47 protein-coding genes and 1 pseudogene (2 of these 48 cut by a window edge) are annotated in these 57671 nt (G+C 69.0%); 26 read left to right on the top strand and 22 right to left on the bottom strand.

The genetic code is table 11. From position 1 onward, the window contains the following. Positions 1–1304: the 5' portion of a dihydroxy-acid dehydratase gene (gene ilvD, locus A5678_RS13950; protein ID WP_068043232.1), read on the bottom strand. It extends 412 nt beyond the left edge of the window; the window shows 1304 of its 1716 coding nt (coding positions 1–1304); its start codon is at positions 1302–1304; its stop codon lies off the left edge, out of view. A 114-nt stretch (positions 1305–1418) separates the two neighbouring features. Here ilvD and A5678_RS13945 point away from each other — a divergent pair, with 114 nt between their 5' ends. From A5678_RS13945 to A5678_RS13925, 5 genes are all read left to right on the top strand, one after another. After that, entirely contained in the window at positions 1419–1709 is a 291-nt protein-coding gene (locus tag A5678_RS13945; RefSeq protein ID WP_068043231.1) for a metal-sensitive transcriptional regulator, read from the top strand. 134 nt (positions 1710–1843) lie between these two features. Further along, entirely contained in the window at positions 1844–3076 is a 1233-nt protein-coding gene (locus A5678_RS13940; protein ID WP_068043229.1) for an MFS transporter, read from the top strand. 118 nt (positions 3077–3194) lie between these two features. Further along, complete coding sequence (locus A5678_RS13935; RefSeq protein ID WP_068043227.1) at positions 3195–4223, top strand: L,D-transpeptidase family protein; 1029 nt, start codon at positions 3195–3197, stop codon at positions 4221–4223. 135 nt (positions 4224–4358) lie between these two features. Next, on the top strand, positions 4359–4946 hold the full coding sequence (locus A5678_RS13930; protein ID WP_068043226.1) for a TetR/AcrR family transcriptional regulator: 588 nt from the start codon (positions 4359–4361) through the stop codon (positions 4944–4946). Next, complete coding sequence (locus A5678_RS13925; protein WP_068043224.1) at positions 4936–7182, top strand: molybdopterin-dependent oxidoreductase; 2247 nt, start codon at positions 4936–4938, stop codon at positions 7180–7182. The genes A5678_RS13930 and A5678_RS13925 overlap by 11 nt, the downstream gene beginning before the upstream one ends. On the opposite strand, the gene A5678_RS13920 is transcribed toward A5678_RS13925, so the two are convergent. Next, positions 7166–9151, bottom strand: a complete 1986-nt coding sequence (locus tag A5678_RS13920; protein ID WP_068043221.1) for a M13 family metallopeptidase — start codon at positions 9149–9151, stop codon at positions 7166–7168. The two genes, A5678_RS13925 and A5678_RS13920, sit on opposite strands and share 17 nt — an antisense overlap. A 41-nt stretch (positions 9152–9192) precedes the next feature. On the opposite strand from A5678_RS13920, the gene A5678_RS13915 reads away from it, so the two are divergent. Together A5678_RS13915 and A5678_RS13910 are read left to right on the top strand one after the other, a co-directional pair. Continuing rightward, complete coding sequence (locus A5678_RS13915) at positions 9193–9846, top strand: hypothetical protein (RefSeq protein WP_068043219.1); 654 nt, start codon at positions 9193–9195, stop codon at positions 9844–9846. Continuing rightward, positions 9843–10526, top strand: coding sequence for a hypothetical protein (locus tag A5678_RS13910; protein WP_068043216.1), 684 nt, complete (start codon positions 9843–9845; stop codon positions 10524–10526). The genes A5678_RS13915 and A5678_RS13910 overlap by 4 nt, the downstream gene beginning before the upstream one ends. On the opposite strand, the gene A5678_RS13905 is transcribed toward A5678_RS13910, so the two are convergent. Continuing rightward, positions 10527–11015, bottom strand: coding sequence for an XRE family transcriptional regulator (locus A5678_RS13905; protein ID WP_231983672.1), 489 nt, complete (start codon positions 11013–11015; stop codon positions 10527–10529). A gap of 59 nt (positions 11016–11074) precedes the next feature. Continuing rightward, on the bottom strand, positions 11075–14116 hold the full coding sequence (locus tag A5678_RS13900) for an efflux RND transporter permease subunit (RefSeq protein WP_068043212.1): 3042 nt from the start codon (positions 14114–14116) through the stop codon (positions 11075–11077). Positions 14117–14444: 328 nt separating this feature from the next. Here A5678_RS13900 and A5678_RS13895 point away from each other — a divergent pair, with 328 nt between their 5' ends. Next, positions 14445–14993, top strand: coding sequence for a hemophore (locus tag A5678_RS13895; RefSeq protein WP_068043209.1), 549 nt, complete (start codon positions 14445–14447; stop codon positions 14991–14993). Here the strand turns inward: A5678_RS13895 and A5678_RS13890 are convergent. After that, the gene (locus A5678_RS13890; RefSeq protein ID WP_068043208.1) at positions 14990–16159 is read right to left on the bottom strand and encodes a TIGR00374 family protein; all 1170 of its coding nucleotides are present in this window, start codon (positions 16157–16159) and stop codon (positions 14990–14992) included. The two genes, A5678_RS13895 and A5678_RS13890, sit on opposite strands and share 4 nt — an antisense overlap. Before the next feature lie 157 nt (positions 16160–16316). Here A5678_RS13890 and A5678_RS13885 point away from each other — a divergent pair, with 157 nt between their 5' ends. Continuing rightward, positions 16317–17462 (top strand): AI-2E family transporter, encoded by a 1146-nt coding sequence (locus A5678_RS13885; RefSeq protein ID WP_068043206.1) that lies wholly within the window; start codon positions 16317–16319, stop codon positions 17460–17462. A gap of 14 nt (positions 17463–17476) precedes the next feature. Here A5678_RS13885 and A5678_RS13880 read toward each other — a convergent pair whose 3' ends face one another. From A5678_RS13880 to trmB, 3 genes are all read right to left on the bottom strand, one after another. Beyond that, complete coding sequence (locus A5678_RS13880; RefSeq protein ID WP_068043203.1) at positions 17477–20404, bottom strand: MMPL family transporter; 2928 nt, start codon at positions 20402–20404, stop codon at positions 17477–17479. A 61-nt stretch (positions 20405–20465) separates the two neighbouring features. Continuing rightward, the gene (locus tag A5678_RS13875) at positions 20466–21170 is read right to left on the bottom strand and encodes an NYN domain-containing protein (RefSeq protein WP_068043596.1); all 705 of its coding nucleotides are present in this window, start codon (positions 21168–21170) and stop codon (positions 20466–20468) included. Between the two features lie 9 nt (positions 21171–21179). Next, on the bottom strand, positions 21180–21965 hold the full coding sequence (gene trmB, locus A5678_RS13870) for a tRNA (guanosine(46)-N7)-methyltransferase TrmB (protein ID WP_156746917.1): 786 nt from the start codon (positions 21963–21965) through the stop codon (positions 21180–21182). Positions 21966–22134: 169 nt separating this feature from the next. Between trmB and A5678_RS13865 the strand changes: the two genes are divergently transcribed. The 3 genes from A5678_RS13865 to A5678_RS13855 all read left to right on the top strand — a co-directional run bounded on the left by A5678_RS13865 (position 22135) and on the right by A5678_RS13855 (position 26778). Continuing rightward, entirely contained in the window at positions 22135–23226 is a 1092-nt protein-coding gene (locus A5678_RS13865; RefSeq protein ID WP_068043199.1) for an ATP-binding protein, read from the top strand. Positions 23227–23234: 8 nt separating this feature from the next. After that, on the top strand, positions 23235–24800 hold the full coding sequence (locus A5678_RS13860) for a hypothetical protein (RefSeq protein ID WP_197502145.1): 1566 nt from the start codon (positions 23235–23237) through the stop codon (positions 24798–24800). 148 nt (positions 24801–24948) lie between these two features. Then, positions 24949–26778 carry a phosphoenolpyruvate carboxykinase (GTP) gene (locus A5678_RS13855; protein ID WP_068043197.1) on the top strand — a complete coding sequence of 610 codons (1830 nt, stop codon included), beginning with the start codon at positions 24949–24951 and terminating at the stop codon, positions 26776–26778. Here the strand turns inward: A5678_RS13855 and A5678_RS13850 are convergent. Further along, positions 26775–29465 carry an adenylate/guanylate cyclase domain-containing protein gene (locus A5678_RS13850; RefSeq protein ID WP_068043194.1) on the bottom strand — a complete coding sequence of 897 codons (2691 nt, stop codon included), beginning with the start codon at positions 29463–29465 and terminating at the stop codon, positions 26775–26777. The two genes, A5678_RS13855 and A5678_RS13850, sit on opposite strands and share 4 nt — an antisense overlap. Before the next feature lie 94 nt (positions 29466–29559). Between A5678_RS13850 and fadD4 the strand changes: the two genes are divergently transcribed. Together fadD4 and A5678_RS13840 are read left to right on the top strand one after the other, a co-directional pair. Continuing rightward, positions 29560–31077, top strand: coding sequence for a fatty-acid--CoA ligase FadD4 (fadD4, locus tag A5678_RS13845; protein WP_068043192.1), 1518 nt, complete (start codon positions 29560–29562; stop codon positions 31075–31077). A gap of 2 nt (positions 31078–31079) precedes the next feature. Continuing rightward, positions 31080–32039, top strand: a complete 960-nt coding sequence (locus A5678_RS13840; RefSeq protein ID WP_068043190.1) for an enoyl-CoA hydratase/isomerase family protein — start codon at positions 31080–31082, stop codon at positions 32037–32039. A gap of 18 nt (positions 32040–32057) precedes the next feature. Here A5678_RS13840 and A5678_RS13835 read toward each other — a convergent pair whose 3' ends face one another. After that, positions 32058–32522, bottom strand: coding sequence for a CD225/dispanin family protein (locus A5678_RS13835; protein WP_068043188.1), 465 nt, complete (start codon positions 32520–32522; stop codon positions 32058–32060). Between the two features lie 112 nt (positions 32523–32634). Further along, on the bottom strand, positions 32635–33795 hold the full coding sequence (locus A5678_RS13830) for an acyl-CoA dehydrogenase family protein (RefSeq protein WP_082945560.1): 1161 nt from the start codon (positions 33793–33795) through the stop codon (positions 32635–32637). A 222-nt stretch (positions 33796–34017) separates the two neighbouring features. Between A5678_RS13830 and A5678_RS13825 the strand changes: the two genes are divergently transcribed. The 3 genes from A5678_RS13825 to A5678_RS13815 are packed head-to-tail and all read left to right on the top strand — an operon-like array spanning position 34018 to position 37542. Further along, positions 34018–35034, top strand: a complete 1017-nt coding sequence (locus tag A5678_RS13825) for a MaoC family dehydratase (RefSeq protein WP_068043186.1) — start codon at positions 34018–34020, stop codon at positions 35032–35034. Positions 35035–35053: 19 nt separating this feature from the next. Beyond that, positions 35054–36244 (top strand): CoA transferase, encoded by a 1191-nt coding sequence (locus tag A5678_RS13820; RefSeq protein WP_068043184.1) that lies wholly within the window; start codon positions 35054–35056, stop codon positions 36242–36244. Beyond that, entirely contained in the window at positions 36238–37542 is a 1305-nt protein-coding gene (locus A5678_RS13815) for an amidohydrolase family protein (protein ID WP_068043182.1), read from the top strand. Before A5678_RS13820 ends, A5678_RS13815 begins: the two co-directional genes overlap by 7 nt. Before the next feature lie 7 nt (positions 37543–37549). Here the strand turns inward: A5678_RS13815 and A5678_RS13810 are convergent, their stop codons facing one another. Further along, complete coding sequence (locus tag A5678_RS13810; protein WP_068043180.1) at positions 37550–38449, bottom strand: alpha/beta hydrolase; 900 nt, start codon at positions 38447–38449, stop codon at positions 37550–37552. Positions 38450–38737: 288 nt separating this feature from the next. On the opposite strand from A5678_RS13810, the gene A5678_RS13805 reads away from it, so the two are divergent. The 6 genes from A5678_RS13805 to A5678_RS13780 all read left to right on the top strand — a co-directional run bounded on the left by A5678_RS13805 (position 38738) and on the right by A5678_RS13780 (position 44979). Continuing rightward, a complete protein-coding gene (locus A5678_RS13805; RefSeq protein ID WP_068043178.1) occupies positions 38738–39406 on the top strand; it encodes an SAM-dependent methyltransferase in 669 nt (222 codons plus the stop codon). A gap of 188 nt (positions 39407–39594) precedes the next feature. Further along, positions 39595–40776, top strand: a complete 1182-nt coding sequence (locus A5678_RS13800; RefSeq protein WP_068043177.1) for an alpha/beta hydrolase — start codon at positions 39595–39597, stop codon at positions 40774–40776. 44 nt (positions 40777–40820) lie between these two features. Continuing rightward, positions 40821–42230, top strand: a complete 1410-nt coding sequence (locus tag A5678_RS13795; protein ID WP_068043176.1) for a wax ester/triacylglycerol synthase family O-acyltransferase — start codon at positions 40821–40823, stop codon at positions 42228–42230. A gap of 109 nt (positions 42231–42339) precedes the next feature. Next, positions 42340–43125, top strand: a complete 786-nt coding sequence (locus A5678_RS13790; RefSeq protein WP_068043588.1) for a crotonase/enoyl-CoA hydratase family protein — start codon at positions 42340–42342, stop codon at positions 43123–43125. Between the two features lie 67 nt (positions 43126–43192). Further along, on the top strand, positions 43193–44686 hold the full coding sequence (locus A5678_RS13785) for a class I adenylate-forming enzyme family protein (protein WP_068043175.1): 1494 nt from the start codon (positions 43193–43195) through the stop codon (positions 44684–44686). Next, entirely contained in the window at positions 44683–44979 is a 297-nt protein-coding gene (locus A5678_RS13780; protein ID WP_067740363.1) for a hypothetical protein, read from the top strand. The genes A5678_RS13785 and A5678_RS13780 overlap by 4 nt, the downstream gene beginning before the upstream one ends. A 4-nt stretch (positions 44980–44983) precedes the next feature. Here A5678_RS13780 and A5678_RS13775 read toward each other — a convergent pair whose 3' ends face one another. The 4 genes from A5678_RS13775 to A5678_RS13765 form a co-directional block, all read right to left on the bottom strand. Continuing rightward, positions 44984–45550, bottom strand: a complete 567-nt coding sequence (locus tag A5678_RS13775; protein WP_068043586.1) for a TetR/AcrR family transcriptional regulator — start codon at positions 45548–45550, stop codon at positions 44984–44986. An 89-nt stretch (positions 45551–45639) separates the two neighbouring features. Further along, on the bottom strand, positions 45640–45771 hold the full coding sequence (locus A5678_RS28190) for a hypothetical protein (RefSeq protein ID WP_255396920.1): 132 nt from the start codon (positions 45769–45771) through the stop codon (positions 45640–45642). A gap of 278 nt (positions 45772–46049) precedes the next feature. After that, positions 46050–47519 carry an aldehyde dehydrogenase gene (locus tag A5678_RS13770; RefSeq protein WP_068043173.1) on the bottom strand — a complete coding sequence of 490 codons (1470 nt, stop codon included), beginning with the start codon at positions 47517–47519 and terminating at the stop codon, positions 46050–46052. Positions 47520–47614: 95 nt separating this feature from the next. Beyond that, positions 47615–48388, bottom strand: coding sequence for a class I SAM-dependent methyltransferase (locus A5678_RS13765; RefSeq protein WP_156746920.1), 774 nt, complete (start codon positions 48386–48388; stop codon positions 47615–47617). A gap of 274 nt (positions 48389–48662) precedes the next feature. On the opposite strand from A5678_RS13765, the gene A5678_RS13760 reads away from it, so the two are divergent. After that, positions 48663–49817, top strand: a complete 1155-nt coding sequence (locus A5678_RS13760; protein ID WP_068043168.1) for a glycosyltransferase family 4 protein — start codon at positions 48663–48665, stop codon at positions 49815–49817. On the opposite strand, the pseudogene A5678_RS13755 reads toward A5678_RS13760, so the two are convergent. Both A5678_RS13755 and A5678_RS13750 read right to left on the bottom strand, forming a co-directional pair. Beyond that, positions 49809–51495, bottom strand: a pseudogene (locus tag A5678_RS13755) (hypothetical protein); the annotation flags it as partial. The gene A5678_RS13760 and the pseudogene A5678_RS13755 sit on opposite strands and share 9 nt — an antisense overlap. Before the next feature lie 8 nt (positions 51496–51503). Further along, positions 51504–52781 carry a DUF3068 domain-containing protein gene (locus A5678_RS13750; RefSeq protein ID WP_197502138.1) on the bottom strand — a complete coding sequence of 426 codons (1278 nt, stop codon included), beginning with the start codon at positions 52779–52781 and terminating at the stop codon, positions 51504–51506. Positions 52782–52960: 179 nt separating this feature from the next. On the opposite strand from A5678_RS13750, the gene A5678_RS13745 reads away from it, so the two are divergent. Further along, a complete protein-coding gene (locus A5678_RS13745) occupies positions 52961–54139 on the top strand; it encodes an acyltransferase (protein ID WP_156746916.1) in 1179 nt (392 codons plus the stop codon). Here the strand turns inward: A5678_RS13745 and A5678_RS27140 are convergent. From A5678_RS27140 to A5678_RS13735, 4 genes are read right to left on the bottom strand one after another with little or no spacing between them, the layout of a single operon-like run. After that, positions 54136–54306, bottom strand: coding sequence for a hypothetical protein (locus A5678_RS27140; RefSeq protein ID WP_156746915.1), 171 nt, complete (start codon positions 54304–54306; stop codon positions 54136–54138). The genes A5678_RS13745 and A5678_RS27140 overlap by 4 nt on opposite strands. Further along, positions 54296–54385 carry a hypothetical protein gene (locus tag A5678_RS28340; RefSeq protein WP_368664897.1) on the bottom strand — a complete coding sequence of 30 codons (90 nt, stop codon included), beginning with the start codon at positions 54383–54385 and terminating at the stop codon, positions 54296–54298. The genes A5678_RS27140 and A5678_RS28340 overlap by 11 nt, the downstream gene beginning before the upstream one ends. 11 nt (positions 54386–54396) lie before the next feature. Next, positions 54397–55887 (bottom strand): AMP-binding protein, encoded by a 1491-nt coding sequence (locus A5678_RS13740; protein ID WP_068043159.1) that lies wholly within the window; start codon positions 55885–55887, stop codon positions 54397–54399. Further along, positions 55880–56860, bottom strand: coding sequence for a phosphotriesterase (locus A5678_RS13735; RefSeq protein WP_068043157.1), 981 nt, complete (start codon positions 56858–56860; stop codon positions 55880–55882). Before A5678_RS13735 ends, A5678_RS13740 begins: the two co-directional genes overlap by 8 nt. Before the next feature lie 125 nt (positions 56861–56985). On the opposite strand from A5678_RS13735, the gene A5678_RS13730 reads away from it, so the two are divergent. Further along, on the top strand, positions 56986–57671 hold the 5' end (the start) of the coding sequence (locus A5678_RS13730; RefSeq protein ID WP_068043155.1) for an acyl-CoA dehydrogenase family protein. 1012 nt of this gene lie beyond the right edge of the window; only the first 686 of its 1698 coding nucleotides appear in the window; the start codon lies at positions 56986–56988; its stop codon lies off the right edge, out of view.

Genomic DNA, 57671 nt, shown 5'->3' with positions numbered 1-57671 from the left:
AGGGCGTCCAGCGCGGCGCGCTCGCCGTCGAAAACCCTTGCCGTGCCCTCGAACACCTGCGAATCGAAACCGGCCGACTTGACCACCGCGCCCTCGGGCGCCAGGGACCCGCGCAGGATCGTGATGCCGCCGGTCGGATGGATGGGATTGTCCAGGGCCCGCAGCACCTTGCCGTCCGGGTCGGGCGGATCGATCGCGGCCAGGTTCTCGGCGACGGTTCGGCCCGACACGGTCAGGCAATCCCCGTGCAGCAGGCCCGCATCCAGCAGCGCCTTCATCGCCACCGGCACGCCGCCGATCTGATCGACATGCGACATGACGTGACGGCCGAACGGTTTGACGTCGGCGAGGTGCGGAACCTTCGACCCGATGCGGCTGAAGTCGTCGAGCGACAGTTCGACGTCGGCCTCGTGCGCGATCGCCAGGAGGTGCAACACGGCGTTGGTCGAGCCGCCGAACGCCATCACCACCGCGATGGCGTTCTCGAACGCCTCCTTGGTGAGGATGTCGCGGGCGGTGATGCCGCGGCGCAGCAACTCCACGACGGCCTGGCCACTGCGGCGGGCGAACCCGTCGCGGCGGTAATCGGTGGCCGGTGGGGCGGCGCTGCCGGGCAGCGACATGCCGAGGGCCTCCGCGGCGCTGGCCATCGTGTTGGCGGTGTACATGCCGCCGCACGCGCCCTCGCTGGGGCAGATCGCGCGTTCGATGGCGTCGACGTCCTCGCGGGGCATCAAGCCGCGGGCGCACGCGCCCACCGCCTCGAATGCGTCGATGATGGTGACCTCGCGTTCGGTGCCGTCGGACAGCTTGGCCCGCCCGGGCAGGATGGAGCCCGCGTACAGGAACACCGCCGCCAGATCCAGGCGCGCGGCGGCCATCAGCATCCCGGGCAGCGACTTGTCGCAGCCGGCCAGGAGCACCGATCCGTCGAGGCGCTCGGCCTGCATCACGGTCTCGACGCTGTCCGCGATCACCTCGCGCGACACCAGCGAGAAGTGCATGCCCTCGTGGCCCATCGAGATGCCGTCGGAAACGGAGATCGTCCCGAACTCGAGCGGGTAGCCGCCGGCCGCGAAGACGCCTTCCTTGACCGCCTTGGCGAGCCGGTCGAGCGAGAGGTTGCACGGGGTGATCTCGTTCCACGACGACGCCACCCCGATCTGCGGCTTGGCGAAGTCCTCGTCACCCATGCCGACTGCCCGCAACATGCCGCGGGCGGCGGCCTTCTCCAGGCCGTCTGTTACGTCACGACTGCGGGGTTTGATGTCGGTGACTCCAGTCGCATCGGGTGTGGTGGCCATCCTGCAAGTATGCGTGAACTGGCCGGACGGCAAATCCGCGGGTCATACCCGGGCGGGGTATAAAGTGGGTTTGTGGCGCCCGTCGGGCGCGTAGCGGCAAAGGTGAGGCAGGCGATGACGAACGCGCACGGGTATTCGCAGCAGAAGGACAACTACGCCAAACGGCTGCGGCGCATCGAGGGTCAGGTGCGAGGCATCGCGCGGATGATCGAGGAAGACAAGTACTGCATCGACGTCCTCACCCAGATCAGCGCCGTGAACAGCGCGCTGCGTTCCGTTGCTCTGAACCTGCTCGACGAGCACCTCAATCACTGCGTCACCCGCGCCGTGGCCGAGGGCGGCGAGGACGCCGACCACAAGCTCGCCGAGGCCTCGGCCGCCATCGCGCGCCTGGTTCGTTCCTGATTGGTGATCCAGTTGAGACCTGAGCTGGGGCCCTGACAAGGGGGGAGCCGCAGTTGCGGTCCGTACGCTAAGGCAGTGTGATCGCATTAGGCGCGACAACCCAGGAACTGGGTAGCCCGGCCGATACCGACGCCATGACTGCCGAACCCAATGCTGCCGCGCGAACGTGGACCCCACGGATCGCCGCCCAGCTCGTTGTGCTGGCCGCGGCGGCTTTCACCTATGTCACCGCCGAGATCCTGCCCGTCGGCGCGCTGCCGGCCATCGCCCGCAACCTGCACGTCAGCCTGGTACTCGTGGGCACCCTGCTGTCGTGGTACGCCCTGGTCGCAGCCCTGACCACCATCCCGCTGGTGCGCTGGACCGCGCATCTGCCGCGCCGCCGGGTGCTGGTGCTGAGCCTGACCTGCCTGACCGTCTCCCAAGTGATCTCCGCGCTGGCGCCCACCTTCGCGGTGCTGGCCGCCGGTCGCGTGCTCTGTGCGATCACCCACGGGCTGCTCTGGTCGGTCATCGCGCCGATCGCGACCCGGCTGGTGCCCTCCAGCCACGCCGGCCGCGCGACGATGTCGATCTACGCCGGAACCAGCCTCGCGCTGGTCGTCGGGAGCCCGCTGACCGCGGCCATGAGCCTGATGTGGGGCTGGCGCCTGGCGGTGGTGTGCGTGACCGTGGCCGCCGCCATCGTCACGGTGGCCGCCCGGGCGATGTTGCCGGAGATGGTGCTGACCGAGGACCAGCTCAAGTGCGTGGGCCCGCGGGCCCGCCACCACCGCAACCGCCGGCTGATCATCGTCAGCATCATCACCATGGTCGGCGTGACCGGGCATTTCGTCGCGTACACCTACATCGTGGAGATCATCCGCGAAGTCGTCGGCGTGCGCGGGCCGAATCTCGCGTGGGTGCTGGCCGCCTATGGCGCGGCGGGGGTGATCGCCGTCGCCCTGGTGGCGCGGCCGCTCGACCGCAGGCCCAAAGGGGCGATCATCCTGTGCATGAGCGGCCTGACGGCCGCGCTCGTGGTGCTGACCGCGCTGGCGCTGGGCGGCCGGCCCGCCGCGGCGGCAGCCCTGATCGGTACGGCCGCGATCGTGCTCTGGGGCGCGATGGCGACCGCCGTATCGCCGATGATGCAGGCCGCGGCGATGCGCAGTGGGGCCGACGATCCCGACGGGGCGTCGGGGCTGTACGTGACGGCGTTTCAGGTGGGCATCATGGCGGGCGCGCTGGCGGGCGGCCTGCTGTACGAACGCAGCGTTGTCCTGATGCTGGCCGCGTCGGCCGGTTTGATGGCCGTCGCGCTCGTCGGTACGGCGACCAACCGCCAGGTGCTCGACGTTGCGCCGACAAGCTCACGCGATTCATAGCTGGCCAGCTCAACGGCGCAAATGCCGCGGAAACAGGCCGCCGGGTGCGCGAGAAAACGTTAGCTGGAATGCACCCTATGCCACACTGTGTCAGGAACTCGAGCGTGGAGGGATGCATATGTCGGGCTGGATGCGAGGGAGGTTCCGGGCCGCCCTGAACGCAGCCGGATTGGCTTCTGTCATGGGTTTGGCACTGGTCGTGAGCGCGGCGCCCGCGCTGGCGGATCCGGATCAAGCCCCCGGTGATCCGGGCGTCGTGGCGGCCCCACCCGGTCCGCCCGCGCCGCCGCCCGACCCGTTGGCGCCCCCGCCTGCGCCCGACGCGCTTGCGCCACCACCGCCGCCGCCCGCGCCGCCGGCGCCGTGGCTGCCCCCGGCAGCGCAACCGGCCGCGGCCTCGGCCGAGGGGCAGAACCCCACCCCGTTCACCGGTACGCCGCCGTTCGGGCCGCCCTCGTTCGTCCCGAAGACCGGCTCGACGGTGGGGGTGGCCCAGCCGATCATCATCAACTTCCCCGGAACGGTGGAGGACGCCGGCGCGGCGATCAACGCCGTGCATGTCTCGTCCGTGCCGCCGGTGCCGGGCAAGTTCTACTGGATGACCCCCACCCAGCTGCGCTGGCGGCCGCTCAGCTTCTGGCCCGCGCACACCGCGGTGACCGTCGACGCCGGCGGCACCGTGACCAACTTCCAGACCGGCGACACGCTGGTCGCCACGGCCGACGACGCCACCCACCAGCTGACCGTCACGCGCAACGGCACCGTGGAGAAGACCATTCCGATGTCGATGGGCATGACGTCCGGTAATCACCAGACCCCCAATGGCACCTACTACGTGCAGGACAAGAAGGCATCGGTGGTGATGGACTCCTCGACCTACGGGGTCCCGGTCAACTCGACCTACGGCTACAAGGTGACGGTGGAGGACGCGGTCCGCTTCGATAACGTCGGCGACTACGTGCACAGCGCGCCGTGGTCCGTGGACGATCAGGGCAAGCGCGACGTCAGCCACGGCTGCATCAACATCAGCCCCTCCAACGCCAGGTGGTTCTTCGACAACTTCGGCCCAGGTGACCCCATCGTCGTGAAGAACTCCAGCGGCGGCAATTACAAGAAGAACGACGGCTCCGCCGACTGGATCAACTAGTCCTCAGCCCAGCAGACGCAAAATCGCCCGTTCCGATCCGGAATTGGGCGATTTTGCGTCTGTTCGCGACTGGTAGCGTCGGCGCGTCGCGATTATGTATAGCATCATACATAAGCTAGGTGCGAAGGAGCGGCGATGCGCAGTCCACGCGAGCGGATGGTGGTCTCCGCCGCCCTGTTGATCAGGGAGCGGGGGGCGCACGCAACCGCGATCTCGGACGTGCTGGAGCACAGCGGCGCGCCGCGCGGATCGGCCTATCACTATTTCCCGGGCGGTCGGACCCAACTGCTCTGCGAGGCGGTGGATTACGCCGGCGAGCATGTCGCCGCGATCATCGCCGAGGCCGACAGCGGGGCCGAGTTGATGGCCACCCTGATCGACAAGTATCGCCGCCAGCTGCTCGACAGCGACTTCCGCGCGGGCTGCCCCGTGGTCGCGGTTTCCGTGGAGGCCGGCGAGGAGGAGCGCATGGCGCCCGTCGTCGAGCGCGCGGCGTCCGTGTTCGACCGCTGGACCGACCTGATCGCGCAGCGCTTCATCGCCGACGGGATACCGCGCGAACGGGCCGGCGACTTGGCGATCCTGGCCACCACCGCGCTGGAGGGCGCGATCGTGCTGGCGCGGGTGCGCCGCGACCTGACCCCCCTCGACGTCGTGCACCGTCGGCTACGCGACCTGCTGTCGGCCGAAGCGAACAGAAAGGACGTCCCGAATGACCGGTGAATGGCAGTCCACGGCGTGCATCCTCTGCGAGTGCAACTGCGGCATCGTCGTCCAGGTCGAAGATCGCCGGCTGGCCCGCATCCGGGGCGACAAGGCTCACCCGGCGTCGCAGGGCTACACCTGCAACAAAGCCTTGCGGCTGGACCACTATCAGAACAGCGGCGGCCGGTTGACCTCTCCCCTGCGCCGGCGCACCGACGGCAGCTTCGAGGAGATCGATTGGGACACCGCGATTGTCGAGATCGCCGAGGGTTTCAAGCACATCCGCGACGCCTACGGCGGGGACAAGATCTTCTACTACGGCGGTGGCGGACAGGGCAATCACCTGGGCGGGGCCTACAGTGGCGCCTTCCTCAAAGCCCTGGGTTCGCGCTACCGGTCGAATGCGTTGGCGCAGGAGAAGACCGGCGAAGCCTGGATCGACGGTCAGCTGTACGGCGGTCACACGCGCGGTGAATTCGAGCACGCCGAAGTGTCGGTGTTCGTCGGCAAGAACCCGTGGATGTCGCAGAGCTTCCCCCGCGCCCGGGTGGTGCTCAACGAGATCGCCAAGGACCCGAAGCGGTCGATGATCGTCATCGATCCCGTCGTCACCGACACTGCCAAGATGTCCGACTTCCATCTACGGGTGCGGCCCGGCAGCGACGCGTGGTGCCTGGCCGCGCTGGCGGCCATCCTCGTTCAGGAAAACCTCTGCGACGAAACGTTTTTGACCGAACACGTGCGCGGCGCCGACGCGGTCCGCGCCGAGCTGCGCGAGGTCCCCGTCGCCGAATACGCGCAGCGGTGCGGGGTGGACGAGGAGTTGTTGCGCGCGGCGGCGCGGCGCATCGGCGCGGCGGCCAGTGTCTCGGTGTTCGAGGACCTCGGTGTGCAGCAGGCGCCGAACAGCACGCTCAGTTCGTACCTGAACAAGCTGCTGTGGATATTCACCGGCAACTTCGCGAAAAAGGGCGGCCAGCATCTACATTCGGCGTTCGGGCCGCTGTTCGGCCAGTTCTCCGGCCGCACGCCGGTGACCGGCGCCCAGATCATCTCAGGATTGGTGCCCAGCAACGTGGTGCCCGAGGAGATCCTCACCGATCACCCGGACCGGTTCCGGGCCATGATCGTGGAAAGCAGCAATCCCGCGCACTCGCTGGCCAACTCGGCCGCGTGCCGGGAGGCCTTTCAGTCGCTGGAACTGATGGTCGTCATCGACGTCGCGATGACCGAGACCGCCCGGCTCGCGCACTACGTGCTGCCCGCGGCCTCCCAGTTCGAGAAGCCGGAAGCCACGTTCTTCAATCTCGAGTTCCCGCACAACGCCTTTCAGCTGCGCCGGCCGTTGCTCGAACCGCTGGCCGGAACGCTGCCCGAACCGGAGATCTGGGCGCGGCTGGTACGGGCCCTGGGCGTGGTCGACGACGCGGACCTGCGGACACTGGCCGAGGCCGCCCAACGCGGCCGACAGGCGTACACGGAAGCCTTCCTGACCGCCACCGCGACCAACCCGACCGTCGCCAAGCTGGCGCCCTACGTCCTCTATGAGACGCTCGGACCCACGCTGCCGGACGGTTTGCGCGGCGCGGCGGCCCTGTGGGGCCTCGCCCAAAAGGCCGCGCTGACCTATCCCGACGCGGTGCGCCGCGCCGGTCACGCCGACGGCAACGCGCTGTTCGACGCGATCCTCGACTCGCCGTCCGGGGTGACGTTCACCGTCCACAACTACGAGGACGACTTCGCGTTGATCAGCCACGCCGATCACAAGATCGCCCTGGAAATATCGGCGATGCTCGACGATTTGCGGGCCCTGGCCGCAGCGCCCCCGCGGCTGACCACGCCGGATTTCCCGATCGTGCTGTCGGTGGGCGAGCGCCGCGCCTACACCGCCAACGACATCTTCCGCGACCCCTCCTGGCGCAAACGCGACGCGGACGGCGCGCTGCGCGTCAGCGTCGAGGACGCCCAGGCCCTCGGACTCGTCGACGGATGCCGCGCCCGGATCAGCACCGCGGCCGGCAGCGCCGAGGCCACCGTCGAGATCACCGAGACCATGCTGGCCGGACATGCGGCCCTGCCCAACGGCTTTGGGCTCGACTACGTCGACGGCGACGGCCATACGGTGGTTCCCGGCGTCGCCCCGAACGCGCTCACCTCGACGGAATGGCGCGATCCCTACGCCGGCACGCCGTGGCACAAGCACGTGCCCGCCCGGATCGAGCCGACGGGAGTGCCCGTCAGTTCCAGATCCTGACCCGGCGCTGCGGTTCGAGGAACAAGGCGTCGTCCTCGGACACCTCGAAGGCGTCGTAGAACGCGTCCATGTTGCGGACGACGCCGTTGCAGCGGAACTCCGGCGGGGAGTGCGGATCGGTTGCGAGCCGCCGGATCGCTTCCGCCTCACGGGATTTGGTGCGCCACACCTGGGCCCAGCCGTAGAACACCCGTTGTACGCCGGTGAGACCGTCGATGACGGGCGCGGGCCGGCCGTTCAGCGACAGTTGGTAGGCCAACAGGGCGATTGACAACCCGCCCAGGTCGCCGATGTTCTCCCCGACGGTGAATGCGCCGTTCACGTGGTGACCGGCGTCCAGTGCCCGCGGCGTGTACGCGTCGTACTGCTCGATGAGAGCTTTGGTCCGGGAGCCGAATTCGGCGCGGTCGGCGTCGGTCCACCAGTCCACCAGGTTTCCGTCGCCGTCATACTTGGCGCCCTGGTCGTCGAAGCCGTGCCCGATCTCGTGCCCGATCACCGAGCCGATCCCGCCGTAGTTAGCGGCGTCGTCGGACTCGGCGTCGAAGAACGGTGGCTGCAGAATGGCTGCCGGAAAGACGATTTCGTTCATCCCCGGGTTGTAGTAGGCGTTGACCGTCTGGGGTGTCATGAACCACTCGTCTCTGTCGACCGGCCCGCCGAGCTTGGCCAGTTCCCGGTCGTGGTTGACCGCATAGCCACGCTGGAAGTTGCCGTACAGATCGCTGCGGTCGATCACCACCTTGGAGTAGTCGCGCCACTTCGCCGGGTAGCCGACCTTGGCGACGAACTTGTCGAGCTTCGCCAGCGCCCGCTCCCGGGTTTGCGGCGTCATCCAGTCCAGCTGGTTGATGGACAGCCGGTACGCCGCCTTCAAATTGTCCACCAGCGCGTCGATGCGTGCCTTGGCGTCGGGTGGGAAATACCGCTCTACGTAAAGCTTTCCGACCGCATCGCCCATCAGGCTCTCCACCAGCGACACCGCCCGCTTCCAGCGTTCCCGGATCTGCTCGGCGCCGGTGAGCAGGCGGCCGTAGAAGTCGAAGTCCGCGGCGACCAGGTCGTCGGTCAGCCAGGACGAGCGGGCGCGGATCAACCGCCAACGGGCCCAATCCTTCCAATCCTCCAGGTCGGCACTGGACCACAGGACGGCGAAAGCGGTGAGGTAATCCGGTTGCCGCACAATGATTTCCGCGAAGTCCCGGGGTGTGGCGCCGAGCGCGCTCGCCCAGCCGCTCCAGTCGAAGCCGTTGCCCTCGGTCTGCAGATCCGCGAAGGTGCGCAGGTTGTAGCTGAGGTCGGCGTCGCGTCGCTTGACCACATCCCAGTGGGCGGCGGCCAGCTTGCCCTCCAGCGCCACTATGCGGGCCGCGGTCTCGGCGTGCGCGTCCGGCGTCCCGCCATACACCAAGCCGAACATCCGCGCGATGTGCTGGGGATAGGCCGCCAGCACCCCGGCGTGCCGCTCTTCGCGGAAGTAGGACTCGTCGGGCAATCCGATGCCCGACTGGGTGACGTGCACCAGGTACCGGGCCGAGTTCTTGGCGTCGGTGTCGATATACAGCGCGACGCCGCCGCCCACCCCGGTGCGCTGCAGCGCACCCACCGCGGCGGCCAACGCGTCCGGGTCGGCGGCGTCGTCGATGGTGGCCAGCTCGTCGAGCAGTGGTTGCAGGCCGCGGCGTTCGATGGCTTCCTCGTCGAGAAAGCTGGCATAGAGGTCGCCGATGCGTTGCTGATCGGTGCCCGGGGCCGCGCCGGTCTCGCTGGCCTCGATGATCAGGTCGCGCACCTGTTCTTCGGCGCGGTCGTAGAGGTGGCGGAACGCCCCGTCGGTCGCCCGGTCCGCCGGGATGTCGTATTCGGCCAGCCAGCGACCGTTGACGTGACCGAACAGGTCGTCCTGGGGGCGGGTGTTGGCGTCGACATGGCTCAGGTCGATCCCCGAGCGAATGGCCTCTACAGTCACCCCGCCATCCTTCCATCTTTGTCGGGTGCGACGATCGGGCCATGTCCGACGGCGAGCGCACCGAGCCAGCAACCCAGGAAACGGAAGAGGCAGAACTCGCCGAACCCGATGATGACCTTGACGAATCCGAGGCCGCCGACGGGCCGATGTTCTCCCCGTACGGCATCGCGTCGGCCGTCCTCGGCGTGCTGTCGGTGGCCGCGATCGTGTTCGGGTTCTTCCTCTGGTCCGGGCACCGCAACGACAGTGCCGAACGCCGCTACCTCACCCGCGTCATGCAAACCGCCGCCGAGTGGACTGGCGTCCTGATCAACATGAACAGCGGCAACGTCGACTCCAGCCTGCAACGGCTGCACGACGGGACCGTCGGCGAACTCAACACCGACTTCGACGCCGCCATGCAGCCCTACCGCCAGGTGGTGGAGAAATTGCAGTCCAAGAGCGCCGGGCGGGTCGACGCGGTGGCCGTCGAGACCGTGCACCGCGACCTCGACACCCAGCCCGGTGTCGCAAGGCCCGTCATCACCACCAAGTTGCCGCCGTTCGCGAGCCGCCTGGATTCGGTGATGCTGGTCGCGACGTCGGTCAGCGAGAACGCCGGCGCCAAACCGCAGACGGTGCATTGGAACCTGCGGCTCGACGTGTGCAACGTGGACGGCAAGCTGATGATCTCGGGATTGGAATCGATCCGATGAGAAATTTGTGGCGCCTGCTCGCGTTCGACATCCTGGCCCCCGTGGCCGCGATCGCGGCGTTGCTGGCGATCGGCCTGATTCTGGGGTGGCCGCTGTGGTGGGTGTCGGCGTGCTCGGTGCTGGTGCTGCTGATCGTCGAGGGCGTCGGGATCAACTTCTGGCTGCTGCGGCGCGATTCGGTCAGCGTCGGTACCGACGACGACGCGCCGGGGCTGCGATTGGCGGTCGTCTTCCTGTGCACGGCCGCGCTGGTGGCCGCGGCGGTCACCGGATACACGCACTGGACGCGGTCGGACCGCGAATTCAAGGACGACTCCCGCGACGTGGTCCGGGTGGCCACGGGCATGGCGGAGGCGATGGCGTCGTTCACCCCTGGCGCCCCGGACAGCTCGATCGACCGGGCCACGGCGCTGATCGTCCCGGACCACGCCGCCGCGTTCAAAGAGCAGTACACGAAGACCAGCGCGGAGCTGGCCCAGCACAACGTCACCGCTCAGGCCGCGACACTGGCGGCCGGGGTCGAGGCCCTGGGGCCGTCGGCGGCCAGTGTGGCGGTGATCCTGCGGGTCACCCAGAACGCGCCGGGTCAGGCCGCGAGCAAGTCGGCGCCCGCGTTGCGGGTGGCGCTGACCAAGCGCGGCGGCGCGTGGCTGGTATCGGACGTGCTGCCGATCAGATGATCAGTTGGACTCGGCCGAGCGCGTCGACTTCACCTTGACGAACCGGTCCGACAGGCGGCGCATCCGGATCATCAGCGCGGCCGACGGGCTGGTGCTGCCGTCCAGGTAGGCGATGAGATCATCGGCGGTCACCCCGATTCGGGAGGCGAACTCCTGTTCGGCCAGGCCCGACCGGTCGATGAGCAGCCGCACGTGGCGGGCCACCTCGGCCCGTTCGTTGGCCTCCAGGTGGGTGCGGGCGCGTTCCAGCACCTCCCACAGCGCCTTGGAGATGCCGTAGGGCCGGGTGCCTTCGAGCACCTCTTCGACCTGGCGGGCGGTCCGCCCGTACGGATCGCGCTTCAAGGCGGCCGCGATGCGCTTCCAGGTGGCGATGTCGCCGCCCTGCAGCGCGGCACGAATGGCCGACGTCGGCCAGAACTCCACCGGCTGGTCGGGGTCTTGAAGGGGCCCACTGCGAGATGGACCGCCGGGCCCGGCCTCGCGCATGCGCGGGTCGGTGGCCGACCGGTGGGGCGGCAGTGTGGGGCGTCGGTCAGATGCCAACGTCACCTCGCCTCCTCCAACATCGCTACGGCCACCGACAGGCAGCGCTGCCTGATCTCATCCCAGTCCGGGCGGGCGTCGGCCTCGGATCCTTGCTCGTCATTTAAATCACAGGGATCCGGATCAGCGAGTCGACGGACCAATTGGGTGGCGATCCATTCCCGCCTGGGCGACTGACAACAGTAGTACCTGTCCATGCCGGCCAGCACCACAGCGGCGGTCTCGGGCTCCAACGTTTCAACCATATCGGCAAAGTCGGCATAATCGCGGCGACTGTTACGGCACATGATGAGGTAGCCCTTGAGGCGCAGCGTCTCGGCGCCGGTGGGGACCAGCAGCCGGTCGCCGGTGGGCAGCTGAACGTGGGTGGTTTCCACCGGGCTGCGGCGTTCGTACACCGGGCGGTCCGCGGTGTCGGTCTCGCTCTCCAGCGCGTCGATGGCGACCGAAAGCCGCCCGCGCCACAACGTGACCGGGTGGACGGGCCGGCCGGCACCGACGATCGCCTTGGCGATGCCGTTGCGTGAGGCCAGTCCACCGACCAGCTTCTTGGCCGTGCCGTTGGTGTGACCGTTGCTCCCGGTCCTGCGGTCGGCGGCGCCCACCCCGACGCCCGCCTTCTCGTCGTCGATGTCGACCTGATGGGGGATCTGACCGGGGTCGCGCCCGCGATCCTGCTCGGACCCCTGCACCGGCGCGCCCTGTCTTTCCTTGCCGCTGCGCCCGCAGCCGGTGAAGGCCAGCGGGTCGGTCACGCAGATGGCGTCCGGCGCCAGGTGCTTGAGCTTGGCCGCCGACTTGAGCACCATCCGCAGGTCGGCGTTGGGCGCCGTCAGCGCCGATATGTCGTCGGGAATGACCACGACGTCGCCCAGATCGACCTCCGGCAGGGGCCGGTCGAAGTCGACCGACGGCAGCACGCGCGACAGCCACGGCGGGATCCACCAGTTCCACTGCGCGAACATCGCCATCAGCGCCGGCACCAGGACCAGCCGCACCACGGTGGCGTCCACGGCGATCGCGACGGCGCACGCCACGCCGATCTCGGCCACCAGCGGCATGCCGGCGAACGCGAAGCCGATGAAGACGGCGATCATGATCAGCGCGGCGCTGGTGATCGTGCGGGCGCTGGTGCTCACCCCGTACGCCACGGCGTCGCGGGTGTTCCCCGAATGCAGGAAGCGTTCCCTGATGCGGGTCAGCAGGAAGATCTCGTAATCCATCGACAACCCGAAGGTCATCGCGAGCACCAGCGGGGGAACGGTGCTGTCGATCGAGCTGATCTGGGCGAAGCCGAGGTCCTTCAGCCAGCCCCACTGGAACACCATCACCAGGCTGCCGTAGGCGGCCGCGACCGACAGCAGTGTCATCAGCACGCCCTTGAGCGCCAGGAACACCGAGTGCACCGAGAGCAGCAGCATGACGAACGCGATCAGCGCGACGATCCCCAGCACCAGCGGCTCGGTCTTGGACACCTGGTCGTCGAAGTCCTTGATCAGCGCCGTCGGGCCGCCGACGTCCACTCGTGCGGTTCCCCGGTCGGGCACGCTGGGCAGCTGCGCGCGCATCCAGCCGACCGTCTCGCGGGCCCGCATGTCCTCGGGGTCGACCGACAACACTGCGGACAGCAGGGCGCTGCCGTTGTCCTCGGCGAATTGCGGCGGCGCCACCGAGACGATGTTGGGGGCCTGCGTCATCCGCTGCCGGATCGCGCCGATGGTCTGGCTGTGTTCGGGTGAGGCGGCGCCGCCGTCGGGAAAGGTGACCAGCACCCGGATGGGGCCGAGCGCGCCGGGGCCCAGCGCCTGGGCGGCCGCGCCCACCCCGGCGCGGATTTCGTGCGACGAGTCGAACTGGCGCAGCAGGCTGTTGCCCAGCACCATCGAGGCCGCCGGTGCGGCCATCACGAGCAGGACCAGCGATGCCGCGAGCGCCGAGATCCACGGCCGGCGCATCACCCAGCCGACCCAGCGGTTCCAGAACCGGGATTGGCCGCCCTCCGGCCCGCGCGACCAGTGCAGGAAGGCCGACCGCTTGGCGGCCGAGCGGCCGAACGTCGCCAGCGCCGCCGGGGTCAGCGTGGTTGAGGTCAGCATCGCGACGGCGACGGCCAGAATCGCCCCGGTCGCCATCGATTTCAGCGCCGGGGTGTTGATCACGTAGATCCCGGTGAGCGACGCGACGACGGTCATCCCGGACAGCACCACGGCCAGCCCCGAGGTGGCCATCGCGGCGTCGACGGCCTCGCGCGGCTCGCGGCCGCTTCGCAGCTCCTCGCGGAAGCGCATCAAGATGAACAGCGAATAGTCGACGGCGAGCGCGATCCCGAACATGGACACCGTTGAGGTCACGAACACCGACATGGTCGTGTAGGCCGACAGCAGGTAGACCAGGCCCATGGTGACCACGACCGTGCAGACGCCGAGGGCGAGCGGGATCGCCGCGGCGGCCAGCGAGCCGAACACGGCGAGCAGGACGATTAGGATCACCGGTAGGTTCCAGCGCTCGGCAGCGGCGATGTCGTGTTTGGTGTTCTGCGCCGCGGCGGCGCTGAGCGCGCCCTGGCCGATCACGTACAGCCGCACCCGGCCGTTCGCGGTCTGGCCGGGCTGATCGCCGTTGACGCCGACCTTCTTGCGCAGCTGCTTGGCGACGTCACTGGTGTTCCGGGAGTCCAGCCGCAGCGACAGCACATACGGCCGGTCGGGTTGCGGTGGCCGCTGGGTGGGATTGGGCACCTCCGAGACGCCGGGAACCTCGGCGGCGGTTCGCCTGAGCAGCGCGACCGCGTCGTTGATGTCGGCGTAGCTGGCGTCCGGGCGGGGCGCCGCCACCAAAGCCAGCGAGGACGACCCCTGGTCGTGGTAGAGCTCCTCGAGCTGGTCGTGGACGAGCAGCGACTGCGAACCCGCAACCTCGAAACCGCCGCCGGTCAGATTCCCCGACTGCGTCAAGGCGAGATAGATCGCCGGAACCAGAGCCAGCAACCAGCCCGTGAAGACCAACCAGCGGTACTTACGCAGGCTGCGGCTCAGGCGCATCATTAACTGCTGGATTTCGTCACTCCCCTGTGTCGCGAAATGCGTGCTGGCGAGAATACCGCAGCGACCTGTGGATGATGTCAGCTTTCTGGTTCCTGAGCTGCAGCGACGGCGTTGTTGCCAAGACGCTGCCAAGTCGTTGTGAGCCGGTGACCCGGCGGGATTTTCATCACACGGACGTCGACGGGCTGGCCGGGGCGCCGCCGGCGATGGCAGGATGTCGGATGGCCCGCGGGGTCCTGGGGAGCTCCGCCATCGATGAGGCCGCCCAGTGCAGCCGTTTGCGAGGCGTCGGTGCTGCGTGCGACGTCGCAAACACTAAGGAGTTTCCATGACCAGAGGCACCGCGACCGGGCGCCGCAGAATCTTTGCCGGGCTGATCGCCGCCACCCTGCCGTGCGCCGCGCTCGCGGTCGCGGCGGGACCGGCGGCGACGGGCGCTACCGACCCGTGCTCGGCCAGCGAAGTCGCCCGGACGATCGGTTCGGTCTCCAAGTCGATGGGCGACTACTTGGATTCGCATCCGGAGACCAACCAGACGATGACCTCGATGCTGCAGCAGCAGGCGGGCCCGCAGTCGATGACCGGGCTGAAGTCCTACTTCGAGGCCAACCCCAAGGTGGCCGGCGACATGACGTCGATCGCCCAGCCGCTGACCAACCTGTCGCTGCAGTGCAAGCTGCCGATCTCACCTGCGCAGGCGATGGGCATGATGCAGCAGGCGCAGGGCGCCGCGGGTGGGCTACCCGGCCTGCCGGGTAACGCGGCGGCGTCCCCGCTGGGCGGCACGCCGGCTGCCCCGCCGGCGGCCACCGGTCCTGTCGCACCGGCGCCGGCCAACCCGCTCTCGGGGCCGCCCCGGGGCAACACCGCCGGCTAATCTTCGCTATCCGGGCTCCGATCGGGCGGTAACGGGCCCTGCAAGGCGGTCTCCGTCGGATCGTTCGTGCTCGTCGCCTGCGGCCCGGTCGGTTCGGTGTTCGGCGCCGCCTCCTCGTCGTCCGGGACGGCGACGTTCTCCGTGCGAAAGACGAAGAAGAACACCACCCACCCGATGGCGGACATGAGCAGCCAGCTGATCAGCCGGTAGATCAGCATGGCCGAGATCGCGTTGGGCAGCGACATGCCGCTGGATACCAGCCCCGGCACCAGCACCGCCTCGACCACCAGCAAGCCGCCCGGCATCAGCGGTATGGTCCCGACGGCCCGGGCGGCCGCGTAGGCCACCGTGAGCCCGGCGACCGACGCGTGGTCCCCGGCGGCGTAGGCCGCGAAGCCGAGGCAGGCCACGTCGGCGACCCAGTTGAACATCGACCAGCCGAAGGCCACCCCCATGTCGCGCCGGCCCAGGCTCACCGATTCCAGCTGCATCAGGGTCTGGCGCCATCTGTCCAGGCCGGTGTCGGCGGGCCGGCCGCGGACGGAGTTGACCCACGACAACACCCGGCAGCCGATGCCGTCGATCAGTTCCGGCCGCGACGCGACGGCCTGGGCGAGAATCAGCAATGCGACGAAGCCGCCGAGGGTGAACAGCAACGAGAACGGGTTGTTCTTCGCGCCGAGGAAGAACGCGCCGCCCAGCCCCAGCAGCGCCAGTCCCACGGCCTGCAGGACGCCCCCCATCACCAGCTGCCACGACGCCACCACGGTCGAAGCGCCCCAAAGCCGTTGCTGCCTAAGCAAAAAGGTGGCCGAGAGCACCGGCCCGCCGGGCAGCGTGGTGCTCAGCGAGTTGGCGGCATAGATGGCGGCTTCCGACCGCAACTGTTTGACGTGTACGCCGGCCGACCGCAACAGCGTGCGCTGGATTTGCGCGAAGCTGTGCATCGACGCGGCCGACGCCACCACCGACGCCAGCAGCCACCACCAGTTCGCCTCGTACAGGCTCATCCACGCCTTGGCCAGCTGATGCCAGCCCAGCGCGACCTCCACGGCAAGCACGATGGCGACGGCCCCGAGGATCACCCACCGCAGCCACCAGTACTTCCCGCGCGGGGCCTCTTCGCGCGGGAACTCGAGATTGCGGGCGGGTGCGTCGTGCGACACGTGGTTTAGGGTAACGGTGCAGGTGGCGCGGGGATCGCCGCGCGTCGCCGACCGTGTCGGGGTCGTAACCGGATCGTGCCGGGGTGGTCGCGGCCGGCTGGCGTGCGGACGGGTCCGGGCACGTTTGGTTGTGCCCCGCGCCGGATAGGCTCACCCAATGCCGGCAAACACCGATGACGCTTCGGTCGAACCCCTCGTCCGCAAGACCGCAGCCTGGGCCTGGCGTTTGCTGGTCATCCTCGCCGCGCTGATCGCCCTGCTGTGGGTGGTGAAGAAGCTCGAAATCATCATCGTCCCCGTGCTGGTGGCGCTGTTGCTCAGCGCCCTGCTGCTGCCGGTGGTCGACTGGCTCGACCGACGCGGTCTGCCCCGCGGTGGTGCCGTCACGTTGGTGTTGCTGGGGGGTTTCGGGGTGCTGGGCGGCATCCTGGCTTTCGTCGTCAACCAGTTCGTGGACGGTCTCCCGGGCCTGACCGAACAGGTGACGCACAGCATCGAGTCCACCCGGCGCTGGCTCATCAACGGGCCGGTGCATCTGCGCCGTGAACAGATCGACAACGCGGGCAACGCCGCGATCGAGGCGCTGCGCAACAATCAGGCGAAGCTGGAAAGCGGCGCCCTGTCGACCGCGGCAACCATCACCGAACTGGTCACCGCGGCGGTGCTGGTGCTGTTCACGCTGATCTTCTTCCTCTACGGCGGGCGCAACATCTGGGCCTACGTGTCCAAAATCTTTCCGTCGGACGTCCGCGGCCGCGTGGGCGAGGCGGGCCGCGCCGGATACGGCTCGCTGACCGGATACGTGCGCGCCACCTTCCTGGTGGCGCTCACCGACGCGGCCGGGGTCGGCACCGGCCTGGCGATCATGGGCATCCCACTGGCGTTGCCGTTGGCTTCACTGGTGTTCCTGGGAGCCTTCGTCCCACTGATCGGTGCGTTGATCTCGGGCCTGCTGGCCGTGGTGGTCGCCCTGTTGGCCAAGGGCTTCGTCTACGCACTGATCACCCTCGGTTTGCTGATCGCGGTGAACCAGCTCGAGGCGCACGTGCTGCAACCGCTGGTGATGGGCCGCGCCGTCTCGATTCACCCGCTCGCGGTGGTGCTGGCCATTTCCGCCGGGGGCGTGCTCGCCGGGATCGTCGGCGCGCTGCTGGCCGTCCCGACGGTCGCGTTCCTCAACAACGCGATCCAGGTGCTGCTCGCTCCGGATCCGGCCGCCGAAGCCGAGAAGCAGACCGAAGAGGCCGACGAGGCCAGCATCCTGCAGGCCGAACCCGATGAACCAAAAGCGAAGGCCGACTAGGGCAAATAGCGGGCCTACAGCCGACCCTCGCGCCGCAGCAGGTCCTGAGCGGACAGCCCGCCGCCGGAACGTCGGTGCTGGCGCGCGTCGCCGTTATCGGCCTGTCCGCGGGAGTTCAGCTTCTCCGTGGCGGCGTCGGAGTCGTTTGCATCCGGCCGCGTCGACGGGAAGGCGGTGGTGGGCTCGACGGCGTCGCCCTGGTCGTCGACGCGGTTGGGGGGCACCGGGATCGCCCGGTTTTCGCCGCCGGATGGCGGTGGTTGCGGCGCCGTCGGCCCCGGGGCGGGGGGTCGCGCCGGCGCCGGCGGGGCGGCATTGTCCGGCCGCTCATGGGCGGGGTGGTGCACCGGGTTGGCGGGGGCGGCGTGGGGCACGGAGAGGCGCGTCGTCTTGGCCTCCGTCGGCTGCCGGGTCTGCAAACGCGTGGTGTTGGCGGCATCGGCCGGGGGCGCCGCGGCCCGCATCGCCGCGCCCGCGGGCACTTCCGAACCGGGCTTGGGCTCGGCCGGCCCCGGACGGGTCGCGCGCGAGGGTTCGAGGGCCGCGGGATGCGTGGGGTCGTGCGGCGGGCGCGGCACGGCGGCGACCAGGCTGGCCGCCACCGGGGGCCGCGCGGGCCGCCCGTTGAGGGTCGGCCGCTTGCGCTCGTCGGGCAGGTCGATCTCGCCTAGCCCGATCTTGTTCTGCAGGCGCCTGGCCCAGCGCGGGGCCCACCAGCAGTCGTCGCCGAGCAGCTTCATCACCGAAGGCACCAGGAACATCCGGACGATGGTGGCGTCCAGCAGCAGCGCCGCCATCAGGCCGAAGGCCAGATACTTCATCAACACCAGGTCGGAGAACACGAACGAACCGGCGACCACGGCGAGGACCAGCGCGGCGGCCGTGATCAGCCGCCCGGTCGTCGCGGTGCCGATCCGGATCGCTTCGGCGGTCGACATGCCGCGTTCGCGCGCCTCGACCATGCGGGAGACCAGGAACACCTCGTAGTCGGTGGCGAGGCCGAAACCGACCGCGACGACCAGCGCGATGACCACCACCATCAGCGGCGTCGGCGTGAAGTTCAGCCAGCTGGAGAAGTGCCCGTCGACGAAGATCCAGGTCAGAATGCCCATGGTCGAGCCCAGCGTCAGCGCGCTCATCACCGCCGCCTTGATCGGCAACACCACCGAACCGAACGCCAGGAACATCAGCAGCATGGTGGCGCCCAGCAAGAGGAACAGCATCAGCGGAGCCTTGTCGAACAGGCTGTGGATGCTGTCCTGCTCCAGCGCAGGCGTGCCGCCAACATAGAGGTTGAGGCCCTTCGGCGGGTTCACCGCCCGCAGTTCGCTCAGCTTCTTGGCGGCGTCGTTCTTATTGAGCAGGCCGTTCTGGATCACCCGCACCGAGCCGTCCTTGGGCACGGTCGTCCCGTTCGGTCCGGCGACGCAGGGGTTGCCGGCGATGGTCGGGCAGGGCCGCTCCTCCCACGTCTTGTCGGTGAAGCCGTTGAGCCCCGCGATCCTGTTGCGGATGTCCGCGACCTGCTGGTCGGTCACCTTGCTGCCGTTGGTGCTCTGAATGACCACCGTCAGCTGCTCGGTCCGATAGCCGGGGAAGAGTTTGTCGAAGTGCTCCTGCGCCAGGCGTACCGCGTTATCAGGCGGCAGGTATTTCTCGCTCATGCCGCCGAAAGAGAGGTTGCCCAGCGGGATGACCAGCAGGATCATGCCGACGGCGATCGGGATGGCGAAGGCCAGCGGCCGCTTCATCACCCAGTTGACCAGCTTGCCCCAGAAGCCGGCCTCGACCTCTTCGCGGGTCTTGGTCTTCTGCAGCCGGTCCGCGAGCCAGTTGAGGTAGGCGCGCGAGTACTTCCAGTTCCGCAGGAACGGGACGCGGAACGCGGTCCGTACACCCAGCGCGTCGACGTGGCGGCCCAGGATGCCCAGGCAGGCCGGCAGGAACGTGATCGACAGCAGGGCCGCCAGCCCCACCGCGGCGAAGATCGCGTAGGTCAGCGAATGCACGAAGCCCTGCGGCAACACCAGCAGGCTGGCGCTCGACGCGATGATCAGCACCGCGGAGAACGTCACGGTGCGACCGGCCGTCATGACGGTGCGGCGGACGGCGGCCTCGGTGTCGTAGCCCTCGGCGATCTCCTCGCGGAACCGGCTGACCACGAAAAGCCCGTAGTCGATCGCGATACCGAGGCCGATCAGCGAGACCACCGGCTGGGCAAAGAAGTGCACCGGCCCGAACATCGCGACCAACCGCAGGATGCCCAGCGAGCCCGCGATGCTGAGGCCGCCCACGATGGCCGGCAGGCCGGCGGCGACCGCGCCGCCGAACACCAGGAACAGGACGACCGCCACCAGCGGCACCGCCAGGACCTCCATCCGGCGCTGGTCGGTGGCGATGGTGCCGGTCAGGGCGTTGGCGATCGGCTCGAGACCGGCGAGTTCCACCGTGCCGCCGTCGAGCTTCTGCAGGGCCGGCGCGATGGCCTTGTAGTTGTTGAGGATGCTGTCGTCGTCGTCGCCCTTCAGCGGGATGGACACGAAGGTGTGCTTCTTGTCCTCGCTGACCATCCCCTTGATCAGGGGGTTCGTGCTGTCCGGCGCCGCCAGCCACCCGGCCCAACCGACGACCTCGTCGGCGTGGTCGGTCTTGAACTTGTTGAGCTCGCCGACGATCTTGTCCCGCCAGGCCTGGTCGTCCACGGTCTTGCCGCTGGGGGCGGTGAACGTCGCCACGATGTGGCTGGTGCGGTCGCGGCCATAGGTCTGGTCGCCCAGCACCGAGGCTTTGACGGATTGACTGCCCTCGTCGTAGAAACCGCTCTGCGTGACATGCTTGCCGAGGCTGACCCCGAAAACGCCGCCGAGCAGGCAAAGAGCTACCGTGACCCCGATAACGATGTACCGGTAGCGGTACACAGTTCGACCCCACCAGGCGAACACGCAAGCTCCTTACTGGATCGTCAACGACCCGCACGGTACCTTTCGGTTTTTCAAGCCAGTGTCACACACGCGCGGTCAACAGAGCGGACAGCGGCCGGAACGGCTGCAGCCATGCTCCCTGGTCAGGCAGCGAATCTAGGCCGATTCGCGGCAAGGGCTCCCGGAATACACCGCTGATGTCTTCCAGGTCGACAAAGTCCAAGGTATCCGACGCTAGCGCCCAACTCGCATGTTCGCGAAATCCGATGACTTGAACGGTGACCCCGGAGCGTGCTATCTCCTCGAGCGGCTGTCGAAACGCCTGCCCGTCGGCGGAAGCCACCACCAGCGCCGCCAGCCCTTCGCTGCGCCGCAGTTCGATGTGGGCGAGCATGTCGCGGTCGACGTCGCTGTCCTCGTCGATCTTCGGTTTCGCGAAGACCGCGAACCCCACGTTACGAAGGGCGTCCACCCAGGGGCGGACGACGTCGGCGCTGCCCGGCGCGATGTTGGTGAAAACGGTGGCCTCGGGTTCGACCACGACACCCGGCCGGCCGGCGCTGATCTCGGCCGTGCGCGCCAGCAGCCACCGGCCCAGGGCATCGAACCGCGGGCGCTCCAGGGCGGTGGGGCGTCGACCCAGGATCGACCCGAGCCCCATGTCGAGGTTGGGCGCGTCCCAGACCAGCAACACGCGCCCGCCCGGCGGTGAGAAGCTTCCGAGCGCATCGTCGGGCAACACCGGCAAGGGCTCTGCCGTCGCGGTCTGTTCTTCCGCCAGGCTCATGGTCATCGCCTACTCATGTCGTAGCCAGATGAATTCGGTCACGGCGCTGCCCGCCTCTTGGGCCTTCGTCTCGTACTTCGTGGTCGGCCGCACCACTGAGATCGGCAGCGGGTCCGCGGGATCGACGCGACGCAGCCGCGGCTCGGCGTCGCCCACCTCGCCGATGTGTTCGGCGTAGCCCGGGTGGTCCGTCGCGGCGTGCAGGACACCACCAGGGAGTAACCGGTCGGCGATCAGGCCAACCGTGCCCGGTTGCAGAAAGCGGCGCTTGTGGTGCCTGGCCTTCGGCCAGGGGTCGGGAAAGAAGAGGCGGACCCCGGTCAGCGACCCGGGCGGGATCAGCCGCTGCAGCACGTCGATCCCGTTGCCGCGGATCAACCGGATGTTGCCGACCCCGTCGCGGTCGATCGCGCACAGCAGTTGCGCCAGCCCCCGCTTGTAGATTTCCACCGCGATCACATCGATATCGGGCTCGTCCTTCGCCATCGCCAGCGTGGATATGCCGCTGCCGCAACCGATTTCGAGCACCAAGGGCGCCTCGCGGCCAAACCACTCACGGGTGTTCAGTTGCGGCTCGTTTTCGCCTTCCCCGGCCGGGGCGCCCAGGGACAGGCCCAGCTTGTGCCACAGCCGTTCCCAGGTCTGCCGCTGAGTGTCGGAAAGGGCGGATCGCCGGGAGCGAAAGCTCGATGCCGGAAGGTAGCGCAGCTCGCGACGGTCGTCCGATTCCTCCTCAGGCGCGTCGGGAAAAGCGCCCGCCCGGGGTTGCGCATGCATTCGTCCATGGTGGCCCATAAACGAGTGATGTAGCCGCCCCTGGTCCAGATTGATACCCAACAGTTGCCTTCAGCTGGTAACAGTCAAACGGTGGCTCGCATCAAAGTGACGCAAGTGCCACCATTCGTTGGGACCGATCGGCCCCCGGGTCGGATCCATCGAACCGAACGCAGGACATGAGGGGACGATGAGGGGACAAGGACACCAGAATTTCGTCGACGAGCTGGCGCGATTCGCCGCCGGCCACACCGACCCGCGCGTGACGGCCATCGCCGAGCGAACGGCCGCGCCGTTGCGCGTGCTGGTCCGGGGACGCCCCGGCGTGGGGCGCTCAACGGTGGCCCGCGCGCTGGACCGTGCCGGAGCCGCCGCGGGCATCGCGGTCACGCCCGCCGACTGTGATGCCGACGTCGTCGTGTACGTGCTCACCGAGGTGGTCAAGCCGGAAGACGTCGATGCGATCTCCGCCGCCGGACGCCCGGTATTGGCGGTGCTGAACAAAGCCGACCTGGCCGGGTCCCTCTCCCGAGGGGACGGGCCGATCGCGGCGGCGCGAACGCGTTGCGCGGAGCTTGCCGCGGTGGTGGGCGCGCCCACGGTTCCGATGGCCGGCCTGCTCGCGGTCGCCGCGCTCGACGACCTGGACGCCCCCGTGTGGGCGGCACTGCGCACGTTGGCGGCGCACCCCGGCGTGGCCGCCGCGCTCGACGGCTCGTTCGCCGGATTCATGGCGGCAGACAACCCCGTGCCGGCCGATGTGCGGCTGCGCCTGCTGGACGCCCTGGACCTGTTCGGCATCGCGCTCGGGGTCGCCGCTGTCCGGCAGGGCAGGACCGCCGCGCAGATGCGGGCCCTGCTGCGCCGGACGAGCGGTGTCGACGCCGTCCTGTCCCGGATTACCAGCGCCGGCGCCGAAGTGCGCTACCAGCGGGTGCTGGACGCCGTCGCGGAGTTGGAGGCGCTGGCGGTCGGCCCGGGTGAATCCGCGGTGACGATCAGTGGATTCCTTTCCCACGACGACACGGTGATCGCCCGAATGGCGGCCGCCGTCGACCTGGCCGAGGCGGCCGGGCTGGACCCCGAGAACGCCGGACCCGCTGACTGGGACCGCGACCCGTCGGCCCACCTGCCGCGCGCGGTGCGGTGGCAGCGTTACAGCCGGGCGTCGGCGAGCGACCTGCACCGGGCCTGTGGGGCCGACATCGCCAGGGGATCGATGCGGCTGTGGGCGCGGGCCTGCGGGTCACTGCCCGGGGAGCCGCTGGGGGACGGGCTGTGAGCGGCGACATGCACGACGACCCGGTCGCGCGAGTCGACGCGCTGGTGGCGAGTATCAGTCCGGAGCTGGATGCCCCCGGCATCCAGCGCCGTGAGGTGGTGCTGGTGACCGGACCGTGGATGGCCGGGGTGACCGCGGTGGCCGCGGTGCTGCGTGAGCGGCTACCGGAGCACAAGTTCGTCGAGTCGGGGGACCTGGGCCCCGGCGATGCGCCGATGGCGGTGGTGTTCGTCGTGTCGGCGGCGGCCCACCTGACGCAGTCCGACTGCGCGCTGCTGGACGCCGCCGCCGCGCATACCGATGTGGTGGTCCCGGTGGTGTCCAAGATCGACGTGCATCGCGCCTGGCGCGACACGCTGGCCGCCAACCGCGACACGCTGGCCGCGCACGCGCCGCGCTACCGCGGCGTGCCCTGGGTGGGCGCGGCCGCCTTGCCCGACCTCGGCGAGCGGGACGTGGACGACTTGCTGGAGACGCTGTCGACCCGGTTGGCCGACCCCGAGCTCGCGCGGCGGAACCGGCTGCGGGCCTGGGAATTCCGGCTCAAGACCGTGGCGCAACGGTTCGACCGCGACGCCGACAGCGCCGGGCGGCGGGCCCGGGTCGACGCGCTGCGCGACGAGCGCAGCGCGGCGCTGCGGCAGCGGCGCGAGGCGAAGACCGAGCGCACCATCACGCTGCGCGGCCAGATTCAGCAGGCGAAGGTCCAGCTGTCCCACTTCGCGCGCAATCGTTGCTCGTCGGTGCGCAGTGAACTGCAGGAAGACGCCGCGGGGTTGTCCCGGCGCCGCATGCCCGGCTTCGAGGCGCACACGCGTGGCCGCCTGGACGAGGTGGTCGCCGAAGTCAACGAGGGCACCGCCAGCCACCTCGCGGACGTCGCGCAGGTGGTGGGGGTCGTGACGACCCTGCCGCCCGTCGAGGAGCTGCCGACGGTCGACGTCCCACCGCCGCCGCTGAAATCCCGGCGACAAGAAACCTGGCTGATGATGCTGCTCGGCGCGGGGTTCGGCCTGGGGGTGGCGCTGACCCTGAGCCGGCTGATGAGCGGGCTGGCAGCTCGGCTCAGCCCCGCCCTGTCCGTCGTCGCGTCGGTGACGTGCGTGGCGATCGGGCTGGCGGTCACCCTCCTGGTGGTCAATATCCGCAGCCTGCTGCACGACCGGGCGCTGCTGGACCGGTGGGCGGGCGATGTGACCTCCTCGCTGCGGTCGGTGGCCGAGGAGTTGGTCGCAACGCGCGTCCTGGTCGCCGAGTCGGTGCTGAGCAAGGCGGTGCTGGCTCAGGACGAGGTGGAGAACGCCGAGGTGAGCGACCAGGTCAGCGCCATCGACCGCGAGCTGCGCGCGCACGCCATGGCCGCGTCGCGGGCCGCCGCCGAGCGGGACCGGGAGATGCCGACCGTGCTGGCGGCCCTGGACGCCGTGCGTGCAGAACTGGGTGAAGCGGGTATATCTCCAGTCGCCGTTGAAGTGTCCAGCGGCGAATCGGGCGGAGAAATCCAGGCAACCGGAAAACCGGCTTCTACGAGCGGTGATGGAGATTCTGCGGGATCTTCTGAATCGTTGTTGTGAGAAGGCTTATACCTGCCCGAGACCTCCCCGACAAGGTGCTCACGATAACCTGTAGTTAACACCACCATGTCAACCGTTGTGTGGGCGACCGCATACGCGATGGGCACCAAAAGAAGCCCGAGTACGCAGAAGAATTCAGGAGACTTCGATGACCTCAGCGACCATTCCCGGACTGGACACCGCACCCACCAACCATCGGGGGCTGCTGTCGTGGGTACGGGAGGTCGCCGAGCTCACGCAGCCCGAGCGCGTGGTGTTCACCGACGGCTCCGCCGAAGAGTTCGATCGACTCGCCGCCCACCTGGTCGAGGCGGGCACCTTCACGAAGCTGAACGAGAAGAAGCACCCGAATTCCTACCTGGCGTTGTCCGACCCGTCCGACGTGGCGCGGGTGGAGTCGCGGACCTTCATCTGCTCCGAGCGCGAGATCGACGCCGGCCCCACCAACAACTGGATGGATCCGGCCGAGATGCGTGGCATCCTGAAGGACCTGTACCGCGGCTGCATGCGTGGCCGCACCATGTACGTGGTGCCGTTCTGCATGGGCCCGCTCGGCGCGGACGACCCCAAGCTGGGCGTGGAGATCACCGACTCCGAGTACGTGGTCGTCTCCATGCGCACCATGACCCGGATGGGCAAGGCCGCCCTGGAGAAGATGGGTGACGACGGGTTCTTCGTCAAGGCGCTGCACTCGGTGGGCGCGCCCCTGGAGCCCGGGCAGAAGGACGTGCCGTGGCCCTGTAACGACACCAAGTACATCACCCACTTCCCGGAGACCCGCGAAATCATGAGCTACGGCTCGGGCTACGGCGGCAACGCGCTACTGGGTAAGAAGTGCTACTCGCTGCGCATCGCGTCGGCGATGGCCCACGACGAGGGCTGGCTGGCCGAGCACATGCTGATCCTCAAGCTGATCTCCCCGGAGAACAAGGCGTACTACTTCGCCGCGGCGTTCCCCTCGGCGTGCGGCAAGACCAACCTCGCGATGCTGCAGCCCACCATCCCGGGCTGGCGGGCCGAGACCCTGGGCGACGACATCGCCTGGATGCGGTTCGGCAAGGACGGCCGGTTGTATGCGGTCAACCCCGAATTCGGTTTCTTCGGGGTGGCGCCGGGCACCAACTGGAAGTCCAACCCCAACGCCATGCGCACCATCGCCGCGGGCAACACCGTCTTCACCAACGTCGCGCTCACCGACGACGACGAGGTGTGGTGGGAGGGCCTGGAGGGGGAGCCCGATCACCTGATCGACTGGAAGGGCAACGACTGGTACATCCGCGAGACGGAAACCAAAGCCGCCCACCCGAATTCGCGCTACTGCACACCCATGTCGCAGTGCCCCATCCTGGCGCCGGAGTGGGACGACCCGCAGGGTGTGCCGATCTCGGGCATCCTGTTCGGCGCACGCCGCAAGACCACGGTGCCGCTGGTGACGCAGGCCCGCGACTGGCAGCACGGCGTTTTCATGGGCGCCACCATGGGCAGCGAGCAGACCGCGGCTGCCGAGGGCAAGGTCGGCACGGTGCGCCGCGACCCGATGGCCATGCTGCCCTTCCTGGGCTACCACGTCGGTGACTACTTCCAGCACTGGCTCGACCTCGGCAAGAACTCCGACGAGTCCAAGATGCCGAAGGTGTTCTTCGTGAACTGGTTCCGCCGCGGCGAGCACGGTGAGTTCTTGTGGCCGGGCTTCGGCGAGAACAGCCGCGTGCTGAAGTGGATCGTCGACCGCATCGAGCACCAGGCCGGCGGTCAGGACACCCCGATCGGCATCGTGCCGAGCGCGGCCGACCTGGACCTGGACGGCCTCGACGTCGAAGCCGAAGACGTCGCGAAGGCGCTCGCGGTCAACGCCGACGAGTGGCGCCAGGAGCTTCCGCTGATCGAAGAGTGGTTCGAGTTCGTCGGCGACAAGCTGCCCACCGGTGTCAAGGACGAGTTCGAGGCGCTCAAGCAACGCCTGGCCGACGCCGACTAGCCACGTTCGGGGGCGACCAGTTCCGCCCGGGCCGTGTCGATTTGGTCGAGCGCATAGCTGACCACTTCCGCGCTGGTCATGGCCGCCCCATTTGCGGCCAATGACTCGTACTCCCGGTTGCCAAGGGCGGCGCGCAGGTGCGCGACCGCGCCGTTGATTTCCGGAAACGCGTGCGACGTCAGCGGCGTGGCGGCGAACCCACTGATGGTGGCCGCCGGCACGTGATGGCCGAGGCGGTCCAGGTACGCGGCAAGGACCGCCAACGGACTGCGGACCAACGCGAAACTGCCCGAATCGAAGAAGTTTCGCATCGACACGGTCAGCAGGTCGAGGGCATCCGTCAGGTTGCCCTGCGAAACGGCCAACCGGGAAAGGATGAGCGTCAGGTGCGATTCCTGTTGGCGGTTACCGCTTTCGCGCGCGATCTTCAGGCCGCGGGCCAACGCGTCGTAGGCCTTGGCCGGATCGGCCCGGGAGTTGGCGTATCCGTATGCCAGCAGAGTCTGAGATCGGACATTCGGGTTGTCCGAGGTCTCGGCGGCCGACGGGAGCTTTTGCGATGCCGCGACCGCGGCCGCGTTGTCCCCGCTGATGATCAACGCGTAGACCAGGCAGGCGTGCACCAAGGTGTGCGGGTGCTGGCGTCGCTCAATGATGTTGTGGCACCAGTCAACCCAGCGTTCCGGATGGCCGGCGACGATATAACCGACCCCGAGCATCGGCTCGAGCGCTTCCACAATCTCGTCGTAGCGCCCGCCGATGATCGCGGCCTTGCCGGCCTCGCTATAGCGGAAGTAATCCTCGATGCGCCCGTTGGCGTAGCACTGCACGGCGGCCAGGTAGAGGTGCACCAGCCTCGGGTGGTCGACGGCTTTCGCCGGCTCGATGAGTTCCTCCGCCCACGGGACGGACTCGTACTTTTCGATGCATAGTCCTAAAATCGTTGCGTACCAAGCGATCGCGATGGCGGTGTCGAGATCGCCGGCGTCGGCGGCCCACCGGTATGCGCTGCGCAGGTTCGGCAATTCGTCCGTGAACCAGGCGTAGGACTCGCGCTGCCGGGCGCTGTTCCACAGCTCCATGAGATCGTTTTCCCGGCCGGCGAAATACCGCGCGTGCGCGGTGCGGGTGTCGTCCGCTTCACCCGCGGCGACGAGTTGTTCCTCGGCGAACTGGCGGACGGTCTCCAGCATCGAGAAGCGCGTTCGTGACGCCGACCGATTGGCCACCAGCAGCGACTTGCGAACCAGGGCATGCAGCAGGTCCAGGGTGACCAGATCGTCATCGGATCCGGTGACTGCGCAGGCGGCCGAAAGGTCGAACCCACCCGCGAACACCGAGCAGCGTTGCAGCAGAGCCTTTTCCGAATCGTCGAGCAAATCGTAGGACCACTGGACCATGTGCCGTAACGTTTGGTGCCGTTCCAGCCCGCGCCGGGATCCGACCAGCAGCCGAAACCGGTCGTCAAGCCGATCGCGCAGCTCGGTGGGGCTCATGGACACCATCCGCGAGGCGGCCAATTCGATGGCCAGGGGTATCCCATCCAGGCGGCGACAGATCTCGACGACGGCGGCCGCGTCGTCGCCATGGGTGAAGGACATGCCCCGCGCAAAACCCTGTGCGCGTTCGATGAACAACGTCGCCGCGGGCGATGCCACGCCGTGACCGCGGTCCAGCGACGGTACCGTCCACAGTTGTTCGTCGCCCAGCGACAGACCCTCGCGACTGGTGGCGAGAATCGTGACGGCCGCCGAGTGCTCGAGGATCTTCTCAATCAGCTCGGCCGCTGCATCCAGGACGTGTTCACAGTTGTCGAACACCAGCAGCCGTGACCGGCCCGCCAGGGCCATCGCGATGCTGTCCGCCAGGCTCATCTCGGGCTGCTGGATGATTCCCAGCACGGCCGCCGCGGCGTCGGGCACCGCGGCCGGATCGCCGACGGTTGCCAGCTCGATGAGGAAAGCGCCGTCGGGGAAGTCGTTCTCCAGGCGGGTGGCGACCTCGAGCGCCAGTCGTGTCTTGCCCACGCCACCCACCCCGGTCAGCGTGACGAGGCGATGGGCTTTGAGCGCCGTCTGTACCTCGACGATGTCCGACTCGCGGCCGATGATCGAGGTCGTCGGCACTCTGAGGTTCCCCGGCACGGCGTCGACCGCCCGAAGCGGCGGGAAGTCTGTGCTGAGCCCGGATGCCCGCACTTGATGGATGGCAACGGGTTTGGCAATATCGCGCAGCCGGCGCGCGCCCAGGTCGACCAGGTCGACACCGGTGAGCAGTTCCGCTGTGGCGCCGTCGAGCAGGATCTGGCCGCCGTGTCCTGCCGACATGACCCGCGCTGCGCGATTCAGCACCGCACCGAAGTAGTCGTCGCCGCGCAACTCGGTCTCGCCGGTGGCGATGCCCATCCGCACCGGCAGCGCCAGCCCCCGCTGCGCGGCGACGGCCGCGCCCACGGCGGCCTTAGGAGAGCTGAACGCCGCGCAGACCCCGTCCCCGGTGTGCTTGAAAAGCCAACCTCGATACGCGGCCACGGTTTCCCGCAGCAGGTCGTCATGAGCTGCCAGGGCCGCCCGCATCGCGTCCGGGTCGGCCTCCCACCGGCGCGTCGACCCCTCCACGTCGGTGAAAAGGAAGGTCACTACTCCCGACGGGGCATCCGGGGTGGCCCGGCCCTCGGTGATGCCCATTGACGCACTGTAAGCCAGGTGCGCGGGATGCGAAGGACAAGCGCGAACCGTACACCTTGACACCCGTCAAGTTTTTCGGCGGTACAGTCTGCGCATGCAGATTCGCGAGTACCTCGGCACCGGTAAGCCCGCCGTAATTCTTCACCCGTCCGCCACGGTCGTCACCTTCGACGAGCTGGAGGCGCGGGCCAACCGGCTGGCGCATCATTTCCGGCGGGCCGGCCTCGTCGAGGGCGACGCCGTCGCGATCCTGATGGAGAACAACGAACACATGCACGCGGTCATGTGGGCGGCGCGCCGCAGCGGTCTGTACTACGTACCGATCAACACCCACCTGACCGCGGCCGAGGCCGCCTACATCGTCGACAACAGCGCCGCCAAGGCGATCATCGGGTCGGCGGCGCTGCGCAAGACCTGCGAGAACCTGGCCGAGCACCTTCCGGGCGGCCTGCCCGGATTGCTGCTGATCGTCGACGACGACCTCGAGGGCTGGCAGCGCTACCCCGAATGCGTTGCGGGCGAGCCGGACACCCCGATCGACGACGAACGCGAGGGTGACCTGCTGCAGTATTCGTCGGGCACCACCGGCCGGCCCAAGGGCATCAAACGCGAGTTGCCGCACGTGCCGCCGGCCGAGGCGCCCGGCATGATGTCCGCCCTCGTCGGCTTTTGGATGAACCCGGATTCGATCTATCTCAGCCCGGCGCCGCTCTACCACACCGCGCCCTCGGTCTGGTCGATGAGCGCGCAGGCCGGCGGGATCACCACGGTGGTGCTGGAGAAGTTCGATCCCGAAGGCTGCCTCGACGCCATCCAGCGCTATCACGTCACGCACGGGCAGTTCGTCCCGGCGATGTTCACCCGGATGCTGAAACTGCCCGAGGCGGTGCGCAATTCGTACGACCTGTCCAGCCTGCAGCGGGTGATGCACGCGGCGGCGCCGTGTCCGGTGGAGATCAAGAAGCAGATGATGGACTGGTGGGGGCCGATCATCGACGAGTACTACGCCTCCTCCGAGGCGATCGGGTCGACGCTGATCAGCGCCGAGGAGTGGCTGGCGCACCCGGGCTCGGTCGGCAAGCCGATGGCCTGCGAGATCCACATTCTGGACGAGAACGGGAACGAGCTGCCGCCTGGGCACCCCGGCGAGATCTATTTCGCGGGCGGCTACAGCTTCGAGTACCTCAACGACGACGCGAAAACGGCTGCGTCCCGGGACAAGCGCGGGTGGACGACGGTCGGCGACATCGGCTACGTCGACGACGAGGGTTACCTCTACCTCACCGACCGCCGCCACCACATGATCATCTCGGGCGGGGTGAACATCTACCCGCAGGAAACCGAGAACCTTCTGGCCACCCACCCGAAGGTGTTGGACGCGGCGGTCTTCGGCGTTCCCGATGACGAGATGGGGCAACGCGTGCTGGCGGTCGTGCAGACCGTCGACCCGTCCGACGCCACCGCCGAGTTCGCCGACGAGCTGCTGACGTGGCTGCGGGATCGCTTGGCGCACTACAAGTGTCCGCGCTCAATCGCGTTCGAGGCCCAGCTGCCGCGCACCGACACCGGCAAGCTCTACAAGAACGGGCTGATCGAGAAATACTCGGTGTAGCGATGCTGCGGGTGCTGGACCTGTCGAGCCCCCCGGATGCCGGCCCCGAAACCGGCTCCGCGGGTCCGCCGGGGGTGATCCTGGCGCATGGTTCGGCCGCCGACCTCGCCCGCTGCGAATCATGGTTGCAGGCGGCGACTTTCACCCTGACCGAGGACCGCTGCGACGATCGCCGGGTAGTCACCGTCGCTTCGGTGCCCGACGCGCTCGCCGAGTTGACCGCGCGCTGTCACCATTGGCCGCAGGCCAGCAGCATCTGTGACGACGTGTTGCGCGGCGTCGACCCGGGTGGGCCCGCGCTGTCGGCGGTGGTGACCGAGTCGCTGGCCTATTCGACCTTGCAGGCGGGCCCGGAGTTCGCGCGCTGGCTGGCCGAACGCGGTCCGGCCCGGATGCCCGACATCGCCGACCCGGTGCGGACCCACCGCGACGGCGACACGCTGCGAATCGCGTTCAACCGCCCGCAGCGACACAATGCGTTTTCCACCGACGCCAGGGCCGCGCTGCTGGAGGCGCTGACCGTCGCGCAACTCGACCCGTCGGTGACCGGGATCGTGTTGAGCGGCAACGGGCCGTCGTTCTGCAGCGGGGGCGACCTCGCCGAATTCGGCACCTTCGCCGATCCGGCGAGCGCGCACCTGGCCCGCACCCGGCACAGCCCCGCCCTGGCGCTCGATGAGCTGACCGCCCGGCTCGGCCGCGCCTGCCGGGCGGAGGTGCACGGCCGCGTAGTGGGCAGCGGGCTGGAAATGGCGGCGTTCTGCGGATGGGTGGCCGCGGGTGACGATTCGGTGTTCGGGCTGCCCGAACTCCAGTTGGGGCTGATCCCCGGCGCCGGCGGGACGCTCAGCGTCACCCGCCGGATCGGCCGGTGGCGTACCGCCTATCTCGTGCTGTCCGGCCGCACCATCGACGCCGGCACCGCGCTGGCCTGGGGCCTGGTCGACGCGACCCGCGACTAGGAAACGCCTAAAGCGTTGTCAGAAGCCCGAATACGTCGTGGTCGTGGTGGACGGCAGGTTCGAGACGGCGATCACGCCGATGGCGACGTACAGGATCACCATGATCACCGCGAACACCGCGCCGACGATGGCGCCGATGATGGCCCACTTCTTCGCGTTGTCGGCCGCCGCCTGGGCCTCGGCATACCGCCCTTGGGCCCACAGCCCGGACACCTTGGTGGAGTACACGATCGACACGATTCCGATCGGCAGACAGCACAGCACCGTGCACAGGATGGCCCAGACGAGGTAGTTCTCCGGCTCCGGCTGGCCTTGCCAGCCCGGTTGCGGCGCCGGCCAACCCGGTTGCTGGCCCGGCCAACCCGGTTGCTGGCCCTGCCAACCCGGCTGCTGGCCCTGCCAAGGCGGCGGCTGTCCCTGCCATTCCGGCTGCTGGCCCTGCCATTCCGGCGAGCCTTCGTAGGGCCCTGGGGGATAACTCATGGCAGCCGACTTTCTTTCATCGCAGTAACTTTTCATCCCGCGCAGCTTTGCTGAGAAGTCAGGCAAGGATACAGCACGCCCCGACGCCAAGCCCGGACATTCGGACTCCGGCTCAGATACCGCCCCGCGCGACCAATTGCCCGGCGATCACGTTGCGCTGAATCTCATTGGTGCCCTCGCCGACGATCATCAGGGGCGCGTCGCGGAAGTAGCGTTCCACGTCGTATTCACACGAGTATCCGTAGCCGCCGTGAATCCGCACCGCGTTCAGGGCGATCTCCATCGCCACTTCGGAGGCGAACAGTTTGGCCATCCCGGCCTCCATGTCGCAGCGCTCGCCGCTGTCGTAACGCTCGGCGGCATAGCGGGTGAGCTGGCGGGCGGCGGTCAGTTTGGTCGCCATGTCGGCCAGGTAATTGCCCACCGACTGATGCTTCCAGATCGGCCGGCCGAAGCTTTCCCGTTGCTGCGCATAGGCCAACGCGTCCTCGAGCGCCGCCGTGCCGACACCCAGCGCCCGGGCGGCCACCTGGATGCGGCCCGTCTCGAGCCCCTTCATCATTTGCGAAAAGCCTGCGCCCATCTCACCGCCCAGCACCGCCGACTGGGGCGCAATGAAATCTTCGAAGGACAGCTCGCAGGACTCGACGCCCTTGTAGCCCAGCTTGGGCAGGTCCCGCGACACGGTCAGCCCGGGGCCGTGCTGGACGAGCACGATCGAGATGCCGCGGTGGCGGGGCGTGACATTCGGATCGGTCTTGCACAGCAGCGCGATCAGCCCCGACCGCCGCGCGTTGCTGATCCAGGTCTTCGACCCGTTGATCCGCAGGCCGCCAGGGGCGCCGTCCGCGCTCTCAAAAGGCAGCGCCGTCGTGGTCATGTTCTGCAGGTCCGAGCCGCCGCCCGGTTCGGTCAACGCCATCGTCGCCCGCAACTCGCCGGACGCCATCGCCGGCAGGTAGGCCCGCTTTTGTTCCTCCGTCCCGAACAGGGTCAGCAGCTTGGCCACCACGGTGTGCCCGCCCATGGCGCCGGCCAGGCTCATCCAGCCGCGGGCCAGCTCCTCGGTGACCCGCACGTAGCAGGGCATGGACACCGGCGACCCGCCGTATTCCTCGGGAATGGCCAGGCCGTAGATGCCGATCCGCTTCATCTGCTCGATCCACGCCTCGGGATAGGTATTGGCGTGCTCGACCTCGCGGACCGTCGGTTTGACGTCGCGATCGATGAACGCACGCACCGTAGCCACCAGCATGTCCTCTTCGTCGTTCACCTGCTATCGACCTCCAGCCCTGATGGTGGCGACCCGCTTCGCCCGGCTTCGCCGCGCTCGCGATCGCCACGCAGTTGATGGTGGCGACCCGCTTCGCCCGGCTTCGCCGCGCTCGCGATCGCCACGCGGTTGATGGTGGCGACCCGCTTCGCCCGGCTTCGCCGCGCTCGCGATCGCCACGCGGTTGACCCTCGCTTCGACAGCCTGCCAGCATGTGGCGTTGTGACTAGTGACGGGTATGCGGGGATCCGGCCGGGGGGCCCGTACTTCGACGACCTCTCGGTCGGCCAGGTCTTCGACTGGGCGCCTGCGGTGACGCTGTCCTCAGGGCTGGCGGCGGCCCACCAGGCGATCGTGGGTGACCGGCTCCGCCTGGCGTGCGATGCCGTGCTGTGCACCGCCGTGACCGGCGTGCCGGGACCGCTGGCGCACCCGGCGCTGGTTTGCGACGTCGCGATCGGCCAGTCGACGCTGGCCACCCAGCGGGTCAAGGCCAACCTGTTCTACCGCGGCCTGACGTTTCACCGCTTCCCGGTCATTGGCGACACCGTCTACACCCGCACCGAAGTGGTTGGGCTACGGGCGAATTCGCTGAAGCCGGGCCGGCCCCCGACGGGACTGGCGGCGCTCCGGATGATCACGATCGACCAGGCCGATCGATTGGTCCTCGACTTCTACCGGTGCGCCATGCTGCCGGCCGGCCCGGACTGGGATCCGCACAGTGCGCCGAGCGACGACCTATCCGGAATCGGCGCCGGCACACCGGGCCCGGCCACCGACCCCGTCGCGCACTGGGACGGCGAGATGTTCCGGAGCAAGGTGCCCGGTCCGCACTTTCACCCCGGCCTGGCCGGCACGGCGTTGCGCAGCACGGCCGACGCGGTCAGCAGCGCGCCCGAGCTGGCCCGGCTCACCTTGAATGTCGCTGCCACTCATCATGATTCGCGGGTCGGCGGACGCCGGCTGGTCTACGGCGGCCATACCATCGGGTTGGCGCTCGCGCAGGCGAGCAGGCTGCTGCCCAACCTCGCGACGGTGCTGGGCTGGGAGTCCTGCGATCACACCGGACCGGTCCACGAAGGCGACACCCTGTACAGCGAGTTGCACGTGGAGTCCGCCGAGCCGACCGGCCACGGCGGCGTGCTGGGGCTACGGTCGCTGGTCTACGCCGTGAGCGACGTCGCGGCTGAACCAGACCGCGCGGTGCTGGACTGGCGATTCAGCGCGCTGCAGTTTTAGGGGGCGCGTGACGAGCACAATGGTGGACGTGAGCTCGGCTACGTCGATGTGGGGGAGTAGCGGACTGGCCTACCTGACCGGCCTGCCGGACGGACCGCCCGACTTCTCGCGCGCGAACGTGCTGACCCACGCCCAGGGGGTGGCCGCGGCCGTGGCCGAGCGCTGGGGCATCACGGTCAATGCCGCCGGCCTGCTGACCGGGCGGGCCGCGCTGCTGGGCCTGACTCGCGGCGGCCGGGTGTCCGCGGGTGGCGCCACCCGGCTGCTGGTCGTCGCCGACGGCTGGTGCGCGATCACGCTGTCGCGCCCCGACGACGCCGCCGCGGTGCCCGCGCTGGTGCAGCACGATGAGGTGGCGGAAGACCCGTGGGTTGCGTTGCGGCGCTGGGCGGCAACGCGACCGCTCTGCGCGGTCGTCGAGCGCGCGACGCTGCTCGACATCCCCGCGGCGGGTCTCGGCGAAGCCGCCGCCGCCGCGCCGCGAATACGGCCGCGGGGCGGCCGCGGACCGGCGCGCGACGTCTCGGGGCTGCTGGTCGCCGACCTGTCCTCCATGTGGGCGGGCCCGTTGTGCGCGCAGCTGCTGGCACGCGCCGGAGCGACGGTCGTCAAGGTCGAGAGCCCGGTCCGCCCGGACGGCACTCGGAGCGGCAACCGGGCGTTCTTCGACTGGATGAACGGTGAAAAACTCTCGTACTGTGTCGATTTCGACGGCCAAGCCGGCGAGTTGCGCGAGCTGCTCGGCGCCGCCGACGTGGTGATCGAAGGCTCGCGTCCCGCGGCGCTGACGCGGCGCCGGCTCGGGCCGGATCACATCGAGCCGGGCAGGGGTCGAATCTGGTTGCGCATCAAAGGATACGACGACGGCAGGCCGGCGTTCGGCGATGACGCCGCGGTGGGCGGCGGCCTCGTCGGCGTCGCCGCCGACGGGCCGGTGTTCTGCGGTGACGCCATCGCCGATCCATTGACGGGGCTGGAGGCCGCCCGGGTGGTAGCCGAATCGCTGGGCCGCGGTGGTGGCGAGCTGATCGAGGTGTCGATGGCCGCCGTCGCCGCGGGCTACGCGGCGCTGCCGACCCAAGCGTCGATCTCGCACCTGCCCGCGCCACCCCCGCCGGTTCCGCCGCGGGGCCGGTCCGCGGCGCGGCTGGGCGTCGACAACGAGGCGGTGCGACGAATGGTAGTCGAACGGGGTTGCCCGCCATGCTGATTCGGCGGGCCACGCTGCTCGACGGGACTTCCACCAACATCCGGGTCAGCGGCCGGATCGACGAAATGGGCGACGGCCTGGTCGCCGAGCGCGGCGAGGGCGTGCTCTACGCCGGCGGCGGAACCGTCCTGCCCGGCCTGCACGACCACCACGTGCACGTGCGGTCGGCGGCCTCCGCGCTCGATTCGTTCGTCGTGGGGCCGCCCGGGGTCAGCACCAAAGCCGAACTGACACAACTGCTGTCGAATGCGACGCCGGGTCCCGACGGGTGGATTCGCGCCGTCGGCTACCACGAGTCGGTGGCCGGCGACCTGAACCGGACGGCCCTCGACGCGATGGTTCGCAGCGTCCCCGTGCGCATCCAGCACCGCAGTGGAGCGCTCTGGATCCTCAACTCCGAGGCGCTGGGCCGGGTCGGGCTGGCCGAACATCCCGACGGGCGCCTGCGCAGCGCGGACCACGGCTGGTCGGACCTGCTGCAGCGGCGCGAAAGCGACCTCGCGGAACTGAGCCGGCGAATCACCGCGACCGGCGTCACCGGCGTCACCGACGCCACCCCGGATCTCGACGCCGATGACATGGTGTCGCTGGTGGTCGCGCACCGGCGCGGCGAGTTCCGGCCCCGGCCGAGTTTTCTGGCCCCTGGCAAGAAGATTCTGCACGACGACCGCCTCGACCTGGACGCCCTGGCGGACTGGATCGCCGGCCAGCACGACGCGGACCGGCCGGTCGCGGTGCACTGCGTGACCGCCGCCCAACTCGTGGTCACCATCGCGGCCCTGCGGGCGGCGGGCGGCCATCCGCAGGATCGCATCGAGCACGCCGCCGTCGTGCCCCGGGAAAACTTGGCCGACCTCGCCGAGCTGGGGGTCACGGTGGTCACGCAGCCCAATTTCGTTGCCGAGCGCGGCGATCACTACCTCGCCGACGTCCCCGCCGCCGAGCATCCTCAGCTGTGGCGGGTCGCTTCGCTGCTAGAGGCGACGGTGCCGGTGGCGCTCTCCACCGACATGCCCTTCGGTCACGGCGACCCCTGGACGGCGATGCGCGCCGCCGTGTACCGCACCACCCCCAGCGGCACCGTCCTGAACGCCACCGAATGTGTCTCTGCGCGGAAGGCTTTGACGATGTTCCTGGGCCGCCCCGATCGGCCGGCCCAGGCGCGGGCCGTCGCGGTCGGAGAGCCGGCGGACCTTTGTGTGCTGAGCGAGCCGCCGGCGACGGCGCTGGCCGAGCTGGACGCCGGCATGGTGGCGGCCACCATCATCGGCGGTGAACTCGTTTACTTCGCGATGTGACCGGCGATCACGGCGCGGCGGCCAGCGCGGAGCGCAGGATGCCGCACTGGCTGTCGAAAAATCGCTCCGACACTTGCGGGTTGGGCACGATGAGGTCGAAGCCGTGAAAGGCGCCCGGAACGGTCTCGACGTGGCACGGCACCCCGGCGGCCGTCAGGCGCTCGGCGTAGGCCAGGTCCTCGTCGTGGAACAGGTCGTGCGTGCCGACCCCGATCCAGGCCGGCGGCAGCCCGCGCAGGTCATCGCGCCGCCCCGGCACGGCGACGTGTGGGTCGGCGTCGCCGAGGTACGCCGCCCAGCCGAACTCGTTGCTGCGGTTGTCCCAGAGCCGATAGTGGGACTTGCGGGCGGTGGCAGAGCTGCGGTCGTCGAGCATGGGATAGGTCAGCAGCTGGAACGCCGGGCTCACCTCGGCGCGGTCGCGGGCCAGCAGGGCTAGGGCCGCCGCCAGGCCGCCGCCGGCGCTCGCGCCGCCGATGGCCACCCGGTAGCGGTCGACGGACGGCAAGGCGGCCAGCCACGTCAACGCCGAATAGCAGTCCTCCAGCGGGGTGGGATACGGATGTTCGGGCGCCAGGCGGTATTCCACCGACGCGACGGTGGCGCCGAGTCGCCGGCTGAACGCGCTGCAGAGCCGGTCGTCCTGTTGCGCGGTACCGATCACGTAACCGCCGCCGTGAATCCACAGCAGCGCCGGGGTCGGCTCGGCGACGCCCGCCGGCCGGAACAGCCGGACACCGGCCCCGGAAGCCAGCGTGATCACCTCGACGTCGCGGATCGGCTTACTGAGGCGCCCGCGCACGGCCATCGCCGCCCGCATCAGCGGCAGGGTCCGGCGACTGACGAGTCGGCGTGGGGCGAAGCGGGCGATGCGCTGCAGGTCAGGGTGGACGTCGGTGTTCGGCACCGCATCAGTATCACCGACGCGGAAAACTGCGTCGCCTGCTATCAGTGATGTGCGGCGGTTCGGACGGATCGATTCCGCCATCGTAAGAATCCATGGGGGACGGGACTTGCGCGAATGAACCATTCCCCACCTCGGAGCGTGCACCAAGGGCGGTGGATTAGCCGAACAAAGATCGGGGTATCGGGGGAATGCTGGCGAGGGCGGCGCGCGCCAGCGTTTCGTCGTCGCAACGTCCCTCACCGGGACCGAGCGTGGACCGCCCGGCCGGGCAGGACGCGAGGGACGTGAATGCTGGGTCACCTTTACGATCGGGCGCTCGGCGGCGAGCGATGTTGGATTCGCCATGACGACGGCGAGCTGCGACCGCTGCCGGCCCACCGCTGGTTAGGCGTGCGACGTCCCGACGACCTGAGTCCCGGTGACGGATCTGGTGACGCCTTCGACGAAGTCTTCGACGAAGCCGTCACACAGATGTGCACCGGGCCGACGATCGAATTGGGATGCGGGCCCGGCCGGTTGGTGGCTCGGCTGATTCAGCGGGGGATACCGGCCCTGGGCATCGATCGCTCGGTGGCCGCGATCCGGTTGGCGGGCCGCGGGGGCGCGCCGGTCCTGCTGGGCGACGTGTTCGACCCGCTGCCCGCGATGGGTCTCTGGCAGACGGTATTGCTGGTCGACGGAAACGTCGGCCTCGGTGGCGACCCGCGCCGCATCCTGAGGCGCGCCGCCGAGCTGCTGGCCCGCGGCGGGCACTGCGTGGCCGAGTTCGACGCCGAGAACATCGGCATCCGTTCGCGCTGGGTGCGGCTGGAGTCCGCATGCGAGATCGGGCCCTGGTTCCGGTGGGCATCGGTCGGCGTGGACAGTGCCGCCGCGCTCGCCGCCCAGGTCGGACTCACGCTGACCGGCGTCCGTCTGATCGGCGGACGGGTGATCGCCTGCCTGGCGGCGATGTGAGCGTGTCGCGACTGGCTCCCGTCATGCCGATAGCAAACACCGCCGTCGCCCCATAGCAGCCGGTATTTGCACAGGGCAATCACCGGTCGGATGCCTTTTCGATGTCGGATGTTGCGTCGAAGCAAACGTCAGTTTCGGACCCGGGGCCGGGGGTACGCTGCCCTAACACGACGGCAAGGGGGCCGACTATGACATCGTGCGCAAAATGGTTGCTGCGGGCTCGTCCCGGCGACTACGCGCTGGCCTTGAGCGTCGCGGGTGCTTCGCTGCCGGTGGTCGGCAAGCACCTCGAACCGCTGGGCGGCCTCACTGCCATGGGCATCTGGGGCGCACGGCACGCCCCCGAGTTCTTCTCCGGCATGACCAAGCCCCGGCAGCCGTCGGACAGCGAGGAGACCCGCCGCCGGGATCGGCAGAGCACCCAGGACGTGTCCCTAGCGGCCCTCCGGGGGATCGTCTCGGCCGCCGACCTCGAGCTGGAGTGGCCCGCCGCGCTACGGACCCCGCCGATTTGGGACGCGATGCGTCAGCGCCGCTACCTCCACCGTCGCGCGGTCCACTACGGGGACCACCCCGCGCAGGTGCTCGACGTCTGGCGCCGCAAGGATCTGCCCGCACACCCCGCGCCGGTACTGATCTTCGTGCCGGGCGGCGCCTGGGTGCACGGCAAGTGCATGGGGCAGGGCTCCGCGCTGATGTCCCGGCTGGCCGAGCAGGGCTGGGTCTGCCTGGCGATCAACTACCGCGTCGCCCCGCATCACCGGTGGCCCCGGCACATCGTCGACGTCAAGACGGCCATCGCGTGGGCGCGCGCCAACGTCGACAAGTTCGGCGGCGACCGCGATTTCGTCGCGGTCGCGGGTTGTTCGGCCGGCGGGCACCTGTCCGCACTGGCCGGCCTCACCCCCGACGACCCGCAGTACCACGCAAAGCTGCCCGAGGGCGCCAACACCTCGGTGGACGCGGTGGTCGGCATCTACGGACGCTACGACTGGGAGGACCGCTCGACTCCCGAGCGGGACCGGTTCGTCGACTTCCTGGAGCGGGTAGTGGTCAAGCGCAGTATCGCCCGCCACCCCGAGGTGTTCCGCGACGCGTCTCCGATGGCGCGGGTGCACCGAAATGCGCCGCCGTTTTTGGTAATTCACGGCAGCAAGGACAGCGTCATCCCCGTCGAGCAGGCGCGCACCTTCGTCGAACGGATGCGGGCGGTCTCGCATTCGATGGTGGGCTACCTGGAGTTGCCCGGCGCGGGCCACGGGTACGACCTCATCGACGGGGAGCGGGCAGGCATGGCGGCGCACGCGACTTCGCTATTCCTCAACCAGGTCTATCGCACCAAGACAAACGCGGCCAAAGAGGTTATCTGAACTGCCGCTGCTGAGTATGGTCCCTTTATGGGTAAGGGGCAGCGGTGAAACGGCTGAGCGGGTGGGACGCGGTTCTGCTTTACAGCGAAACGCCGAACGTGCACATGCACACCATCAAAGCCGCTGTGATCGAACTCGATTCGGATCGGCGTGACTTCAACGTCGAGGCGTTTCGCGAAGTCATCCGCGGCCGGCTGGGCAAGCTCGAGCCATTCTGCTACCAGTTGGTCGAGATTCCGTTCCAGCTCCACCACCCGATGTGGCGGGAGCACTGCGACCTCGACCTCGACTACCACATTCGGCCGTTGCGGCTGCCCACCCCCGGCGGCCGGCGCGAGCTGGACGAGGCCATCGGGCGCATCGCCAGCACGCCGTTGGACCGCGCGCGTCCGCTCTGGGAGATGTACTTCATCGAAGGCCTGGCGAACAACCGGATCGCGGTGGTCGGCAAGATCCACCACGCGCTCGCCGACGGCGTCGCCTCGGCCAACCTGATGGCCCGCGGCATGGACCTGCAGCCCGGGCCGGAGGGCCGCCCATACGTGTCCGACCCGGCGCCCACCACCCGGCAGCTGATGAGTTCGGCGTTCGCGGATCACCTGCGCCACGTCGGGCGGATCCCCGCGACCGTCCGCTACACCGCTCAGGGGATGGGCCGGGTCCGGCGCAGCTCGCGCAAGCTGTCACCGGAGTTGAGCAGGCCGTTCGAACCGCCACCGACTTTCATGAACCACAAGATCACCCCGGAGCGCCGCTTCGCCACCGCCACCCTGGCGCTGGCCGACGTCAAGGAAACGGGCAAGAAGCTCGGGGCGACGATCAACGACATGGTCCTGGCCATGGCCACCGGCGCCCTGCGCACCTTGCTGTTGCGCTACGACGGCACTGCCGTACCCCTGCTGGCGTCGGTGCCGATGAGTTTCGACTTCTCGCCCGAGCGGATCTCCGGCAATCGCTTCACCGGCGTGCTGGTGGGCCTGCCGACCGACTCCGACGACCCGCTGGAGCGGGTGCGGTGCACCCACGAGAACGCCATCGCCGCCAAGGAAAGCAACCAGCTGATGGGACCCGAGCTGGTCAGCCGCTGGGCGGCCTACATGCCGCCCGCGCCCACCCAGGCGTTCTTCCGGTGGGCGTCCGGCCGCGACGGGCACAACAAGATCCTCAACCTGAACATCTCCAACGTGCCCGGACCGCGCGAACGCGGGCGGGTCGGCGGGGCGCTGGTCACCGAGATCTATTCGGTGGGCCCGCTGACCGCCGGAAGCGGCCTCAACATCACCGTGTGGAGCTACGTCGACCAGCTCAACATCTCGGTGCTGTCCGACGGCGCCACGCTCAAGGACCCGCACGAGGTGACCGAGGCCATGGTCGCCGACTTCGTCGAAATACGCAGGGCCGCGGGGCTTTCCGAGGACCTCACCGTCATCGAAGCCGCGATGGCGCCGGCCTGACGGCCGTCGGTGGAAACGGGACTCTCGACTGGTGCCAATGCCATTTCCGGCGGCCGTTACCATCTTCTCGGATAAGCAGCCATCCCTACCCGAAGGAGCTGTGCGGCACGTGAGCACCGTGAACGAAGAAGCCGGCGAACCCGAAGTCCTGGTCGAACAGCGGGGTCGGATCCTGATCATCACGATCAACCGGCCGAAGGCCAAGAACGCGGTCAACGCCGCGGTGGCCAACGGCCTGGCCGAGGCCGTCGACCGGCTCGACGGTGACGCGGGTCTTTCGGTGGGCATCCTCACCGGCGCCGGCGGATCATTCTGCGCGGGCATGGACCTCAAGGCCTTCGCGCGCGGCGAACTCCCGATTGTCGAGGGGCGCGGCATGGGCTTCACCGAACGCCCGCCCGCCAAACCGCTCATCGCCGCGGTCGAGGGCTACGCCCTGGCCGGCGGCACCGAGCTGGCGTTGGCCACCGACCTGATCGTCGCGTCCAAGGATTCGGCCTTCGGCATCCCCGAGGTCAAGCGCGGCCTGGTCGCCGGTGGCGGCGGTCTGCTGAGGCTGCCGCAGCGCATCCCGTCCGCCATTGCCATGGAGCTCGCGCTCACCGGCGACAACCTGCCGGCCGAGCGCGCCCACAAGCTGGGGCTGGTCAACGTGCTGGCCGAGCCGGGCAAGGCGCTCGACGAGGCCATCGCGCTGGCCGAGAAGATCGCCGCCAACGGGCCGCTCGCGGTGGCCGCCACCAAGCGGATCATCGTCGAGTCCCGCGGCTGGAGCCCCGACACCATGTTCGCCGAGCAGAACACCATCCTGGCTCCGGTGTTCGCGTCCAACGACGCCAAAGAGGGCGCCATCGCCTTCGCCGAGAAGCGGCCGGCGCGCTGGACGGGCACGTGACGTTCGGCCGGACGGGTTACACTGTGACTAAGTTTTGTAAAGGCGCGGGGATCCAGGAAGACCGAGGATGAGCATTTCTTTGCTTCTGGAGATGGCCGCGTCGAGCAACCCCGACCGGACGGCGGTGGTCTCCGGAGACAGCCGGCTGACGACGCAGCAGCTCAGCGATCTCGCCGACGGCGGGGCCGGGTTGATCGCGGGATCAAACGCCCAGCACGTCGCCTACGTGGGCACCGGCGGTGCGATGCTGCCCGTGCTGATCTTTGCCGCCGCGCGCGCCGGGTTGCCCTTCACCCCGATCAATTACCGGCTGTCCGCCGAGGGGGTCCAGGCGCTCATCGAGCGTCTGCCCGAACCGCTGGTGATCGTCGACAGCCGCTACCGGGACATGGTCGGCGACGCCGCGGCCCGGTTGATGACCACCGAGGAATTTTTGGCGGCCGCCCGCGACAACGAGCCGGCCGCGGAGTTCCCCGACCCGGACTCGGTCGCGATCGTGCTGTTCACTTCGGGCACTACGTCGCAACCCAAGGCCGTCGAGCTGTCGCACAACAACCTGACCAGCTACGTGACCGGCACGGTCGAATTCGAGTCGGCCGCCGAGAGTGACGCCGCGCTGATCTGCGTGCCGCCCTATCACATCGCCGGGGTGGGCGCCGCGCTGTCGAACCTGTACGCCGGGCGCAAGATGGTCTACCTGCCGAATTTCGATGCGCAGGAATGGGTTCGGCTGATCAACGCTGAGAACGTCACCACCGCGACCGTGGTGCCCACCATGTTGGACCGCATCGTTGCCGCGCTGGAGGCCGGCGGCCACGAGCTGCCGTCGCTGCGCAACCTGGCCTACGGCGGCTCCAAGGTGGGGTTGCCGCTGGTCCGCCGGGCCCTCGAACTCCTGCCCGGCGTGGGCTTCGTCAACGCCTACGGTCTGACCGAGACGAGCTCGACCATCGCGGTGCTTACCCCGGACGACCACCGGGCGGCGCAGGCCGCGGAGGCGCCCGAGGTCGCCCGGCGGCTGGCGTCGGTAGGGCAGCCGGTGCCCGGCATCGAGATCGAGATTCGCGACGAGGACGGCAATGTGCTCGGGCCGGGTGAAACCGGCGAGCTGTTCGTCCGCGGTGAGCAGGTCTCCGGCCGCTACACCGGGATCGGTTCGGTGCTCGACGAAAACGGCTGGTTCCCAACCAAAGACATCGCCATGCTCGACGAGGACGGGTACCTGTTCATCGGCGGGCGCAGCGACGACACCATCATCCGCGGCGGCGAGAACATCGCGCCCGCCGAGCTCGAAGAGGTCTTGGTGGAGCACCCCCACGTGCGGGATGTCGCCGTGGTCGGCGTCGAGGATCCGCAGTGGGGCCAGGCGATCGTCGCGGTGGTGGTGCCCCGCCCCGGTGCGGAACCGGATCCCGAGGAATTGCGCGAGCATGTCCGGAAAAGCTTGCGCGGGTCGCGAACCCCGGACCGGGTGGTGTTTCGCGACGAGCTGCCCACGACCCCCACCGGCAAGGTACTTCGCCGGGAGATCATCCAGACGTTAGAAGGGCTACGTGCATGATCAAGAATGGAACTCGCCTGGCCAGCCAGGTGTGTGACACGCAGGTGATCGTCGTCAGGAGCGCCGACAGCCTCGACGACTTGCGTTGTGGCGGTGCGCCGATGGTGCCGATAGGTGCCGAACGTTCGGGCGAATTGGACCCGGCCTTCGCCGACGGCACCGTGATGGGCAAGCGCTACGTGGATGAGACCGGTGCCGAGGTGCTGGTGACCAAGCCGGGCGCCGGCAGCCTTAGCGTCGGTGCGACCGCGCTGCAGCTCAAAGAGGTGAAGCCGCTGCCGGCCAGCGACTGAGGAGTTACGCCCCGATATTGTTGCGTCGCACGAATTCCCTTGCCTTGATGAGGAATTCGAGCTGATCGCCGACCTGGCGCAGCGGGTCGATGCTGCCGGTCGAGCGAGACAGGACGATGGCGCCCTCCAGCGCGGCGATCGACATCACCGCCAGCGAGGCGGCACATGGCTCGTCGAAGCCGTCGTGGGTGAACGCCCGGGTCAGCGACGCGCACCAGCGGCCGAGGATGGCACCGGCTTCGGCGGAGAGTCGGGCGTCGTCGTCGTCCGAGCCGATTGCCGCCGCCACCACCGGGCAGCCGGCGTTGAAGCCGCCCTCGGTCAGCAGACGCTCCCAGAACTCGACGAATTTGCCCAGCAGGACCCGGGCACCCTGCTCGGCGGCGTCGTCGATCATCGCGGTGATGGAATCACCGGAATACCGAAGCGCCTCGATCAGGATTTGATTGCGGCCGTCGGGGAAGTGGTAGTAGACCGAGCCGCGCGGTGCGCCGCTGCGGGCGAGCACCGCGTCGATGGTCACTCCGGCAGCGCCTCGTTCACGCATCACCTCGGCGGCACTGGCCAGCATTTTCTTGCGGGTGCCGCCGCGCTTCGTCGGGGCGAGGTCCTGCACTGTTTCGCTCGTGGTCGCCACTCTCGTGCCTCCCGTGGCTAACGTCATGCAGCGTGGGATTGCCGCAGTACCGGCCAATGCCTGCTGCGCGGGCTGAAGCGGAAATTCCGGCGCTTCAGGTCGGGCATCTCACGGGTGAATTGATAGCCGCCGATGTTCAGCTCGATGATCCACATGGTTCTCTCCCGGCCTAAGTGCAGCCCATGATTATGCTTAGAAGCATATAAGACGGCGGTCCAGTAAGCAAGTTTTATTGCCTATGTAAGCGGCGAAGCACCGGAAATAGCGTGCATGGGCTGTCAAACGCCATTATCGGCGAGAGTCGAATAAGGGCTTTTCTATGCTTTTTTGCATAATTTGCCCCGGCGGCATCGGCTGCAACAACGCAAAGCGCCGAGCGCGCACTCAACGCGCGGTTGTGCTCGCGGTGAGTGCGCGCTCGGCGTGCGGAGGGTCAGCCGTCGATCGTGTAGCCCATCGGCATGAGCACGCTCTTCTGCTGCGTGAAGTGCTCCACACCTTCCGGGCCGTTCTCCCGGCCGATGCCGGAGTTCTTGTAACCTCCGAACGGGCAGCAAGGGTCGAACGCGTACCAGTTGATCGCGTAGGTGCCGGTGCGGATCTTCTCCGAGACCGCGATGCCGCGCTCCACGTCGGTGGTCCACACGCTGCCGGCCAGGCCATATACCGAGTCGTTGGCGATCTTGATCGCGTCCTCCTCGGTGTCGTAGGCGATGATGCTCAGCACGGGCCCGAAGATCTCCTCCTGGGCGATCGTCATCTTGTTGTCGAGGTCGGCGAAGACCGTGGGCTGCACGAAGAAGCCGCTGTCCAGCCCCTCGGGGCGGCCGCCGCCGCACACCAGCCGGGCGCCCTCTTCGATGCCCTTGGCGATGTAGCCCTCAACCCGCGCGCGCTGCTTCTCGGAGATCAGCGAACCGATCTGGGCGGCCGGGTCCGACGGCAGGCCCACCGGCAACGCCTGCACGAAAGCGCCTACCGCGTCGACGATTTCGTCATAGCGCGAACGCGGGGCCAGGATCCGGGTCTGGGCCACACAGGCCTGCCCGGTGTTCATGATCCCGGAGAACACCAGCATCGGGATCGCGGCGGCCAGGTCGACGTCGTCGAGGACGATGGCCGCCGACTTCCCGCCGAGCTCCAGGGTGCACGGCTTGAGCATGTCTGCGGCGCGGCGGCCGATCTCCTTGCCGACGGCCGAGCTGCCGGTGAAGGAGAAGAGGTCGACATCGGGGTTCGAGGTCAGCGCCTGCCCGGTCTCGACGCCGCCGGGGACGACCGACAGCACGCCCTCGGGCAGCCCCGCCTCGGCGAAGGCCTCCGCCAAAGCGTTTGCGCTCAGCGGGGTTTCGGCGGCCGGCTTGAGCACCACGGTGCAGCCGGCCAGCAGCGCCGGGCCCAGCTTGTTGACGGCCAGGAACAGCGGCACGTTCCACGCGACGATCGCGCCGACCACGCCGATGGGCTCGCGGTGGACGATGCTCTGCCCGTAGCCGCCGGTGCGGATCTCTTTCCATTTGACCTGGTCGACGGCGGGGCCGGCGAAGAAGTTGAGCGCCCCGATCGAGCTCATCCAGTGCATGGTTTCGATGCCCATCGGTGGCTGGCCGGTCTCGGCCGCCAGCAGCTGGGTGAACAGATCCTTGCGCTCCTCCATCAACTTGAGCGCGTTGGCGATCACGGCCGCCCGCTCCTTGGGCGGCGTTGTGGGCCAGGGGCCGTTGTCGAAGGCGGCGCGGGCCGCGGCGACCGCGGCGTCGACGTCGGCGGCCGCCGCCAGCGGTACCTTGCCGACATAGTCGCCGGTGGCCGGGCAGCGCACCTTGATCACCTCGTCGGTCGACGGCCGAGTCCACTTGCCGCCGATGAAAAGCTTGTCGTATTCCGTCTTGCTGTCGGTCATCTGCGCCGCTCCTCCTCATTGCGTCGCGCTGCATCGTCGCCGGCGCGCATGGGCGCCACCCTACCCAAGCCGACGCGAAACGAGAACACGTTTCACTATTGGGGTCGCAGCACCAGCACCAGATTGCTCACCAGGAATTCTCGCAGCAGCGGCACCGACGTCATCCACCACGCCCATCGGGGGTGGTAGCGGGGAAATGCCGCCACCGCCGCCCCCGTGCTGTCGCCCCACCGCAGGCCGTCGGCGGCGGACACCGCGAACAACGACGACCCGTAGTTGTTCTTCGCCGGATGCCCGTGTTTGCGGGCGTAGCGCGCGGCGGCGCGGGCACCCCCGAGGTAATGGGTGAGGCCCATCTCGTGCCCCCCGAACGGGCCGAGCCAGACGGTGTAAGAGAGCACGGCCAGCCCGCCCGGCTTGGTCACCCGCAGCATCTCGCCGCCCAGCTGCCACGGCCTCGGCACGTGCTCGGCGACGTTGGACGACAGGCAGATGTCCACCGAGTCGTCGGCGAACGGCAGCGCCATGCCCGACGCCCGCACGAAGTTCCCTGCGGCGCCCGCGGGCCGGGGTCCGGCCGCGTGCATCTCACTCGGGTCGGGTTCGACGCCCACGTAGCGGATCCCGGCTTCGGCGAACGCGGCCGCGAAGTACCCGGGCCCGCCGCCGACGTCCAGCAGGGTGCGGCCGGCCGGGGGCTCGCCGCGCGCGGCCAGCCACAGGTCGCCCACCATCGCCGCGGTATCGGCCGCCAGCGCGCCGTAGAAGCGGGCCGGGTCCGACTGCTCGAAGCGGAACTCGGACAGCAGCCGCAGCGCGCGGGCCAGGGTCGCCCGTCGCGCGAAAACCTCGGTGGGATCCGGGGTCACGGCCACCGGCCAACCCTACGCAGCACCGGCGCGGGTTGCCCGCGGGCGGCGAGTCACTGGTGTCACATCCGTCCCTGGACCCGGCGGCACCCGAAGTGCCCGCCTCACAGCGACAACGCCAGGGGGACACCCGTGCGACCGATTTGTCGCTGTGAGGCGGGCACATCGAGGGGTCATTCCGCGGCGGAGGCCAGTGTGGCGCAAGTGAAGGAATGGCCGCCACCCGCGGCGCGCGTCGTGGCCGGCCCAGGCCACCGGGCTAGGCTGACCGGTGATGTCTGCTCTGCGCTCCGTGCTCCTGCTGTGCTGGCGCGATACCGGACACCCGCAGGGCGGCGGCAGCGAAGCCTACTTGCAGCGCATCGGCGCGCAGCTGGCCGCGTCCGGCGTCGAAGTCACGCTGCGCACCGCCCGCTACCCCGGCGCCCCCCGCCGCGAAGTTGTCGACGGCGTGCGCATCGACCGCGCCGGCGGCCGGTACTCCGTCTACGTCTGGGCCTTGATCGCGATGGCGGCGGCGCGGCTGGGCCTCGGACCGCTGCGGCGGGTACGGCCCGACGTGGTCGTCGACACCCAGAACGGCCTGCCGTTCCTCGCCCGGCTGGTGTACGGCCGGCGGGTGGCGGTGCTGGTGCACCACTGCCACCGCGAGCAGTGGCCGGTGGCCGGGCCGGTGCTCGGCCGGCTCGGCTGGTTCGTCGAGTCGAGATTGTCGCCGCGGCTGAACCGGCGCAACCAGTACGTGACGGTGTCGCTGCCGTCGGCGCGCGACCTGGTGGCGCTCGGGGTCGACAACGCGCACATCGCGGTGGTGCGCAACGGCCTCGACGAGGCCCCGGCCCGCACGCTGTCCGGCCCGCGCGCCGCCGCGCCACGTGTGGTGGTGCTCTCGCGGCTGGTGCCGCACAAGCAGATCGAAGACGCTCTCGAGGCCGTCGCGCAGCTGCGGCCGCGCACGCCGGGTCTGCACCTCGACATCGTCGGCGACGGCTGGTGGCGGCAACGGCTCGTCGACCACGTCGATAGGCTCGGCATCTCCGGCGCGGTGACGTTCCACGGCCACGTCGACGACGTGACCAAACACCATGTGCTGCAGAGCTCTTGGGTGCAGCTGCTGCCGTCGCGCAAGGAGGGCTGGGGCCTGGCGGTCGTCGAGGCGGCCCAGCATCGGGTGCCGACCATCGGCTACCGGTCCTCGGGCGGTTTGTCGGATTCGATCGTCGACGAGGTGACCGGGATCTTGGTGGACACCCACGCCGAGCTGGTGGATCGGCTCGAAGACGTGCTTTCCGATCCCGTGCTGCGTGATCAACTCGGCGCCAAGGCACACACCCGAAGCGGTGAATTCTCTTGGCGGCAAAGCGCCGACGCCATGCGCGCGGTCCTGGAGTCCGTGCAGGCCGGCCAACCGGTCAGCGGCGTGGTGTAGTCGGCCGGCGCCGCCACGCGGTGACGGCCGCGCCGGCGCCGCCCACCATAAGCGCCGCCAGCCACGCCAGGTGCGCGATCAGCGTCGCCGTGCGGGCGGCGGCGGACACCGCGGCGGTGTGGCCGCCGATGCGATAGAGCGCAAGGTCGTCGTCGCGGTAGACCGGCGTCAGCGCGTCGAGCGTGCGGGCCGACGCCCCCATGTCGCCGGCGGTGGCCGACTCCACGACGAGCCAGCCCACCCCGGCCCCGGCCAGGGCGGCCGGATCGGGCCCGGCGAGCAGCAACTGCTGCACCGCGCGGGCCCGGGCGCCCTCACCCGGGATGACGGTCCCCGAGATGACCAGGTCACCAGTGCTCAGGACGTCGGCGCGCACCCAGCGGGGTAACGGATCCAGCACCGGCGCACGACCCGACCAGGAGTAGAGCCGCATGGTGCCGGCCGGCAACACCGCCACCGCCGCGGGCCGGCCGTTGATCGCGGCGGCCACCGCCGCCCACCCGCGCGGGTACTGCACCGGCGACACCTGGCCCCACACGCCCCACGCCAGGTCGGGCAGCGCGAAGATCAGCGCGAGGCAGCAGACCGGTGCCGTCACGGCCGGCCACACCCAGCGGCGCAACGTCACCACCGCGCCCGCGCCCGCCACCGCGTAGCCCGGCACGGCCAGCGCCACCCACTTCTGCCCGTCGCGCAGCACGCCGAAGCCGGGTGCGGCGTCAACCAGCGAGGCCAGCAGGTGCAGACCCGGGCCGGTGGCCAGCGCGGCCGGAACCAGCACCGCCGCCGCCGCCAACGCCAGCGGCGGTCGCAGCGCGGGGCAGCGCACCGCCGTCGGCAATCCGGCCGCCACCACGCCCAGCAGCACCAGCGCTGACGCCACGGCGAACAAGGTGGTCCGCGAAATCGGCACAGCCTCGCCGTTCCAGATCCCGCCCAGGCTGGCCAGGCTGGCGAGCGTGCCCAGACCCGGCTCGGCGCGCGGGGCGAACGCCGCGACCCCCAGCGTGTTCGCCGCGGTGTGGGCGGTCAACGACGAGCCCAGGGCCGACGCGGTCAGCCAGGGCAGCGCCGCCACCAGCGCTGCGCCCAGCGTCACCGCGGCACACGACCCTCGGGACCGGCCCGTGCCGGATGAGGTCACGCAGACCAGCCCCACGGCCGCGCCGAGCAGCAGACCGGTCGGCGTCAGTCCGGCCAGCGCGATCCAGAAGACCAGCCCGAAGAACGAGCCGGAGGCCGTCCGCAGCCTCAGCATCGTCGCCGCGACCCACGGCAGGCAGCCGTAGCCGACCAGCAGGCTCCAGTGGCCCTGGAGCAGCCGCTCGGCGACATACGGGTTCCAGATCGCCAGGGTGGTGGCGACGAACTGACCGGCCACGCCCGCATCGGGCAACGCCGTCGCAACCAGGTGGGCCGCGCCCCAGCCCGCGAGCCACAGCCCCAGGACCAGCAGCGCCTTCACCACGACACCGCCGTCCAGCACGTGTGAGGCCAGCGCCACCGCGAAGTCTTGCGGCGTCGCCCGCGGCGCCGACGTCAAACCCAGCGCGGTGTCGGACAGATACGAGCGCGGCGTGGACACGGCGTCGCGCAGCAACAGGTAACCGGGCTTGAGCAGCGGCCCGACCACCAGCAGCGCCAAGACCAACGCGTACCCGGGCCGGGTCCAGCGCACGCGGCGGGCTATTCCCGTTCGGGTGGACTCGCGGGCTCGGGCGGCCCCGACTTGGGCGGCTCGTCGGAACTCAGGGTGGGCGCGTCCGCGCCGGGATCGTCGCGCGAGCCGGGGCGCTGCGTGGGCAGCTTCTCGGTCTCGGCCTCGGCGCCGGGCACCGGCTCCTCGAGCCCGCTGCGGCCGAAGAAGTCCTGGTCACCCCGGTCCAGGCCGGGATCGGTCAACGCGCTCTCGGTCCGCAGGCTGAACGAGGCGAGCAGGCCGCCACCGACCAGCGCGATCAGACCGACCGCGGTGAACGTGATCGGCAGCACCCGGGACCACAGTGACAGCCGGTCCCGCTCGTCACGCGCGGCGTTGACCTGCGACTCGACGGTGTCCTGGTTGGAGGTGACCTTGTAGTCGGCCAGCGTCAGCTCGGGCTTGAGCGGATCGCGGGCGAAGTAGTGGTTGGCGTGCTCGGTCTCCTTGACGATGGTGCCCGACACCGGGTCCACCCAGAAGGTCCGCTGCGCCGCGTAGTAGCGCGTCATGGTGATCTGCTCGTTCGGATCGCCGCCCTGCACGCCCCACATCGACGCGGAGGTGGTCTGCTTGGCGTCCTCGTTGCCGGCCAACAGCGACGGGTACGCCACGGGAGCCACCAGCTTGCCGTCGGCGTTGTACCCGATGTTCTGGGTGAACTTGTAGGTGGTCAGGCCGTTGACGTCTTCCTGGCTGTCGTAGTTGACGTCGAACGGCTTCTGCGCGATCGGGTCGAAGTAGGGGTACGTCTTCTTCTCGGTGTGGAACGGGAACCGGTAGGACAACCCGTCGTGCCGCAGAGGCATCGCGGTGGGCGGGTTCTCGTCGTTGACGGCGCGCGGCTTCTGAACCGATCCGCCGGCGTGGGTGTCGTCGGAGACGGCCATCGCGTTCTTGCGGTTGAGGGTGACGGTGTCGACGATCGCCAGCAGCAGGCCGCTGTCCTTTTGCTTGTCGGTGCGCCGCACCGAGGTTCCGACCTGCAGCGTGACCACGTCGGCATTGGCGGGCGACTCGACGCTGACCTGCTGCTGGGATACCAGGGGGACGTTCTGGTTGACGACGACGTGATCGGTCGACAACGACGCGGAGTCCAGCGCGGTTCCGGTGCCGTCGCTGACCAGCGTGGCGTCGATGTTGAGGGGAACCTTGGTGATCCTGCTGGTGGTGTACGTCGACAAAAGCAGCGCGGCGATCAGCAGGGCGGCCCCGAGTCCGATGATCCCGCATGCGGCGAACCGCAACATGACTGCTCGGTTCACGTTGCTGTGCCCTCCTATTGCTCTCTTGCGCAAGTCAGCCGCGACCCACCCCGACCTGAGCAAGCACCGGGGCAAACCCGTTTGACCCTAACAGCAGAACGTAAGGCCTCGGCTTACGAACCTGTCGCTATCGCGCGCGGGTGGTTCGGGTGTACCCATTCGTTCTCCCAACCCACCGGATGCAAACTGTGGGGGTGACGGATGGCCAGCAGGTCGGCGGGACACGCAGCTTCCTGCCCGCGGTGGAGGGGATGCGCGCCTGCGCCGCAATGGGCGTGGTCGTCACGCACGTCGCCTTCCAGACCGGGCACTCCAGCGGTGTCACCGGCCGGCTCTTCGGCCGCTTCGATCTCGCCGTCGCGGTGTTCTTCGCGCTGTCAGGTTTCCTGTTGTGGCGCGGCCACGCCGCGGCGGCACGCGGCCTGGGACCGCGTCCCCGCACCGGTCACTATCTGCGGTCCCGGGTGGTTCGCATCATGCCCGCCTATGTGGTGGCGGTGGTCGTGATCCTGTCGCTGCTGCCCGACGCGGATCACGCCAGCCCGACCGTGTGGCTGGCCAACCTGACTCTCACCCAGATCTATGTGCCGCTCACCCTGACCGGCGGGCTGACCCAGATGTGGAGTCTTTCGGTCGAGGTCAGCTTCTACCTGGCGTTGCCGATCCTGGCGCTGCTGGCCCGGCGGCTGCCGGTCGACGCGCGGGTGCCGACGATCGCCGCGTTGGCTGCACTGAGCTGGGCCTGGGGTTGGGTGCCCATCCATTCGGGATCCGGCACCAACCCGCTCAACTGGCCGCCGGCCTTCTTCTCGTGGTTCGCCGCGGGCATGCTGCTGGCCGAATGGGTCCACAGCCCGGTCGGCCTGCCGCACCGGTGGGCTCGCCGGCGGGTGCCGATGGCCGTCGTCGCCGTGCTGGGCTACCTGCTGGCGGCCTCGCCGCTCGCGGGTCCGGAGGGCCTGATTCCCGGCACGGCCACCCAGTTCGCGGTCAAGACGGCAGCGGGCTCGCTGGTGGCGTTCGCACTCGTCGCCCCACTGGTGCTGGACCGGGTCGACACCGGCCACCGGCTGCTGGGCAGCACCACCATGGTGACGCTGGGCCGGTGGTCTTACGGCCTGTTCGTGTGGCACCTGGCCGCGCTCGCCATGGTGTTCCCGGTGCTCGGGACGTTCGCGTTCAGCGGCCGGATGCCCGAGGTACTGACGCTTACGCTGATCTTCGGTTGGGCGATCGCCGCGGTCAGCTACGGCCTGATCGAGTCGCCCTGCCGGGAAGCGTTGCGGCGCTGGGAGAAACGCGAAAAGCCTGCCGAGACGCGCGATGTGGACGCCGAGGCGGACGCGATCGCGCCCTAGCCGGTGCGGTCCATCCACTCTTCCAGCGTGCCGGCGGACGGCAGGCAGATGGCGCGCTCGATCTTCTGGAACAGATCGGGGCCGTACCCGACTGTCGATCGGACGAGGTTGCCCAGCGCCTCGATGTGGATGCCGTCGGTCAGCAGGTAGGCGCTCTCACCGACCACGCTGACCTGGCTCGGCCCGGGTGGTCTCGCGGACAAACGCCTTGGGCCAATGGGTTTCGCGATTCCAGTCGTTGACCAGTTCCGTGCTCGTCAGGCCCGCTCGACAGCCTGCAGGCGCGCGATGATCTCGGCGCGCACCGCCGAGCGCCGCGCCTTCCCGGCGTCGTCACGCAGGGGCGCGTCGACGAATTCGATGAAGTCGGGGGTCGGGGGCACCTTGTACGCCGCGAGGTGTTCGCGCAGGAACTCCTGCGCCCCGACGGCGTCCAGCGTGGCGTCGTCGGCCGTGTGCACCAGCGCGTAGGGCACCTGTCCCAATTCGCCGGAGTTCGGGTCGGGGACGCCGACCACCAGACAGGACAACACGTCCGGGTGTGCCGACAACGCATTCTCGATCTCGGCCGGGTACACGTTGCGGCCGCCGACGGTGAACATGTCGACGCGGCGATCCGAGAGATACAGGAACCCGTCGGCGTCGAAATGGCCCAGATCGCCGAGGGAATCCCAGCCGTCGCGGCTCTTCGCCGTGGCGCCGACGTAGCGGTAGGTGGGCGCGCTGCCCGCGCCGGGACGCATGTAGATCTCGCCGACCACGCCCGGCGGGCAGGGATTGCCGTCGTCGTCGAGCACCTTCATCTCCCCGGCGACCACCACACCCACCGAACCGCGGTGGGTCAGCCACTGGTCGCCGGAGATGAAGGTGAGCGCCTGTAATTCGGTGCCGCCGTAGAGTTCCCAAACTTTCTCCGGTGCCAGCAGGTCGATCCACGCCTGCTTGATGGCAGGCGGGCACGGCGCCCCCATGTGCCAGAACCGCCGGACGGAAGAGAGGTCGTAGGAGGCGGGGTCGGCGTGGTAGACGGGCAGCGCCCGCTGCATGATCGTCGGCACCGTGGTCAGGAAGGTCACGCGATGGTCGGTGATCAGCCGCAGGAACCGCTCCGGGTCGAACCGGCTCATCAACACAAGGTGATGGCGCATGAGCAGAGCGAGCGTCGCGGTGGTGAATCCGGTGTTGTGGGACAACGGGATCGGGATCAGGGTGGTGTCGCCCTCCTGTGCGCCGAGGGGATAGCCGATGGCGGCCGGTATCCGGCTGTCGCCGCCGGATTCGATGAGCTTGGGCCGGCCGGTGCTGCCACCGGATCCCATCGCCTTCCACACCGGCGACACCGCTTCCGGCAACGGCGCGTCCGAACAATGCGGAGCCGGCGTGAAACCCATTGGCAAGCTTGGTATTCCGGGATGCTCGCGGCCCACGAGCAGGGCCGGTGGGCGCAGCTCCAGCAGGCCCTGTAACTCGGCGTCCGGCAGCCGCGCCGACAGTGGCTGGGGCACCGCGCCCAGCTTCCAGCACGCCACCGCGGCCTGGATCCACTCGACGGAGTTGGGCAGCACCATGGTCACGTAGTCACCGACGCCGACGCCACGCTCGGCGTAGGCGCGGGCCAACCGGTTCGTCGAGGCGTCGAGTTCGGCGCGGCTCAGGGTCAGGCCGTCGCAGGTGACGGCGGGCTCGTCGGGAGCGAGTCGGGCCAGCGCCGCGATCTGAGTGCCGATCGGCGGGATCGGCTCACTCATATGCGCCCTGCCGCTCGAAGATGCGGCGGGGGTTGTCGACCAGCATGGTGTGCAGCTGCTCATCGGTGACGCCGCGCTCCTTGAGGGCGGGGATGACGTCGTTGTGGATGTGCAGGTAGTGCCAATTGGGCGCGGCCACCGCCAGCAGGTCCTCGGGTATCGCGTCGAAGTAACAGTTCGCGTCGTGCGAGAGCACCATCTTGTCGGCATGGCCGCGCTCGCACATCTGCGCCACGGTGTTCACCCGGTCCTCGAACGGCAGGTACGCGTCGATGCCGAACCGGTCCATCCCGATGTAGGAGCCGGCGGCGATGAGCTCCTCGAGGTAGCCGAGGTCGGTGGTGTCGCCGGAATGGCCGATGACCACCCGGCTCAGGTCGACGCCCTCCTCTTCGAAGATGCGCTGCTGTTCCAGTCCGCGCCGCAGCCCCGCGTGGGTGTGGGTGGAGATGGGCACCCCGGTGCGCTTGTGCGCCTGCGCGACCGCGCGCAGCACCCGCTCGACACCCGGCGTGACGCCGGGTTCGTCGGTGGCGCACTTGAGGATCCCGGCCTTGACGCCCGTGTCGGCGATGCCTTGCTCGATATCGCGGACGAACATGTCGGTCATGATCTCGGGGCCGTCCAGCGGCGCGCCGGGGCCGAGGTAATGGAAACAGAACGGCACGTCGTTGTAGGTGTAAAGGCCGGTCGCCACAACGATATTGAGCTCGGTGGCCGCCGCGACGCGCGCGATGCGCGGGATGTAGCGGCCCAGCCCGATCACGGTCAGGTCGACGATGGTGTCGACGCCGCGCGACTTCAGCTCGTTGAGCCGGTCGATTGCGTCGGCCACCCGCCGGTCCTCGTCGCCCCAGGCTTCGGGATAGTTCTGGGCGATCTCGGTGGTCATGATGAACACGTGCTCGTGCATGAGGGTCACGCCCAGATCGGCGGTATCGATGGGGCCGCGAGCGGTATTGAGTTCTGACACGTGACTGATGCTAGGTCGACTCGGTGGTCGGACAACAGTGCCGATTTGTTCCGGTCCGCCCCGACGGCCCCCACGGTGCAGTACCGTCACCCTCGTCCCAACGAAGAACCCGCGGGAGTCCCGTCATGTTGCTCAATCCCAACCACCTGCAACGCAAATATCCTGACCGTCGCTCGGGGGAGATCATGGCCGCGACGGTGGACTTCTTCGAATCGCGGGGCAAGGCGCGGCTGAAGTCCGACGATCACGAACGGGTGTGGTACTCCGAGTTTTTGGACCACATCGGGCGCGAGCGCATCTTTGCGTCCCTACTGACGCCGTCGGAGTACGGTGCCGGCGACTGCCGCTGGGACACCTACCGGATCAGCGAGTTCGCCGAGATCGTGGGCTTCTACGGCCTCAGCTACTGGTACCCCTTCCAGGTCACCGCGCTCGGCCTGGGCCCGATCTGGATGAGCGCGAACTCCGACGCCAAGCGCAAGGCCGCCGCGCAATTGGAGGCCGGCGAGGTGTTCGCGTTCGGCCTGTCGGAGCAGACCCACGGCGCCGACGTCTACCAGACCGACATGATCCTCACGCCTTCGGAGGACGGCTGGGTCGCCAATGGCGAGAAGTACTACATCGGCAACGCCAACGTGGCGCGCATGGTCTCCACCTTCGGCAAGATCGCCGGGTCTGACGAGTACGTCTTCTTCGCGGCCGACTCCCAGCACGACCGATACGACCTGATCAAGAACGTGGTGAACTCGCAGAACTTCGTCGCCAACTACGCGCTGCGCGACTACCCGGTCGCCGAGGCCGACATCCTGCA

Source organism: Mycobacterium sp. E2733 (genome assembly GCF_001667585.1).
GTDB lineage: Bacteria > Actinomycetota > Actinomycetes > Mycobacteriales > Mycobacteriaceae > Mycobacterium.
Note: the sequence above shows the minus strand (reverse complement) of the source record. Positions and strands in the feature narration are given on the sequence as shown.

Coding starts and splice junctions, on each gene's coding strand:
- A5678_RS13945 (WP_068043231.1), top strand. CDS start 1,419: ATGACGAACGCGCACGGGTATTCGCAGCAGAAGGACAACTACGCCAAA.
- A5678_RS13940 (WP_068043229.1), top strand. CDS start 1,844: ATGACTGCCGAACCCAATGCTGCCGCGCGAACGTGGACCCCACGGATC.
- A5678_RS13935 (WP_068043227.1), top strand. CDS start 3,195: ATGTCGGGCTGGATGCGAGGGAGGTTCCGGGCCGCCCTGAACGCAGCC.
- A5678_RS13930 (WP_068043226.1), top strand. CDS start 4,359: ATGCGCAGTCCACGCGAGCGGATGGTGGTCTCCGCCGCCCTGTTGATC.
- A5678_RS13925 (WP_068043224.1), top strand. CDS start 4,936: ATGACCGGTGAATGGCAGTCCACGGCGTGCATCCTCTGCGAGTGCAAC.
- A5678_RS13915 (WP_068043219.1), top strand. CDS start 9,193: ATGTCCGACGGCGAGCGCACCGAGCCAGCAACCCAGGAAACGGAAGAG.
- A5678_RS13910 (WP_068043216.1), top strand. CDS start 9,843: ATGAGAAATTTGTGGCGCCTGCTCGCGTTCGACATCCTGGCCCCCGTG.
- A5678_RS13905 (WP_231983672.1), bottom strand. CDS start 11,015: ATGCGCGAGGCCGGGCCCGGCGGTCCATCTCGCAGTGGGCCCCTTCAA.
- A5678_RS13900 (WP_068043212.1), bottom strand. CDS start 14,116: ATGATGCGCCTGAGCCGCAGCCTGCGTAAGTACCGCTGGTTGGTCTTC.
- A5678_RS13895 (WP_068043209.1), top strand. CDS start 14,445: ATGACCAGAGGCACCGCGACCGGGCGCCGCAGAATCTTTGCCGGGCTG.
- A5678_RS13885 (WP_068043206.1), top strand. CDS start 16,317: ATGCCGGCAAACACCGATGACGCTTCGGTCGAACCCCTCGTCCGCAAG.
- A5678_RS13875 (WP_068043596.1), bottom strand. CDS start 21,170: ATGAGCCTGGCGGAAGAACAGACCGCGACGGCAGAGCCCTTGCCGGTG.
- trmB (WP_156746917.1), bottom strand. CDS start 21,965: ATGGGCCACCATGGACGAATGCATGCGCAACCCCGGGCGGGCGCTTTT.
- A5678_RS13865 (WP_068043199.1), top strand. CDS start 22,135: ATGAGGGGACAAGGACACCAGAATTTCGTCGACGAGCTGGCGCGATTC.
- A5678_RS13860 (WP_197502145.1), top strand. CDS start 23,235: ATGCACGACGACCCGGTCGCGCGAGTCGACGCGCTGGTGGCGAGTATC.
- A5678_RS13855 (WP_068043197.1), top strand. CDS start 24,949: ATGACCTCAGCGACCATTCCCGGACTGGACACCGCACCCACCAACCAT.
- A5678_RS13850 (WP_068043194.1), bottom strand. CDS start 29,465: ATGGGCATCACCGAGGGCCGGGCCACCCCGGATGCCCCGTCGGGAGTA.
- fadD4 (WP_068043192.1), top strand. CDS start 29,560: ATGCAGATTCGCGAGTACCTCGGCACCGGTAAGCCCGCCGTAATTCTT.
- A5678_RS13840 (WP_068043190.1), top strand. CDS start 31,080: ATGCTGCGGGTGCTGGACCTGTCGAGCCCCCCGGATGCCGGCCCCGAA.
- A5678_RS13835 (WP_068043188.1), bottom strand. CDS start 32,522: ATGAGTTATCCCCCAGGGCCCTACGAAGGCTCGCCGGAATGGCAGGGC.
- A5678_RS13820 (WP_068043184.1), top strand. CDS start 35,054: ATGGTGGACGTGAGCTCGGCTACGTCGATGTGGGGGAGTAGCGGACTG.
- A5678_RS13815 (WP_068043182.1), top strand. CDS start 36,238: ATGCTGATTCGGCGGGCCACGCTGCTCGACGGGACTTCCACCAACATC.
- A5678_RS13805 (WP_068043178.1), top strand. CDS start 38,738: ATGCTGGGTCACCTTTACGATCGGGCGCTCGGCGGCGAGCGATGTTGG.
- A5678_RS13800 (WP_068043177.1), top strand. CDS start 39,595: ATGACATCGTGCGCAAAATGGTTGCTGCGGGCTCGTCCCGGCGACTAC.
- A5678_RS13785 (WP_068043175.1), top strand. CDS start 43,193: ATGAGCATTTCTTTGCTTCTGGAGATGGCCGCGTCGAGCAACCCCGAC.
- A5678_RS13780 (WP_067740363.1), top strand. CDS start 44,683: ATGATCAAGAATGGAACTCGCCTGGCCAGCCAGGTGTGTGACACGCAG.
- A5678_RS13775 (WP_068043586.1), bottom strand. CDS start 45,550: ATGCTGGCCAGTGCCGCCGAGGTGATGCGTGAACGAGGCGCTGCCGGA.
- A5678_RS28190 (WP_255396920.1), bottom strand. CDS start 45,771: ATGTGGATCATCGAGCTGAACATCGGCGGCTATCAATTCACCCGTGAG.
- A5678_RS13770 (WP_068043173.1), bottom strand. CDS start 47,519: ATGACCGACAGCAAGACGGAATACGACAAGCTTTTCATCGGCGGCAAG.
- A5678_RS13760 (WP_068043168.1), top strand. CDS start 48,663: ATGTCTGCTCTGCGCTCCGTGCTCCTGCTGTGCTGGCGCGATACCGGA.
- A5678_RS13745 (WP_156746916.1), top strand. CDS start 52,961: ATGCAAACTGTGGGGGTGACGGATGGCCAGCAGGTCGGCGGGACACGC.
- A5678_RS13740 (WP_068043159.1), bottom strand. CDS start 55,887: ATGAGTGAGCCGATCCCGCCGATCGGCACTCAGATCGCGGCGCTGGCC.